This is a genomic window from Brevibacillus sp. FW301-21C12A (genome assembly GCF_058788915.1).
Genome location: NZ_JBYTBG010000012.1, coordinates 57,420 through 115,090 on the forward strand (window position 1 = coordinate 57,420; position 57,671 = coordinate 115,090).

At 56.3% G+C, this 57,671-nt stretch carries 49 protein-coding genes and 4 pseudogenes (2 of these 53 cut by a window edge); 12 read left to right on the forward strand and 41 right to left on the reverse strand.

Annotation, left to right across the window (positions count from 1 at the left end; all coding sequences use genetic code 11):
- The 4 genes from AC3WQH_RS10160 to AC3WQH_RS10175 form a co-directional block, all read right to left on the reverse strand.
- Positions 1–105, reverse strand: the beginning of a protein-coding gene (locus AC3WQH_RS10160) for a Ger(x)C family spore germination protein (RefSeq protein ID WP_005830696.1). 1,077 nt of this gene lie to the left of the window's left edge; 105 of the gene's 1,182 nt are visible here — the first part of the coding sequence; the start codon lies at positions 103–105; its stop codon lies beyond the left edge, outside the window.
- A gap of 28 nt (positions 106–133) precedes the next feature.
- Complete coding sequence (locus tag AC3WQH_RS10165) at positions 134–1,642, reverse strand: spore germination protein (protein ID WP_492332013.1); 1,509 nt, start codon at positions 1,640–1,642, stop codon at positions 134–136.
- Positions 1,643–1,796: 154 nt separating this feature from the next.
- Entirely contained in the window at positions 1,797–2,426 is a 630-nt protein-coding gene (locus AC3WQH_RS10170) for a SurA N-terminal domain-containing protein (RefSeq protein ID WP_005830692.1), read from the reverse strand.
- Between the two features lie 122 nt (positions 2,427–2,548).
- Complete coding sequence (locus AC3WQH_RS10175) at positions 2,549–2,968, reverse strand: hypothetical protein (protein ID WP_025848297.1); 420 nt, start codon at positions 2,966–2,968, stop codon at positions 2,549–2,551.
- A 192-nt stretch (positions 2,969–3,160) separates the two neighbouring features.
- Between AC3WQH_RS10175 and AC3WQH_RS10180 the strand changes: the two genes are divergently transcribed.
- On the forward strand, positions 3,161–3,904 hold the full coding sequence (locus tag AC3WQH_RS10180; RefSeq protein ID WP_005830689.1) for an ABC transporter ATP-binding protein: 744 nt from the start codon (positions 3,161–3,163) through the stop codon (positions 3,902–3,904).
- The gene (locus AC3WQH_RS10185; RefSeq protein WP_492332014.1) at positions 3,901–5,043 is read left to right on the forward strand and encodes an ABC transporter permease; all 1,143 of its coding nucleotides are present in this window, start codon (positions 3,901–3,903) and stop codon (positions 5,041–5,043) included. The genes AC3WQH_RS10180 and AC3WQH_RS10185 overlap by 4 nt, the downstream gene beginning before the upstream one ends.
- A 112-nt stretch (positions 5,044–5,155) precedes the next feature.
- Here AC3WQH_RS10185 and AC3WQH_RS10190 read toward each other — a convergent pair whose 3' ends face one another.
- Both AC3WQH_RS10190 and AC3WQH_RS10195 read right to left on the reverse strand, forming a co-directional pair.
- Positions 5,156–6,871 carry a methyl-accepting chemotaxis protein gene (locus AC3WQH_RS10190; RefSeq protein ID WP_005830685.1) on the reverse strand — a complete coding sequence of 572 codons (1,716 nt, stop codon included), beginning with the start codon at positions 6,869–6,871 and terminating at the stop codon, positions 5,156–5,158.
- 136 nt (positions 6,872–7,007) lie between these two features.
- Positions 7,008–7,787 (reverse strand): class I SAM-dependent methyltransferase, encoded by a 780-nt coding sequence (locus tag AC3WQH_RS10195; RefSeq protein ID WP_025848294.1) that lies wholly within the window; start codon positions 7,785–7,787, stop codon positions 7,008–7,010.
- 242 nt (positions 7,788–8,029) lie between these two features.
- On the opposite strand from AC3WQH_RS10195, the gene AC3WQH_RS10200 reads away from it, so the two are divergent.
- Entirely contained in the window at positions 8,030–10,270 is a 2,241-nt protein-coding gene (locus AC3WQH_RS10200) for a multicopper oxidase family protein (RefSeq protein ID WP_492332015.1), read from the forward strand.
- Positions 10,271–10,350: 80 nt separating this feature from the next.
- On the opposite strand, the gene AC3WQH_RS10205 is transcribed toward AC3WQH_RS10200, so the two are convergent.
- The 9 genes and pseudogenes from AC3WQH_RS10205 to AC3WQH_RS10245 all read right to left on the reverse strand — a co-directional run bounded on the left by AC3WQH_RS10205 (position 10,351) and on the right by AC3WQH_RS10245 (position 24,009).
- Positions 10,351–13,188 (reverse strand): VWA domain-containing protein, encoded by a 2,838-nt coding sequence (locus AC3WQH_RS10205; protein ID WP_492332016.1) that lies wholly within the window; start codon positions 13,186–13,188, stop codon positions 10,351–10,353.
- Entirely contained in the window at positions 13,178–15,037 is a 1,860-nt protein-coding gene (locus AC3WQH_RS10210) for a vWA domain-containing protein (RefSeq protein ID WP_492332017.1), read from the reverse strand. Before AC3WQH_RS10210 ends, AC3WQH_RS10205 begins: the two co-directional genes overlap by 11 nt.
- 21 nt (positions 15,038–15,058) lie before the next feature.
- Positions 15,059–15,940 carry a DUF58 domain-containing protein gene (locus tag AC3WQH_RS10215; RefSeq protein ID WP_025848287.1) on the reverse strand — a complete coding sequence of 294 codons (882 nt, stop codon included), beginning with the start codon at positions 15,938–15,940 and terminating at the stop codon, positions 15,059–15,061.
- Positions 15,937–16,920, reverse strand: a pseudogene (locus AC3WQH_RS10220) (AAA family ATPase). The gene AC3WQH_RS10215 and the pseudogene AC3WQH_RS10220 overlap by 4 nt, the downstream one beginning before the upstream one ends.
- Positions 16,921–16,936: 16 nt before the next feature.
- Positions 16,937–18,652: a DUF8809 domain-containing protein gene (locus AC3WQH_RS10225; protein ID WP_429788730.1), complete on the reverse strand. Its 1,716-nt coding sequence runs from the start codon at positions 18,650–18,652 to the stop codon at positions 16,937–16,939.
- 3 nt (positions 18,653–18,655) lie between these two features.
- Entirely contained in the window at positions 18,656–19,549 is an 894-nt protein-coding gene (locus tag AC3WQH_RS10230; RefSeq protein ID WP_492332018.1) for an ABC transporter permease, read from the reverse strand.
- Positions 19,546–20,472, reverse strand: a complete 927-nt coding sequence (locus tag AC3WQH_RS10235) for an ABC transporter ATP-binding protein (protein ID WP_221842450.1) — start codon at positions 20,470–20,472, stop codon at positions 19,546–19,548. The genes AC3WQH_RS10230 and AC3WQH_RS10235 overlap by 4 nt, the downstream gene beginning before the upstream one ends.
- Positions 20,469–22,841 (reverse strand): DUF8815 domain-containing protein, encoded by a 2,373-nt coding sequence (locus AC3WQH_RS10240; protein ID WP_025848278.1) that lies wholly within the window; start codon positions 22,839–22,841, stop codon positions 20,469–20,471. Before AC3WQH_RS10240 ends, AC3WQH_RS10235 begins: the two co-directional genes overlap by 4 nt.
- Positions 22,842–23,007: 166 nt before the next feature.
- On the reverse strand, positions 23,008–24,009 hold the full coding sequence (locus AC3WQH_RS10245) for a proline dehydrogenase family protein (RefSeq protein WP_238501544.1): 1,002 nt from the start codon (positions 24,007–24,009) through the stop codon (positions 23,008–23,010).
- A 126-nt stretch (positions 24,010–24,135) separates the two neighbouring features.
- On the opposite strand from AC3WQH_RS10245, the gene pdxR (AC3WQH_RS10250) reads away from it, so the two are divergent.
- Positions 24,136–25,551 (forward strand): MocR-like pyridoxine biosynthesis transcription factor PdxR, encoded by a 1,416-nt coding sequence (pdxR, locus tag AC3WQH_RS10250; RefSeq protein WP_492332019.1) that lies wholly within the window; start codon positions 24,136–24,138, stop codon positions 25,549–25,551.
- A gap of 577 nt (positions 25,552–26,128) precedes the next feature.
- On the opposite strand, the gene AC3WQH_RS10255 is transcribed toward pdxR (AC3WQH_RS10250), so the two are convergent.
- From AC3WQH_RS10255 to AC3WQH_RS10270, 4 genes are all read right to left on the reverse strand, one after another.
- A complete protein-coding gene (locus tag AC3WQH_RS10255) occupies positions 26,129–26,683 on the reverse strand; it encodes a glycerol-3-phosphate responsive antiterminator (RefSeq protein ID WP_005830658.1) in 555 nt (184 codons plus the stop codon).
- A gap of 13 nt (positions 26,684–26,696) precedes the next feature.
- On the reverse strand, positions 26,697–28,364 hold the full coding sequence (locus tag AC3WQH_RS10260) for a glycerol-3-phosphate dehydrogenase/oxidase (RefSeq protein WP_005830656.1): 1,668 nt from the start codon (positions 28,362–28,364) through the stop codon (positions 26,697–26,699).
- Between the two features lie 164 nt (positions 28,365–28,528).
- On the reverse strand, positions 28,529–30,028 hold the full coding sequence (gene glpK / locus AC3WQH_RS10265) for a glycerol kinase GlpK (RefSeq protein ID WP_005830655.1): 1,500 nt from the start codon (positions 30,026–30,028) through the stop codon (positions 28,529–28,531).
- 294 nt (positions 30,029–30,322) lie between these two features.
- Positions 30,323–30,481: a hypothetical protein gene (locus tag AC3WQH_RS10270; RefSeq protein ID WP_005830653.1), complete on the reverse strand. Its 159-nt coding sequence runs from the start codon at positions 30,479–30,481 to the stop codon at positions 30,323–30,325.
- 125 nt (positions 30,482–30,606) lie between these two features.
- Between AC3WQH_RS10270 and AC3WQH_RS10275 the strand changes: the two genes are divergently transcribed.
- Complete coding sequence (locus tag AC3WQH_RS10275) at positions 30,607–31,440, forward strand: hypothetical protein (protein WP_005830651.1); 834 nt, start codon at positions 30,607–30,609, stop codon at positions 31,438–31,440.
- A 304-nt stretch (positions 31,441–31,744) separates the two neighbouring features.
- On the opposite strand, the gene AC3WQH_RS10280 is transcribed toward AC3WQH_RS10275, so the two are convergent.
- From AC3WQH_RS10280 to pdxR (AC3WQH_RS10300), 5 genes and pseudogenes are all read right to left on the reverse strand, one after another.
- Complete coding sequence (locus AC3WQH_RS10280) at positions 31,745–32,599, reverse strand: MIP/aquaporin family protein (protein WP_007782989.1); 855 nt, start codon at positions 32,597–32,599, stop codon at positions 31,745–31,747.
- Positions 32,600–32,906: 307 nt separating this feature from the next.
- Positions 32,907–33,323 (reverse strand): annotated as a pseudogene (locus AC3WQH_RS10285) (YvaD family protein); the annotation flags it as partial.
- Entirely contained in the window at positions 33,320–33,691 is a 372-nt protein-coding gene (locus AC3WQH_RS10290; RefSeq protein WP_026558024.1) for a DMT family transporter, read from the reverse strand. The gene AC3WQH_RS10290 and the pseudogene AC3WQH_RS10285, both read right to left, overlap by 4 nt.
- Positions 33,688–34,269, reverse strand: coding sequence for a TetR/AcrR family transcriptional regulator (locus tag AC3WQH_RS10295; RefSeq protein WP_025848254.1), 582 nt, complete (start codon positions 34,267–34,269; stop codon positions 33,688–33,690). The genes AC3WQH_RS10290 and AC3WQH_RS10295 overlap by 4 nt, the downstream gene beginning before the upstream one ends.
- A gap of 99 nt (positions 34,270–34,368) precedes the next feature.
- A complete protein-coding gene (gene pdxR, locus AC3WQH_RS10300; protein ID WP_492332020.1) occupies positions 34,369–35,796 on the reverse strand; it encodes a MocR-like pyridoxine biosynthesis transcription factor PdxR in 1,428 nt (475 codons plus the stop codon).
- Positions 35,797–35,898: 102 nt separating this feature from the next.
- Between pdxR (AC3WQH_RS10300) and AC3WQH_RS10305 the strand changes: the two genes are divergently transcribed.
- Entirely contained in the window at positions 35,899–36,471 is a 573-nt protein-coding gene (locus AC3WQH_RS10305; protein ID WP_007783000.1) for a GNAT family N-acetyltransferase, read from the forward strand.
- A gap of 285 nt (positions 36,472–36,756) precedes the next feature.
- Here the strand turns inward: AC3WQH_RS10305 and AC3WQH_RS10310 are convergent, their stop codons facing one another.
- The gene (locus AC3WQH_RS10310) at positions 36,757–37,212 is read right to left on the reverse strand and encodes a hypothetical protein (protein ID WP_007783002.1); all 456 of its coding nucleotides are present in this window, start codon (positions 37,210–37,212) and stop codon (positions 36,757–36,759) included.
- Between the two features lie 82 nt (positions 37,213–37,294).
- Here AC3WQH_RS10310 and AC3WQH_RS10315 point away from each other — a divergent pair, with 82 nt between their 5' ends.
- Positions 37,295–37,525: a hypothetical protein gene (locus AC3WQH_RS10315; protein ID WP_492332021.1), complete on the forward strand. Its 231-nt coding sequence runs from the start codon at positions 37,295–37,297 to the stop codon at positions 37,523–37,525.
- A 10-nt stretch (positions 37,526–37,535) separates the two neighbouring features.
- Positions 37,536–37,763, forward strand: a complete 228-nt coding sequence (locus tag AC3WQH_RS10320) for a hypothetical protein (RefSeq protein WP_492332022.1) — start codon at positions 37,536–37,538, stop codon at positions 37,761–37,763.
- A gap of 461 nt (positions 37,764–38,224) precedes the next feature.
- On the opposite strand, the gene AC3WQH_RS10325 is transcribed toward AC3WQH_RS10320, so the two are convergent.
- The 4 genes from AC3WQH_RS10325 to AC3WQH_RS10340 form a co-directional block, all read right to left on the reverse strand.
- Positions 38,225–39,610 carry a ribonuclease H-like domain-containing protein gene (locus tag AC3WQH_RS10325; RefSeq protein ID WP_197187190.1) on the reverse strand — a complete coding sequence of 462 codons (1,386 nt, stop codon included), beginning with the start codon at positions 39,608–39,610 and terminating at the stop codon, positions 38,225–38,227.
- Positions 39,600–41,882: a DEAD/DEAH box helicase gene (locus tag AC3WQH_RS10330; RefSeq protein WP_492332023.1), complete on the reverse strand. Its 2,283-nt coding sequence runs from the start codon at positions 41,880–41,882 to the stop codon at positions 39,600–39,602. The genes AC3WQH_RS10325 and AC3WQH_RS10330 overlap by 11 nt, the downstream gene beginning before the upstream one ends.
- A gap of 171 nt (positions 41,883–42,053) precedes the next feature.
- Complete coding sequence (locus tag AC3WQH_RS10335) at positions 42,054–43,424, reverse strand: alkaline phosphatase (protein WP_026558027.1); 1,371 nt, start codon at positions 43,422–43,424, stop codon at positions 42,054–42,056.
- A gap of 114 nt (positions 43,425–43,538) precedes the next feature.
- Positions 43,539–43,847, reverse strand: coding sequence for a DHHW family protein (locus AC3WQH_RS10340; protein WP_174768832.1), 309 nt, complete (start codon positions 43,845–43,847; stop codon positions 43,539–43,541).
- A 299-nt stretch (positions 43,848–44,146) separates the two neighbouring features.
- On the opposite strand from AC3WQH_RS10340, the gene AC3WQH_RS10345 reads away from it, so the two are divergent.
- Entirely contained in the window at positions 44,147–44,386 is a 240-nt protein-coding gene (locus AC3WQH_RS10345) for a hypothetical protein (RefSeq protein ID WP_035317202.1), read from the forward strand.
- Positions 44,387–44,762: 376 nt separating this feature from the next.
- Here AC3WQH_RS10345 and AC3WQH_RS10350 read toward each other — a convergent pair.
- Both AC3WQH_RS10350 and AC3WQH_RS10355 read right to left on the reverse strand, forming a co-directional pair.
- Positions 44,763–44,861 (reverse strand): annotated as a pseudogene (locus AC3WQH_RS10350) (two component transcriptional regulator); the annotation flags it as partial.
- A 36-nt stretch (positions 44,862–44,897) separates the two neighbouring features.
- Positions 44,898–45,491, reverse strand: coding sequence for a TetR/AcrR family transcriptional regulator (locus AC3WQH_RS10355; protein ID WP_005829495.1), 594 nt, complete (start codon positions 45,489–45,491; stop codon positions 44,898–44,900).
- 118 nt (positions 45,492–45,609) lie between these two features.
- Between AC3WQH_RS10355 and AC3WQH_RS10360 the strand changes: the two genes are divergently transcribed.
- Together AC3WQH_RS10360 and AC3WQH_RS10365 are read left to right on the forward strand one after the other, a co-directional pair.
- A complete protein-coding gene (locus AC3WQH_RS10360; protein ID WP_005829493.1) occupies positions 45,610–46,161 on the forward strand; it encodes a hypothetical protein in 552 nt (183 codons plus the stop codon).
- A gap of 204 nt (positions 46,162–46,365) precedes the next feature.
- A complete protein-coding gene (locus AC3WQH_RS10365; protein WP_005829492.1) occupies positions 46,366–47,019 on the forward strand; it encodes a cupin domain-containing protein in 654 nt (217 codons plus the stop codon).
- Between the two features lie 43 nt (positions 47,020–47,062).
- Here AC3WQH_RS10365 and AC3WQH_RS10370 read toward each other — a convergent pair whose 3' ends face one another.
- The 7 genes and pseudogenes from AC3WQH_RS10370 to AC3WQH_RS10400 form a co-directional block, all read right to left on the reverse strand.
- A complete protein-coding gene (locus AC3WQH_RS10370) occupies positions 47,063–47,374 on the reverse strand; it encodes a hypothetical protein (RefSeq protein WP_005829490.1) in 312 nt (103 codons plus the stop codon).
- Between the two features lie 24 nt (positions 47,375–47,398).
- A complete protein-coding gene (locus tag AC3WQH_RS10375) occupies positions 47,399–47,626 on the reverse strand; it encodes a hypothetical protein (RefSeq protein WP_005829489.1) in 228 nt (75 codons plus the stop codon).
- Between the two features lie 91 nt (positions 47,627–47,717).
- On the reverse strand, positions 47,718–48,179 hold the full coding sequence (locus tag AC3WQH_RS10380; RefSeq protein WP_290426256.1) for an aminotransferase class V-fold PLP-dependent enzyme: 462 nt from the start codon (positions 48,177–48,179) through the stop codon (positions 47,718–47,720).
- A gap of 64 nt (positions 48,180–48,243) precedes the next feature.
- A pseudogene (locus tag AC3WQH_RS10385) lies at positions 48,244–49,655 on the reverse strand (sigma-54 interaction domain-containing protein).
- Positions 49,656–49,857: 202 nt separating this feature from the next.
- A complete protein-coding gene (locus tag AC3WQH_RS10390) occupies positions 49,858–51,663 on the reverse strand; it encodes a vWA domain-containing protein (RefSeq protein ID WP_005829484.1) in 1,806 nt (601 codons plus the stop codon).
- A 3-nt stretch (positions 51,664–51,666) separates the two neighbouring features.
- Entirely contained in the window at positions 51,667–52,731 is a 1,065-nt protein-coding gene (locus tag AC3WQH_RS10395; RefSeq protein ID WP_197187186.1) for an AAA family ATPase, read from the reverse strand.
- 138 nt (positions 52,732–52,869) lie between these two features.
- Positions 52,870–54,030, reverse strand: coding sequence for an iron-containing alcohol dehydrogenase (locus AC3WQH_RS10400; protein WP_005829480.1), 1,161 nt, complete (start codon positions 54,028–54,030; stop codon positions 52,870–52,872).
- A gap of 142 nt (positions 54,031–54,172) precedes the next feature.
- Between AC3WQH_RS10400 and AC3WQH_RS10405 the strand changes: the two genes are divergently transcribed.
- Positions 54,173–54,358: a YfbK domain-containing protein gene (locus AC3WQH_RS10405; RefSeq protein ID WP_007783021.1), complete on the forward strand. Its 186-nt coding sequence runs from the start codon at positions 54,173–54,175 to the stop codon at positions 54,356–54,358.
- Here AC3WQH_RS10405 and AC3WQH_RS10410 read toward each other — a convergent pair.
- The 3 genes from AC3WQH_RS10410 to AC3WQH_RS10420 all read right to left on the reverse strand — a co-directional run.
- Positions 54,355–55,002: an efflux RND transporter periplasmic adaptor subunit gene (locus tag AC3WQH_RS10410; RefSeq protein WP_492332024.1), complete on the reverse strand. Its 648-nt coding sequence runs from the start codon at positions 55,000–55,002 to the stop codon at positions 54,355–54,357. The genes AC3WQH_RS10405 and AC3WQH_RS10410 overlap by 4 nt on opposite strands.
- Before the next feature lie 537 nt (positions 55,003–55,539).
- Entirely contained in the window at positions 55,540–57,099 is a 1,560-nt protein-coding gene (locus AC3WQH_RS10415) for a DHA2 family efflux MFS transporter permease subunit (RefSeq protein ID WP_492332025.1), read from the reverse strand.
- Between the two features lie 13 nt (positions 57,100–57,112).
- Positions 57,113–57,671, reverse strand: the 3' portion of a protein-coding gene (locus AC3WQH_RS10420; RefSeq protein ID WP_007783027.1) for an HlyD family secretion protein. 98 nt of this gene lie beyond the right edge of the window; 559 of the gene's 657 nt are visible here — the last part of the coding sequence; its start codon lies beyond the right edge, outside the window; it ends in the stop codon at positions 57,113–57,115.

Here is a 57,671-nt window from a genome sequence, read left to right on the forward strand (position 1 = left end):
TCCGATACCTACGCAGATAGCCAGATCGTTCAGTTCTTTGCGGTTCCAGCAACCGGCCAGGAGCATGACCAGCGCGATGCAGAGAAGCACTTTTATGCCTTTCATGGAAGTCCACTCCTTTGCTTTTCGTGTGCTACTTGCCGGGCGGGGGTGGCTTCATTTTCGTTGACTGGCGGCGCAGGTTGCGCTTGCTGATCGACTCAGGCCGCTTGTCCAAGGCCCAACGGGGAAGGCGCAGGATCGTATCCCGCTGCTCCTTGAATGAAAACGGAGCAAACGTGCTCATGTACGGAACGCCAAACGAACGCAGGCTGCACAAGTGCAGCACCAGAGCGAGCACCCCGACAATGATGCCGTAGATGCCGAAGGAGGCCGCCAGCACCATCAGCGGAAAGCGCAGGATGCGCACGGGAATCGACATGTTGATCGCCGGAAAAATAAAGCTGGAGATCGCCGTAATCGAAACGACGATAACCATCGCCGCAGACACGATACCCGCCTCTACTGCGGCCTGGCCGATTACCAGCGTCCCGACAATGGAGATTGCCTGCCCGACAGCGCGCGGCATGCGAATCCCCGCCTCCCGCAAAATCTCGAAGGCGATCTCCATCAATACCGCCTCCACGAAAGCCGGAAAAGGCACGCCCTCCCGTTGCGCCGCCAGACTGATGAGCAGTTGGGTCGGCAGCATCTCCTGATGAAAAGTGGTAATCGCGATATAGAGAGAAGGCGCGAGCAGCGCGATAAAAAAGCAAATAAATCGCAGCATCCGAATCAGCGTACTGAAATCAGCCCGCTGGTAGTAGTCTTCTGCGGAATGAAAAAACTCGACGAACAAAGAAGGCACGGTCAGCACAAACGGAGTTCCGTCCACCAGGATCGCGACCCTGCCCTCCAGCAAATTGGAGGCAACCACATCGGGGCGCTCGGAGTTGGAGATCGTCGGAAACGGCGTGTACGCTGCATCCTGGATCAGCTCCTCGATCATCCCGCTCTCCATGATGCCGTCCATATCAATCCGGTCCAGCCTGCTGCGGACTTCCTCCACAACGCCTTCCTCGACCAGACCTTTGATGTACACGACCGCGATTTCCGTCTTTGTCACTTCCCCGATTCTGCGCGTCTCGCCCCACATCTTTTCACTGACGATTCGCCTGCGCAACAGCGTAACGTTCGTCCGCAGGTTCTCCGTGAAACCTTCGCGCGGACCGCGAATGACCGTTTGCGCCGTCGGCTCGGTCACCCCTCTGTCCTTCCATTCCTGCAAGCCGATCGCGATCGCCTGTTCATATCCGTCCAAGAATAGGATGGCGCACCCGGAGAGCATGGCCGTAAACATCTCGGGAAAATTGTCCACGTCACCGATATCGCCAACGGTCAAAACCGCATCTTTTAAAAAGGGGACGAGTTCTTCCTCGCGTTCCAGCTCCAGTTCTTTAAAGCGCGTCTTGTAAAGCAGGCTGTTGATTAAAACCCCCTGCACCATGTGGGTATCTACCATGCCATCCGTGTACACAACAGCAGCGCGTACAGGCTCGCGGCTGTCCAGAACCAGTTCGCGGATCACTATGTCATTGCTGTATCCTAGCGCCTCTTTTACATACCGAACATTCTCATCCAGGCTGGGGCCAATTTGAGCCATCTCATTGCTCCCTTACATTGGCAATTATTTATCCAGTTTTTCCACCCGTGCCCGTTACTAAACGAACGGAATGGAAAACTTGCCCCTGGCTGCAAAGAAAAAGACTTCCCCTGCTCGTCGCTTGCGAGAGGGAAAGTCTTGTTGATCGAGAAGCTTAGCCCGTTACAGGCTGGGCTGGATCGTCAAAGGAAGGGTCGTACCATTCTACCTTGTGCGTTTGCTGAATCTCGTTCAGCCAATTGTTGTAGTTTTCGCTGCGGTTTTTATCGGTCAAAACAGATTTGATCTGATCGCGCACCTTTTCAAATTCCGGCGCAGGCGAGCCCATCTGCTGTTTGTTCTCGTCGTAGTATTTCTTGATCTGTTCATCCGTAACCGGAAACGCCTTGTCGAGCAGCTTGTCGCGGGTCATCAGCACCGTCAGCTTCTCACGCAGCTTTTGCTCGGTCATCCCCATGCTCTGGAGGTAGTTTTTGAACGCTTCCTCGGAGCCGACCTGTTCTTTCATCGAGGCAATTTCCTTGTCCATTTCTTCCTTGGTCACCGTAACGTTTTGCGCCTTGGCTTCCTGTGAAATCAGCGACTGGGCGACCAGCTCGTGTATCATCTGCTTGCCGTACATCGTCTTCATTTCGTCGTACAGTTGATATTGCGTAATCGAGGTATCACCAGCCTTGACCAGAACCGGGTCTTTCTCTGCCTCTCCTGCCTGGTAGACACCGAGCACAGCCAGTCCGGTCAGCAAAACGGCAACCGAAAGTATAGAAACGTCGAACTTCTTCACTTGGATATCCTCACTTTCTGTTATCTGCCCACCAAGTATAGTCAGGAGATACGGTAGAAAAATGGAATGAGGATTACACAACTTTTCCACATTCTTATATAATTATGTGCCAGCTTTTGCGGCTACATGAAAAATCGGGCAAAAAAAGAAGTGAGGACGGAGGCAATGACGGGACCCAAAACCGCCCATATTTGCAAAAAACGCTCCTGCCTCCTGCTTTTTTCTCCTTCGATGATCTGTGCCAGATTTTCCTTGTCCCGATTGTCGTCGTTCAATAGCTGCATGATGATATCTTTCTCTTTATTCGCTTTTTCTTCTCTCAACTTCAGTTCAGTCTGTAGCTTCGCAATCGCTTGCAGCAAATCAATGCGTACGTCTTCCAAGCGTTCCAGTCTGTGCTCGATTCTTTCCAACCACTTCGTAACGATCGTCATTTGTCCCTCAAGCTGATCGGTTCTTTCTTCGAATTTGTCCAGTTTCTGGTAGATACGTTGCATATGCGCGTCCATGTCTCTTTGGTTGTCCTGTTTTCCCGGCGTCATAGGTCACACCTCCTCCGTCCCTTGTAATACCTTGTTTATGTCAGGCGCAAAGCCATTGCTTGTACGGTTATCCCTTCCCTTTGCTCCGGCGCGCAAAAAAGGCTGCGCACTTGAGTTTTTCCAAATCTTTGCTGATGCGCTACAATAGAAGGATGACCGATTGCCATTCGTTATGGTGAGAAGGAGGAAACCATGACAGCCTTGCTGGAAGTAAACAACGTGACAGGGGGTTACTCCCCGAGCCACGCTGTCATCAAAAATATTTCGTTTGCGATTCACTCCCACGAGATCGTCGCGCTGATCGGGCTGAACGGCGCGGGGAAAAGCACGACCATCAAGCACATTCTCGGACTTTTGCAGCCGCTGGACGGCTCGATTCAGATTGCGGGCCAATCGTTTCAATCCGCGCCGGACAGCTATCGGCTCTCTTACGGCTACATTCCCGAATCTCCCATCTACTACGAGGAGCTGACGTTGTGGGAGCACATCGAGCTGATGGCGATGAGCCACGGCTTGGACAAAGAAGAGTTTGCCAAACGGGCCGAACTGCTGCTCAAGGAATTTCGCATGGAAGAGATGAAGAACCGCTTCCCCCAGCAGTTTTCCAAAGGGATGCGGCAAAAGCTCATGATTATGATGGCGCTGCTCGTACAGCCGCCGCTCTACATCGTGGACGAGCCGATTCTCGGCCTCGACCCGCTCGGCATCCGCGCCTTGCTGACGTGGCTGCAGCGCTGCAAGGAACAGGGCGCAGGCATTCTGATGTCCACGCACATTTTGGCTACTGCGGAAAAGTATTGCGACCGCTTCATCATTTTGCACAAAGGGGAAATCAAAGCCCAGGGCACGCTGGACGAGCTTCGCCAGTTCACAGGGTTGTCCAATCACTCCCTGGATGACATCTATTTGCAGATCGTAGAGGATGAAAAACAGTGAAGATAGATGCGGATCAATTGTTTCGGAAGAGACTGCATGCCTTTTCCACGGAATTTATCAGGTATGCGCAGTACATGGCTAATGGCGGCGTCCTGTTTATCGCCGTCTTTCTTACCGGATTGCTGTCCCTTTATTACCGCGGAATCATCGCAATGATTCCGCCCTGGTTCCCGTTGGCGCACGGCCTGGCGCTGGTCATTGCCCTTTTCGTCACGCGCAGCCCTCACCGCACCTTTTTGCTGGAAGCGGACCTGCTCTTTCTCACTCCGCACGAGACGCGGCTGGGCGGTTATTTTCGCAAAGCGCAAGTCTACAATTTCGCTGTCCAGAGCGTCGGACTGTTCGTGCTTTTGCTCCTGCTTTCGCCCGTGTACGCGGGCGTTGTCGGGGCAACTGGGGCGCAACTGTGGCTGTACTGGCTGGTTCCGTTTCTGTTGAAGGGCTGGAACGTTCACAGTAGCTGGATATTTTTGCGGCTGTCCGCGAAAAAAACGGAGCGGCTGTACACGCTCGCCCGATTCGGCTTGTCGTATCTCCTGCTCGCATGGGTGCTCAGCGCGGGGCAGTTTCTCAGCTTCAGTCACGTTCCTTTTGCCGGCGTGATCGGCGCGGCTCTGCTCGTCTGGCTGCATGTGCAAATGCGCAAGGTCCAGGCCGGGCTGCCGCTGCAATGGTACCGCCTGCTGGCGGTGGAAAATCGCTTGCGCCACCGCTTTTATCAAATCATGAACAACTTTCGGGATGTTCCCGCCTTGCAGCGCCAGGTAAAACCGCGTTTTTGGCTGACGGCCCTGACGCAGCTTGTGCCCTACAGCCAGGCGAATACAGCGCGGCATTTGTACGTCAAAACGTTCCTCCGCTCCGGCGAGCTGGCCGGGATGTACGGGCGGCTGGTCCTGATCGGCGCCGCGCTCATGCTGCTTCTGCCCAGCCTGCTGACGAAGACGGTTGCGGCTGCCCTGTTGCTGCTGATGACAGCAAGCCAGCTCAACGGCCTCTGGCGGCAGCAGAGCAAGCGAAACAGCGAGCTTTTGCTCTTCCCTGTCCCCCCGCCTGTGCAACGGCGCGCGTTTGTCTGGATGCGCTCGATTTTGCTGCTGCTTCAAGTAGCTGTGCACGTCGCAGCGGGCATGTGGTAGCCCGCGCGAAGCGAGATGATCGCCTGCAAAAAAAACAGCCTTTCGCCAGGACTTGGAGCCTGGGCGAAGGGCTGTTTTCGTATCGCAGCATGCCAGCGTTCGGTGGCTGGGCTTACAAGCGGAATGTGTCCACTTTTCTGCGCAGCTCCTGGATGCTTTCTGTGACCTCCTGAATTTCGACGACAAACTGGTCTACGTTGCTGCTGACTTCGTGAATGGTGGCCGATACTTCTTCGGTGGCGGCTGCCGTCTGCTCGGAAATGGCGGTGACGGTCAAGACCGATTCGTTCACCTTGTTTTGACCGTGCTTCATCGTTTCCACGCTGGACATGACGTTGGCAAGCGACGCCTTGAGCGTGTTCGTCATATTGGACAGCTCCGTAATTTCTTTTGCCACCGTATCGAGGCGCTCTGTTCCGGCGTTGTAGCGGTTCAAAGTCGCGTTCGTCTTTTCCGCCGCCTGCTTCACCTGGTCCTGGATGTCCTTGATGCTCTCCTGAATGACCAGCGTCGCCGCTCCCGTCTGCTCGGCCAGTTTGCGCACCTCGTCGGCGACTACCGCAAATCCGCGGCCCGCCTCCCCGGCGCGCGCGCTTTCGATGGCTGCGTTCAAGGCGAGCAGGTTGGTCTGTCCGGCGATTTGCTGGATCGTTTCAATCACGTCATTGATGCTGCGCGATTTTTCTTCGAGAATCGCCATTGTATTTTGCACTTCGTGGAACTGGTGGTTTGTTTCCGTTCCGTCGGCGAGAAACTCTTGCAGCACCTGATAGCTGCTCTGTCCGATGTCAGATACCTGGTTGGACACCGCGTCCATCGCTTCGATCGCGCGATTCAGCTCGGACAGCTCGCTCAAAAATTCCTGTACCGTCTGCACGGCTGTTTCCATCGCGGTAGCGGTCTGCTCATTGCCGGAAGCAATTTCCTGGCTCGTGATGACTATGTTCTGGTTTTGCTCGCGAACAGACGATGCGCCTTCGCGGATGGAGACAGCCATATTGTCAATGCTCTCCGTCGTCTCCTTGACGCCGCCGATGATCTGGCGCAGTTGCGTCGTCATCTCGCCGAATGCCACCACAATGCGGCCAATCTCATCATTTCTGTTCGCAACCGGAATTTGCGTCTCCGTCAGGTCCCCACCCGCAATGCGCGTGGACGCCTCCTGGACAACCCCCAGCGGACGCAACATTTTTTTCACCACAAAGTAAACGGAAACAAGCGCAATCACTGTGAGAACAACCATGGAGGCGATAATGCGCGGCATAATTTCAGCGAGAACCTGCTCGTTTATTTGCTCAACCTTTTCTGCTGCCGTGTCGACGCCAAGCACGGCGATGACTTTTCCGGATTGGTCCTGAATCGGCGCAAACGCACTGAGGTACGCTCCGTACACCGGATCGTGCACGATTGGCGTACTGCTGGTGCCACCCTGAAGCACTGGCGAAATGTCAGCGAACGTGGTCGAAGTTGTAGGCTGACCGATCGTGAAGTTTTCATCCCCCAATCCGTCCACCATGATCTTGACCTTTTCTCCATCGGCCTGGAGGATGTAGACGTAAAGTGCCCCGGTCTTTTCCACATAATCTTTCAGCGTATTTTGCAGGAACTGATAATCGTCATTTTTCTCGGGCTGGGCCAAAAATTTCGCCAGCTTTTCAGAGTCGATCCCTGCGGCAATATGCGTAGCGGTTCCAATGCTTGAGCGTGAAAGCGTACGTTCAACGGTAGTAGCGCTGTTTGAGTTAATCATGAAAATATTGACGGCCATCGTAATCACGACAATCACAGCCACGAGCGCAACTACACGACTAGCCAGGCTCTTGCTCATCCTTGCTCACTTCTCCTTTGCCTTATACGATAGATTGACAGATCATTCCCAGGAAGACACCTCTGCAAACAAAAAACGCCACAAAGGGCGCTTTTTGCCAAAACACTCCCTATTTATCTTATCGACAAAAGGCAGCCTAATTATTAACAAATTTGACTTCCGGCGTAGCCACGATCAGGAAGCGATGGTTGGGAATATCGACGTAACCGAGAGGCTCCATCCGCTTTTGGAGGTCCAACAGCGCTTCTGCGTATTGCTCCACGCTGAAATCGCGAATTTGCCATTCGATCGCCTTCAAATAGTACACAATCGCTCCTACGTCATAGAAACGGGTGAAGCTCATTTCTTCTTTTTGCAGCAAAATGGCAAAGCCTGCTTCCCGCAACTGCTCGGTGGCAAATGCCAGGTTCCAGTGCAAGTAATCCGGCGGGATCGGCGCCCCCAGCAAGCGGTTCAGCTCCAGATTATCCTGCCCGCCAACCTGCTGTGTGACAAAGGCTCCGCCGGGCGCAAGCAGCCGGAGAATCTCTTCGGGCAAATACGATTCGTGCCGATTAATGATAAGCTCGAACGATTGATCTTCAAAAGGAAGCTCATCCTCGCCATCCGCCTCGATCACCTGAATGCCCAGCGGCTCCAGGTTTGCCCGCGCTACCCCTACGTTTGGCGCATACCCTTCCGTGGCAAATGTCCGCGCAGGGTGCGGCTGCAGCAAAGCCAGCAGCTCTCCCCCGCCTGTGCCCATGTCGAGCATGGAGCCGATGCCGTTCATGTGCTGCTTGACCACGCTCGGATAGTTCCAGGACAAAGGAGCTTCCTGCATCCTCCCCGTCTCGGTCAGCCGCTGGAAATTCCATCCGGCAAACGGCGCTTCCACTTCGCGTCGCAAAGCTTCGATTTCTTTCTGTTTGTTCATTCTTGTTCTCCTCCTTTTTTGTAGACGGCAAGCTGTTTGCAAAAGCCCGTCCATTGAGGCGGAGAACGGCAGCGAAAAGAGCGTTGTTATGTTTCCACAAAATCAAAAGACATGCTGTCTGTTCCCCTTTCCTTTTTGTTATCCGTCCTGAGTCGGAGGGAAAATACTGCCCGGGTACGTTTGGTTGACTGCCGAACCTCTCTATCATGTAAGAATGGAAAGCTTACGGGAGGAATTATTCTATGGCAGATTTTGAAGTGCTCGCCGGGATCCATCAAGGCTTGTTTCTCGTTTTGGTTTTCACTGCGCTGATCCCTACGCTTAAAGCCAAGGCGCTCGTCTATCAGCCAACCAGACGGGCGCTGGCAAAAAAGGCACGCTGGACACTGTTTTTTGTCTGGCTGTCCGTACTCGCATTCGCCGGACAACTGTTTGTCACTTGGGCGTTTTTTCAATCCTTTGGTTGGCTTTACATAAAGGATAAAGCGCTCGGCTTCCTGCCCCTGATGGTCGTCCCTTTACTCTCTGTTCTATTCATTTCGCTGCCCCGCTTGTGGCAACTGGCGGCAAAGCTGGACAAGTCCAAGGAGAAGCCGTCTTACATCGTGGATAATCCCGATCTGTCCTTGCTCTCCGAGGACGCCGCCGCTTCGGAAATGGCGGAACTGCTTTCAAGCGACAACGCACAGCCATCTGATCCTGAACTGGTCGATGCGGATTTGCGAAAAGTGGCGTCAGCCCCCGAACTGATCGTTCCGTTGCAGGCGTCTGTCCTCGGCAGCTTGACGGCCTGCTTCCTGCAATTTTTCTACCCCGCTGTCACCTTGGAGCCATCGATTCTCCTGCTCGCCTGGGGCGTGCTTGTAGCAGGCACCTCAGCACTCTGGATCATGCAATCGTGGCGGCAGCAGCGCTGTTTTCGCCCTGGAGAATGGAAGCCGCCTGCGCCGTTTTTGCGCTTTTTGCGCGGAACGGCAGTTCTGTTGCTCGTGTCGGCAGGAATCGTCTTCTGGGGCAATCAGGCGCTGCTTGCCAGCAAATTGCCTGAGCAGTTCAAAATGACAGATCATACGAACATCGACACCGGACACGGCACGGGGCTGTTTGCTCACGCGCAATCGGCCCATGCCGGGCACGACCGCGCTTCTTCCGCCATTCAGACGGTGAGCGTGGCGGACTTGACCGGACCGCGCGAAGGAGAAGCCGATCGGCAATTCAAGCTGACTGCCCAAAAAGCCACCGTGCGGCTGCCCTCCGGAAAAACGATGGAGGCGTGGACTTTTAACGGGCAATACCCGGGCCCCGAGCTGCGCATCAAGCAGGGCGAGCTGGTCGAGGTCGTGCTGGAAAACAAAGATATTGCCGATGGCGTCACCATTCACTGGCACGGCCTGAACGTCCCCAATGCCGAAGACGGCGTAGCCGGAGCGACACAGGACGCCGTGCTCCCCGGCGAAAAGCACGTCTATCGGTTCATAGCCGAACAAGCCGGGACGTTTTGGTATCACTCGCACCAGCAAGCATCGGTCCAGGTGCGAAAAGGACTGTTTGGCGCTTTGGTGATCGAGCCTGCGGCAAGCGCGCAAGGAGCGGACTCCAGCATTCGCGATCTCACGGTCATTCATCATAAACCAAAAGGCGAAGGCGCGACGATCAACGGCGCTGACACGCTTGCGATGCAAACGGTTTCGCCTGGCACTCCGGTAAGACTTCGCTTTATCAACGCGGAAAACCTGCCTGTCACCTACCAGCTTTGCGGCAGCTCGTTTCAGGTTGTAGCCATTGACGGCAACGAAGTAAACGAGCCGAACCTGATCGCCAACCAGGCATTGGAGCTGGCGGCTGGCGGCAGATACGACCTGTACTTCACCATGCCGGACCGCCCTGTGTTGTTCGCGCAAGCCGGAAAAGGGAAGACGGGGGAAAAAGGGCTGCTGCTCAGCCCGGACGGCCGCGGAGAGTCGCCTGCCCTGCAAGACAATTTGCCGCTGTTCGATCCCGCCCGTTACGGTGCGCCGATGGCGTTGCCCTTTGACTCGAACTCGCCTTTTGATCGCGAATACCAGATGCTGTTTGACGTCGCCTTCGGGATGTACGACGGCCGCTTTGACGGCCTGTGGACCATCAACGGCCAGGTGTTCCCCTATACGCCCATGATGATGGTGTCCAAGGGCGATCTGGTGAAAATGACGTTCGTCAACCGCAGCTTCATGGATCACCCGATGCACTTGCACGGCCACCACATGCTAGTGCTCACGCGCAACGGCAAGCCCGTCACAGGAAGTCCATGGTGGACGGACACGCTCAATGTAGCCCCGGGCGAAACGTATGAAGTGGCTTTTCGCGCCGACAATCCCGGCCTGTGGATGGATCATTGCCACAACCAGGATCACGCCGCGCTTGGCATGAGCATGCACCTTTTGTACGAAGGGGTAACCTCCCCTTACGAAGCCGGTCACGCAACCCGCAATCATCCGGAATAATCGTTTGGAACAAAGGCAGCCTGGCATACAGCAGGCTGCCTTTGTTCTATGTTCTACCGCGTACAAAAGGCCTTGGCGACTTACGGCTTGCTCCGCCGCTTCTTGGCCGCGAGCAGCCTGTTCAGCGTGTCGTCTGCATCCTCGCTCTCTGCGCGAGCTTGCTGCTGTGTTCGCGCCGCTGCTTCCGGCCTGTTTTTCGCTGGCTCCACGGCTGCCCGTACTTGTGACGCAGGCTTGGCCTTGCCCTCCTGCTCCTGCACAGCGGCATCCGGCCGCAAGCGCGTCAGCACAGCGCGCCTGTCGGAAAGCCTGTCAAACACGGCTTGCTGTCCAGCCGCTGCTGCTGGTGCTGACCGCCTGCGCCACAGGTTCGCAAGCTTGGCCCACCACTGTTCCGGCAGTTGCAGGCGGCGCACGGCGATGTCTACTGGCAGCAGCAAGGCCGAAAGCATCAGTAGCCATTCGCTGATCGACTGGGTATCCCATTTCTCGGGAAGCTCCCCGCCAAATACTTCCTCCGGCTCGGCAATCTGCTTGCCGCCGCCCGCGAGCAGCCACGTGCGCAGCTCTTTTTCCCCGTCCGGCGTCATGCCGTACTCAGGCGAGTAAGAGACGGTCAGTCCTGTCGTTTGGCTCGCCAATACCCGTCCCTGCGCTTTTTCCGAAATCTGGATCATATACGTGCCAGGCTCTGCCGTCTCAAACTGGCCTTCCAGGACGCCGGGCGCAATCGGCTTCAGCTTGATGACTTCGCGCTGCATCTTCTGGTTGAGCACGACCGCCTCCAACTCTTGCGGCAGGCTCTCCCCGGCAGGCATCGTCACTTTGACGCTGCCTGTCGCTCCGTTGATGCTCGTTTGCGTCTTCCACTTTCCTTCGGCAACCTGCGGAAACGTCCAGGCGACCACTTCGTTCCAGAGCCGCCCGTTGCCGATCCAGTCCGGCGCCCATTTGCCTTCGAGATCGCTCGTCCAGGCAACAGAGCGGCCAAGCCCGTATTGCCAGCGGGTCAAAATCGGATCGTCATCCGCGCTCAGAAGTGAAGTCTCCGCCGTCTGTTTCGCCGTCGTCGCCACGTACGCCCGCAGCGGCGGCAGCGCGTGCTGCAGGCTCGGCCACATCCCGGCTCCCGTCACCTCCGGTATTTGCGGCTTTTCCACAATAAACGTACGGCTGGCCAGCGCCGTTTCCTTGCTGAAAATTTTCGGAATCGACTCGGCATCGTTGGCAAAGTAGTAACGGCCATTTCCCGCCTGCGCAATCATTTCCAGAAGCTGCATGTCTGCGTCATCGCCAACCGCGACGGTGGACACCGTAATATTTTCGGACGTCATCTGCTGCAAAAGTCCCTGGTAATCGTCCTGCATGCCGGACTGTCCATCTGTCAGCAAAATGACGTGCTTACGCTGCGTGTTCATTGTTTTTACCCGTTCGTACGCCAACTGCAGCGCCGGGTAAATATCCGTTCCGCCATCGGCGTTGATGCCGCCAATTTGCTGATGGATCGTCTCCTGCTTCGTGACCGCCTGGGGCGCAACCACTTCCCACGGACTGCCGTCAAAGGCGATCACCCCGATGTAGTCTTGCGGATTCATCATGGTCGTGGCGCGTATCGCCGCTTCCTTCGCCAGCTCCATTTTGTCGACGCCCTTCGCATCGGCGCTCATGCTGCCGGATTTGTCGATCACCAGCTCCAGCCCAAGCGAAGGAAGCTGTTCTTTTCCGCGCAAATCCATGTGCACGGGCAGCGCCTCCTCGATCGGCGTCTGGAACCAGCCGCCCATCCCGAAGCTGTCACTGCCCCCTGTCATGACCAGACCGATGCCCAGGTCGCGGACAGCCGTCCGCATTCGTTCCATGTCGGCATCGCTCACCTGTGTTGCAGGCAAATCGGCCAAAACAATCGTCGCGTACTGCTTGTAGCCTTCCAGTTCCTTCGGCAGCATGGCAAGCTCGCGCAGTTCCACCTGCATGTTGCCCGCCTGCAGCGCCTCGATGAGATTTTTTGCCGCGCCCGGGTGGCCCTCGACGACGAGGACGACTGGAGCGCCTGCCACTTGTGTGTAGGCAGTCGCCTGGTTGTTCGCCTGGACGGTATCGCGGCGCGGCTCGATTTCGACGCGGTAGCGATGAAAGCCTTGCTCCATCGCCTTTTGCGAAAAGACGAAGCGATTGTGCCCTTTATCAATTTGAACCGTTTGCTCGCCTGCTGCGCGATTTCCTTCGTACAATCGCAGCGTCGCTTCGGTAGCGAGCGTACTGTCCACATCGACCGTGATCGCGTATTCCTCGCCAGCGTACAACCGCTGCGGAACCTGCACGGAGGACAGCACGACCTCGTCTCCTTGCGGCTGTTGCAAAGAGACAGCCTCTACGCCGATGCCGCGCTCCGCAGCCAGTCTCGTTTGCCTGGCTGCATCTCCGCTCGTCGCGATGCCATCCGTGAGCAGCACGACTTTGCCTCGGGTGTTGCTGCCGATCATGGCCGCAGCGAGCCGAATCCCTTCTGCGAGATCGGTCGCCTGGCGGTTTACTTCGACGCCGAGCGGCGCAAGTTCTGCGCGCGTCGTCAGCGGCTGATCGACCGCCGCTTCCGCTCCGACGGCAACGATGGCGTACTTGTCCTCCGGGCGCTTTTGCGCGATGGCCTCACGCAAAAAGGAGAGGACACGCGGATCGTCCTTCATCGAGGCGGAACGGTCCACGACAAACACAACCGTTTTCGCCTGAACAGGGGTGAGCAGTTGCGTACCTGCCAAAGCGAGGACGAGCAGCGCAAACAGGACGAAGCGAATCGCGGAAATGACGGCTTTGCGGCTTGCGGGCATCTGCTTTTGTTTCTGCCACCAGCTTGCGACGAGGTACGCCGCAGGCAGCAGAAGCAGCAGAAGCCATGGCTGTGTAAAGTTAATACCCACGCTGGTACACCCTCCATTCCACCAGCAGCACAAGCAGGACGAGCGCCACCAGCCAGTACGTCAGCTCCTGCGTACCTGTCGCGCTTGCCGCTTGCTGCTCTCCTTCGCTCTGTCCGGCCGAAGCGCTGAAGACACTGAGCGTTTTTGGCGTAATATCCGATTCGGCATCGCTCATTCGCACGGAAAAATAGCGGCTGACCGTCCCCGTATCTGCCGTCTCGTCAATCCGGTACAGCCCGAGCTGCTCCGGCACTTGCATCGTCCAGACCGTACCTTCTGCCGTAATCGGCTGCTGCTGTCCGTCCGGGTAGGTCACTCGCCGCTCGGAAGCGCCCGGTGTAAGGGGAATGGACAATACATCTCCGGGATGGCTTGCGGCGATTGGCGTCGCCTGGGCAGGCGAGAGCCAGTTCACGACATTCCGCATGAAAATGGGAAAAGCGGGCCGCAGCGGAAAATCAGAATCGTGCAAATCGAAGGCAATGATCGCCACCCGTCTGCCGTCAATCACGCCTGTCCGGACCAGTTCCACGTCGCCTGCGCGAACCACTGTGCGTACCCCCGGCATCTCGCCCAGCACCTGTGCTTTGGCAATATGCACCTCGCGCCAGTCCACGTACTTGAGCAGCGGGTCATCTGCCGACACTGCCTGCGGTCCCTGTTCCAGCTCTTTTTCTCCCGAAAGCGGCAGCCAGTCGGTTTTCCTGTCGGGCGCAATGACGAGAATGTTTCCCGGCGGCAGCTTGTCCGGCACTTCGCCATCAAACACCCACAGATCGCGTGCTTCCGCGTCCGGTCCGGGAGCTTTCTGGATGGTTTCCACCTCCATGCTGCCAACCGTCTGCATGACTTGATGCAGAAAGCGGTTGCCCGCCGGGGAGTAGAGAACAGCTTTTCCTTTGCTCGTGGAAAAGGGCACGCTCCAGATCGCATTGTCTTCCATCAGACTATCCTGCTCCGGCTCGATCACGGCGCGATAGGCTGGCGACTTCGGCAGCTCCTTGAACGAAAAAGTCTTAGAGCCGGACGCTTCGATCGCAAAAGAGTCGGTGTCCAAAAGCTTGCCTTGGTCGTCAAAAACAGTCACGGTTCCCCGCGACTGCGCGCTGCCGTAGTTGTCCACGCGCAAAAGCGCCTCTGTGCCTTGTTGCCCAGGCTGCGTCACGAAGGCAGCAATGCCCGCATTTTCACGCGACCGTCCCATCTGCACGAACCGGAAGCTCGCGGACGAAGCCGGAAGCGCCTGAGGAACAAGCTTGTGCTCGGCATGTCCATCCCCGAGCCAGATGACCCCGCTTCCCGGCTCGTTCGCCGCGATGGCTCCCGCCAGCGAAAGCGCAGACAGCGGATCGGACGCCCCCAAATTGGCCGTCAGCTTCCCCAGCGCCGCCAGCAGCTCCTGTTGGTCTGCGCTCTTGGACACGAGCACATTCGGCTCGCTTCCCGCCGCGATCAAGGTCATCGTCTGCCCGCTGCCGAGCTTTTCTACCAGCGCCTTCGCCTCAGACACAGCCCGCGCCAGCCTCGTCTCTTCGCCTTCCTTTGCCAGCATGCTGCCTGACGTATCGACGACGAGCACGGTATGCTCGGCCGCAATCCCTTCCGTCGGCAGCGCCGGTCTGGTCAGCGCCAGCACCAGCAAACATGCCGCCAGAAGCTGCAAGATGAGCAGCAGGTTGCGCCGCAGCTTTTCCCACGGCCGCACCGCTTCCCAGTTTTGCAAGGTGCGCTGCCAGAGCAGCGTGCTCGGCACGACACGGTCCTCTACTTTTCGCTTGAGCAGGTAGAGGACGATGATGGCCGGGATTATCAGCGCGAACCACAAGTTGCCCAAACCCATCCACTGCATAGTTGTTCCTCTCCCTCCTCTCTAGCGAATCATGCCCGCCTGCCGAAATACGTGAAAGACGATGGATTCCAATGATTGCTCCGCCTCGATTCCTGTGAAGGCGATTCCTCTCCCATAGGCAAAGGCGGCCAGCTCCTGCCGATACTCCTGCAAGCTTTTCTGGTACTCGGCGAGCAGCAGTCCGGTCATGGACACTTCTTTTGCCTGACTCGTCTCTGCGTCGATCAGGCGCAGCTCTCCCGCGTAGGCAGGCTGCAGCTCTTCCTGGGAAAGCACCTGCACCAGCGTCACTTCCTGCCGTGCTGCCTGCAAGTAAGCCAGCCCTTCTGCGTATCCCGCCGGAAACAAAAAGTCGGACAGCACAATCGAAATCCCCGCTTGGCCCCGAACCGCGCCCGGCTGGCGGAGCGCGGCGTGCAGATCACCCGTGCCGCCTTCTTGGACCGATGATAAAAAATGCAGCAGCCTGTGCGCCTGGCCTTTGCCCTGCAACCCTTGCAAAGACGCGACGATGCGGCTGTCGAAGGCGTAGACGGAGACGTGATCGAGCTGGCACAGCGACAGGTAGCCCAGGGCCGCTGCAATCTGGACCGAGCGCGACAGCTTGCTCGGCTGACCGTAGCTCATCGAGCGGCTGCAATCAATGTACAGGTTCACGTGCAGCTCGGTTTCATCCAGGTACTTTTTCAAAAACAGCTTTCCGGAGCGCGCATACGCATTCCAATCCAACTGCCGCAAATCGTCGCCCGGCACGTACGCCCGAAAATCGGCAAATTCCATCGAGCTGCCGAGCTGTCTGGACCGCCTCTTTCCCGCGCGGTTGCCGCTGACGGCTTTTCTCGTCGCAAGCTGCAGCCGTTCCAGCCGGGCCAGCCACGACGGGTCAAGCAGGTGCTGACTCATGCTTTTTCCCTCGCCAGCGCAGTCAATATATCGCGGACGATCTGGTCGGCGCGCACGCCGCTCGCCTCGCCTTCAAAGTTGAGAAAAATCCGATGGCGCAGGGCCGGCAGCGCTACCGCCTCCACGTCCTCGTAGGCGAGATTGTAGCGTCCCGCCAAAAGCGCGCGCACTTTTGCCAAGGAGACGATCGCCTGCACGCCGCGCGGACCTGCTCCGTTTCTCACGTACTGGTTGACCGAGGCGACGGCCTGCTCCCCCGGATGGGTGGCGAGCAGCAGCTTGACGGCGTAATCGAGCACCGCGTCTGCCACCAAAACTTCGCGGGCCGCCTGCTGAATGTGGGCGATCTGCTCCCCCGAAGCCACCTTTTCCACCTGCACAGACTATCCGGTCGTCGTCCGCGTCACGATCGTTTTCAACTCGTCTGCCGTCGGGTACGGCACGTCGATTTTCAGCAAAAAGCGGTCCATTTGCGCCTCCGGCAGCGGATAGGTCCCTTCCTGCTCCAGCGGGTTTTGCGTCGCCAAAACGAAGAACGGCGCAGGCAGCGGACGAGTGACGCCCCCTGCGGAGACGGTGCGCTCCTGCATCGCCTCAAGCAACGCGCTCTGCGTCTTGGGCGTCGCCCGGTTGATCTCGTCCGCGAGCACGACATGGGCGAAAATCGGCCCGTGCTGGAACTGGAACGACTGCTGCCCTGTCTCGTCTACCAAAAGAATGTTCGTTCCGGTAATATCGGTCGGCATCAGGTCAGGCGTAAACTGGATGCGCTGAAACGAAAGCTCGAAGGCTTGGGACAACGTTTTTACCAGAAGCGTTTTCCCCAACCCGGGAACGCCCTCCAACAGCGCGTGCCCGCCTGCGAAAACCGCCCACAAAAGCTGCTCGACGACGTCTTTTTGTCCCACCAGTACTTTTCCGATTTCCTGCCTGACGAGCTCTACCCGCTGCAGGCAATCCTCAATTGTTTGCTGTGCCACAGCCGCGCCCTCCTTTTTATGGTTCGATTTTGCTGAAATAGTCTTTGACGATGTCTTGATAATCGCCCGGAATACTGCCCTTTTCCATGCTTTCGCGGGCGAATTGCTCGTACTGGCCGTACACTTCCTCATACGGCAGCGTTCCTCCGGAGGTCACCTGCGTGTTGCCGCTTTGCTGCGACTGGGATGGCCCCGCGCCGAGCGGACCGCCTACTGTTTCGGTTGGACCACTGTCTGAGCCGATGCGGCTGGACGGGACGGTGACAAGCTCGTGTTTTCCTTCGCCAAGCCCGGCTCCCGCGCCTTTACTGTTTCCGTTGCCCAAGCCCGCCCCTTTCCCGGAACCATTGCCCGCGCCGTTGCCTGCGCCGTTGCCTGCGCCGTTGCCTTGCCCTGCTCCCTGGCTGCCGTTTGCAGGCGGGGGCGCCTGATTCGCGTTTGCTGCCGTGCCCGTGCCCGATGCTGCCGGGCTGCCGCCAGGTGTCGTGGCAGCCGGCACCGCCTGTCCTGCCCCGGCCGCTCCCGCCGCAGCGCCTCCCGCGCTCCCGCTATTGCCAGCGGCAGCCCTGGCGCTTGCCAGCGTCATCTGCGACTGATTGAGCGAGGCTGCCACCTGTGCAGCGGCGAGCATCGCCTGCTGTGACTGCCTGGCTTCTGCCAGCGCTTGCTGCATGCTCGCTTCCAGCGCAGCCAGCGCTTGCGGGTCTTGGCCGGCGGCCAGCTCCTGGGCCGCCTGCGCCAGTTGTTTGGCGGCTTCCTCCAACTCCTGCGAGCTGGCTGCCTCCGCGTCTTTTTTCAGTTGCTCTGCCGCTTTTTCCAGCTCACGGGTCAACTCCGCCCGCTCCTGCTCACCCAGCGTCTCCATCGCTTTTGCCATCTGGGCAAGCGCAGCCGTCAACGCTTCGCGGTCGCCTTTTGCGAGAGCGTCCGCGAGCGACTTTGTCGACTGCTGGCCGCCCAGGCTGCGCTGCAAGCTCTGCAGCGACGCCGCCTTGTTCTGCTCCGCTGCCCGCAACTTTTCCAGTTGCTTTTCCGCCGCTCGCAGCGCGTTGAGCCGTTCGGCGGGATCATTTGCTTTTGCCACGGCTTTTTTCGCCTGTTCCAGCATTTCCTCAAGCCGCTTTTTTTGCGCTTCGCTCAAGCCTTCGCTCGCTTTCGCCTCCTGCTTGATCGCCTCGATTTCTTTTTCCACCTGGGCGATCGCCTGTTTTTCCAGGGCCATCTGGGCGAGGATGCCATCCTGCGGATTCGGCAAAATCGCCAGGAGCAAGCTCGCCACAAGCAAGCCGCCCGTCGCGTACAGCTTTTTTTGCAAACCAGCCCAAATGCGAATGCTCTCGATAATGTGCGGCAAGTTTTTGCGCAAGTGCCGCAGGGCGTCTTCCCGTTGCATGACCGCGACAGAAGAAGTGCTTTCGCGATGCTCCCACGCTGTCTCGACCCGCTGTGCCAGGCCGTTTCCATCTGCCACCTGCGCGCTTTGCAAAAGCGTCGGTTTTTTTCGGAGCGCAACCAGCCCTCCCGCGAGCAGCGCCAACGGAATCAGCCCCGCCACAAACCACTGGTAATACGGGATCGGCCAAAAACGGGCAACGAGGAGAAGCAGTGCGCTTCCCCCCGCTCCCCACAAGCCGTACTGTGTTACATGGTGCAGCAGCACCTGTTTTTGCAGTTGCCTGCGCACCGGCTCCAGCAGTGACTTCAGTTCATTGTCGGTTTTCGGCGTAAACATGGCTTACTGCTCCTTTGCGGCCGCTTTGCGCACCCTGCCCCGCACGGGCTGGATGAAGTAAATCGCAAGCAGCAGGCATCCGAGAGTCAGCGCGCCATAGAAGAGGCAGTAGTACCAGAACGGATCAATGCTCGCCCAGAAGCTCTGCTGGTTGGCTATGCCCCGCAAGTCACGGACTGGCCCTTCATCAAAAATGTTCAGCATGGCAAGCACCGGATTGATGCTGTGCAACAGATCGGGCCAGATCGGCATAGGCGCAGAGGCGACCTGATTCATCCGGTTTTGATAGCGAATAAACTCGCGAATGATTTCCGCCAGCACACTGCTCCCGATGGCAATACCGAACGCCATGGCATAGGTGACAACCGTAGCGATTCCCGTGCGCTTGATGAGCGTCGACATGAGCACGCCGATGCTGCCCGCAGCAAACATCGTCACCACATAAAAGCCGAATACCTTGACGAGTTGAAGCGGCGAAACCCCCCCGTACAAAAACACGATGGCGTACAGCGGGATCGTGGCAAAGACAAGAAAGGTCATGAAACTGAGCGAGGCCAGCCATTTTCCCAAAATCAACCGCGTGGCGCTCACATTCGTCGTCAACAGGATGCTCAACGTCTGCCGTTCGCGCTCTCCCGAGATCACGCCGGCCGTCAGTCCCGGAACGACGAAACCGATCATGCCAAGCTGCATGACCGACAGCATCATGAACAGCTCCCGCGTCTCGCCAGGATTGTAGTAGCTGCCGCCGTTGGTCATGAAAAAGATCGCGAGCAAGGTCATGCTTCCGAGCACCAGCAAGTAAAAGAGAATGATCCACGGCGAGCGGTTCGTCCGCATCCGCATTTTCCACTCGTTGAACAGGACAGGGTTGCGCAATCGTCTCAGGACGTTCATGAGCCCACCCCTTTCGTAATTTCCAAAAAGATGTCTTCCAGATCGCCGACCGTTTCATTGAAAGCCGCCACCGGATAGCCTGCGACCGCAAGCTCCCGCAAAAGCTCCACCTGCTGCTCGTCGTTTCCCGCAAAGCTCGCGACCACCCAGCTCCCTTCCCGCGTCACGCTCGTAATCACAGGCATTTCGCGCAGTCGGGTCATCGCTTCCTCGATCCGTCCGGTCAGACGGATGCGCAGCACTCGCTGCTCCTGCATTTTGGCATAAATCTCGTCCACCCGGCCAAACGCCACCAGTGTCCCTTCCTCGATCACTCCGATGACGTCGCACATCTCGGCCAGCTCGGGCAAAATGTGCGAGCTGATAATGATCGTCTTGCCCATGTCGCGCAGCTCTTTCAAAATCTCCCGCAGCTCAATCCGCGCCCGCGGGTCCAGGCCGGAAGCAGGCTCATCCAAGATCAGCACTTCCGGGTTGTGCACAAGCGAACGGGCAAGCCCGAGCCGCTGCTTCATCCCCCGCGACAAAGAGTCGACGTAGGCATCCCGCTTGTGGCTGAGATTGACCAGATCGAGCAGTTGGGGAATGATCTGCTTTCGCTGCGCCGCCGGAATATCGTAGTTCGCTCCGTAAAAATCAAGGTACTCCTCTGCCGTCAAATTGTCGTAGACGCCGAAAAAGTCCGGCATGTAGCCGATCAGCTTGCGCACTTCCTTCGGGTGGCTCGTCACCTCGTAGCCGCCCACGTACGCCTTGCCGCTCGTCGGGGCAAGCAAGGTGGCCAAAATGGACATCGTCGTCGATTTTCCCGCCCCGTTCGGACCGACGAAGCCAAACACCGTGCCTTTTTCAATATCCATTGTCAAGTTCTTCAACGCCTGCATTTTCCCGTAGCTCTTGCACAAATTGCGGATTTGAATCACAGCGGGCTCACCTTCCCTTCCACACTGACGTTCGGAATGCCGATGTGGCGCTGATCGGGCAGTTGATGGGCAAACTTGATGCGCAGCATGCCGTCGGCCGAGACATAGTCAGCGGCCTTGTCGCCTGTCATGACATTGTTGTTGAACGCTTTTTCATACAGATCGTAGGCTTTTGTCTTCCAGTTGTACACTTCTTTGGCAAACGTCGTGTTGTCATCGGACCAGGTGTACAGGTACACGTTGGTAATCGCCAGCTTTTTGCCTTCCTGGCTCAGATTGATGTCAAATGTGATATCTCCTGCCTCGAGACGGTAGCCGTCGCCCTCATCCACTACCGGAACGGAGCTGCCTGCCAGCGTGACGTCAAATGTCCCTGTCGGGTAGTACACATGCCCGTCCTTGGACGGCTGCACCTTCAGCTCCGAAGTGACCAGGGCGATGCTGTCTGTCTTGGCGTTTTCTGGCTGCACGGCGGCATCGACAACCGGCTGGTTGGTCCAGCCCACGATTCTGACGATTTCAGACTGGTTGCCTCTGCGCCCGGTCATTTCCAGCATCTCAATCATGACCTGCTCGCGCGTCCGCTCGTTTTGGAAGGAGCGCATATGCGCAGGCAAGGCCTGCATGGCATACGACTGTCGATGCCCGAATCTCGCCTGTGCGGACGGCTGGAAAGGCAGATTGACCTCTGCGCTCGCCCCCGGAGCCAGCTCCGGTATTTCCTGCAGTTGGCTTCCCGAGAAAATCGTCAGGTCGCGCAGGGCGAATTTGGTCTTGTTCGTGACGGTTCCTTTCAACGTGCCTTCGCTGTAGGACAGATTCGACTCGAAGCTGCCCACATCCGAAATCGTTTGCTCTGTCGCCACCTTGCGCGTCGACCAGAACTCTACGTCGCGGAACTGCACTTCGGTTTGATCGCTTTGGGCGAACGCCCATATTTTCGGAATTTCGTTGGCCCGGTTTCGCTCCAGCACCGGCTGGGTTTGGCCTTGGCCTTTTACGGTCAGGCGGTAATCGCCACTGCTCGGGACAAAAAACGAGGTCACGCTGTTCACTTTTGCTTGTCCGTCGTTTTGCAACTGGACGAAGCCCGTCTGGTGAATCAGCACCCCTTCGCCGCGCTGCATGGCGCCAAACGAGAAAATTCCGATTCCCGTAAGCAGCGACAGCGACGGGACGACGACCCACATGTAGCTTTGCTTGCGCCATGCCCGCAAAATGAAAAACAGGATCGGCCCGGCAATCAGGGCGTACACGCCAAAAAACAGCGCAAACCAACTGACCTCGGGAATTTTCAGGGCCGGATTCATGTCGGCTGCGTCATGCAGCGGCCAGATGCGGTCAAACGATGAAGACTTGTAGTCGTTAAGCGAGGAGCCAAACGCCTTGAGCAAAAGGTCGGACCAGAACCGGCCATTCCCCGCCCAGCTCGCGACAGGCTCTTCCGCGAGGTCGTAGGCGGCGTACAGCACCTTGCCTTCGCCGACGCTGTGGACGGCAAACAGCGGAATCGCTCCTTCGCTGTACAACACTTTGCCTGCCTTCAAAGTACCGCTGCTGACGGTAAACGGTGCCGTCAAGCCGATCGGGTTCGTTTTCTCCGCCTTCATGCTGGCAAGCGTCTTCACACTCGTCACCTGGTTCACTTCTACAGGAGACAGGTCAGCCAGCGCCCCGGCTGTTTTCCGGTACTGGGCGCCCCCTGCCAGAACGAGCTTGCCGCCTGATTTGGTCCAGTCGCGTATCGCCTGAATCTGCTGTTCATTCAACGAGTCCAGTGCGAAGTTGTTCAGCACGAGCATGCTGAGCATTTGCATCTGCGCGCCGGATGTCGGAACATGCTCCGGCTTCATCGGCACTGTTTTGACGTCGTTGGGAAAAGTATCCTTTGGCAGCATCCCCAAAAAATTGGCCGTATCGGCACTTTGCGCCAGCACCCCGATCATCAGGGTGTCGTAGCTGTACCGTCTGCCGCTTACAGGGGCTTTCGCCACGATCTTGTCTTTTTCCATCAGCGCCACGTATGTACTGCTGTCAAGCTCCGAGCCGGGGACCATGATCGTCACCTGCTTGGTCGCGCCTTTGGCAATGGACACTGGCTGGTAATAGGCGACAGAATACTGGTTGTTTCCCCTGTTTCCTGTCGCCACCATCAGGTCGCCTTCCACATCGGTGCCTCCGTTTGTCGCGGTCACCACGACTGGCACCAGCCCCTCTTCCCTGTACACTCCGTCGATCCCCACGCTCACGCCCAACTGGATCGTTCCTTCTGCCAGGGCGATTGCTCCCGGGTGGGCGTGTCCCCACACCAGCAGCAGGAGGAGCGTACACGTGGAAAGAAGCCATCGTTTGCACTTCGCCGTTTTCATTCGCTTAAAACCTCCATGGTCTATTCGTTTGCAGCTCATTCGCCTTTTTACTACACGTATAGACGTTTGGGGCAGACAAAAAGCTACAGTTTATTTTGAAAAGGAGAGCGATTGCGTAAAGGCCGGCGCAAAAGCAAAAGGCCGCCAAACCGAAAACCACCTCACGCTAGGCGAGGTGGCTGGGGCAAACGGCTTCGGTTTCTTCGGTAACGTCATAGCTCGCGTCGTCAATCCGCGACGGGTCAAACATGTCGGCGATCGCCTGGTGCACGTGCGGCGGATATTCGGCGAGGCGGTGGCAAAGGTACAAGTACCACTCGGTTCCGTACGTCAAGTACAGCCGGACAGGCACGCCCCGTTTGCGCAAGTCCCGGGCCAGCTCGGGCCGCACGCCGTAGAGCAGCTCCGCCTCCACTTGCGGACACTGCCAATACCCGCGCTCGTTCAGCACGTCGACCAGCGCCTGGTCGTGCGTCGCCAGAGCGCATTCGTGACCAGCCTCCACACACATGTCCGCGAGCAGCAAATACCGCTCGTTCAGCTCGGTGGACCTCGCCAGCGCCAGCTCCGGCGGCTCCTGAAACGCGCCTTTGACCAGGCGGATTTTGCCCGGCAGATGCAGCAGGCGCTTCAGATCAGCCACGGAACGGTGCAGATGGGCCTGGAGCGTAATCCCGATATTGTCGTGCCGCTCCGTCAACCGCTCGTACATCTGCAAAATCGCCTCGGTCTTCGCTGACTCCTCCATGCTAATCATCAAATACTGCCCGTGCGCCTTGGCGCATTCCGCCATCTCCGCCACATGCTCAAACGCTGTCTTCGGCTGAAACAACAGCCCCAGATGCGACAGATCAAACGAGATGTTGGCCATAGTGTCCAGCCGGGAGCAGTCTGTGGCAAGTTGCAAAAATTCCTGCTTGACGAGCTGCGCCTCTCCTCGGTCCATCGTATTTTCGCCGATGTGCTCGACGGAGAGCAAATAGCCGCTTTGCTTCAGCCTGGCCGCGACACGCATCGCGTCTTCGCGCGTCTCTCCCGTCACGTAGCGCTTTGCTGCGGCCAACAGCATCCGGTACAGCTTGGGCGTGTTCTGTACAAACTCTTTCATGCCCGCATCCCGGGCGATCGCTTTCAATACATGGGCGGTCATCTTTTCCTGATCGGTCAAGGCTCTCTCTCCTTTGGCTGGGGGATTTTCTTCTCTTCTCTCACCCTACCATGGTAAGCTTGTGTCGATCAGATCCAGTTTGCTGTTGTTTTGACAGAACCAGTTGTACAAGGAGGCCCGCTCGCCTTGCTGTGGATTGACATTGATCGGGACAAGCCGATTCCTTTGACCAGACAGCTTTATTCTGAATTTCGCGACAAAATACTGCGCGGCGAGTGGACCGCCGGCTTCAAGCTGCCTTCCACCCGCAAAATGGCGCAGGAGCTGCGCATATCCAGAAACGTCGTCATCGAAGCCTACGACCAGCTTTTTGCCGAAGGGTATATCGAGAGCAGGCAAGGCTCCGGCTACTTCGTTGCCCCCGGCATTTATCTGGAGCAGTTCGCTCGCGGCACAGACCTCCCGCAACCCTCGCCTGGCGATCAGCCAGAGGAACTCATTGATTTTCGTTCCGGTGTGCCTGACCTGGAACATTTTCCGCGCAGCCTGTGGGGCAAAACAGTCCAACGGGTCTGCCAGGACGCCCCTTTGTCGGCATTCGGCTACAATCGGCCGGAGGGCCGCGCCGAGCTGCGCGATGTGCTCAGCCGCTATCTGTATCGGACGCGCGGCGTGCAGTGCGCGCCGGAGCGAATCGTTATAACCTCCGGCGCTACCCAGGCGCTCATGCTGATCGCCAAAGTGTTGCTTGCGCCTGAAAGCCGCGTGCTCATTGAAGACCCGATCACGCAGGACATCCAGATGATTTTCGCGTCGACGGGAGCCAGGCTCTGTCCGGTTCCGGTCGACGCCTGCGGAATGGCTATGGACAAGCTGTCCGCTACGCCGGTCAACGCCGCCCCCAGCTTTGTGTTCGTGACGCCCTCCCACCAGTTTCCGCTCGGAACCACGCTGACGATCCAGCGCCGAATCCAGTTGATTCAGTACGCGCGCTCGGTCGATTGCTACATCGTCGAGGACGACTACGACAGCGAGTTCCGCTACGAGAGTCCGCCGATCAGCTCGATTCAGGGGCTTGCTCCCGAACGGGTCATCTACATCGGCTCCTTCAGCAAAATTTTGTCGCCCGGTCTGCGGCTCGCCTACCTCGTCCTGCCGGAAGCTCTGGTGGAGCGCTACCAAAAAGCGAAATGGCTGACCGACCTGCATACGCCTTCCATCGACCAGTTGGCGCTTGCCCGCTTCATCGAGGAAGGCCATCTGGAAAAGTACGTCACCCGGATGAAAAAGCTGTACAAAAAGCGCCGCCAATGCCTGACCGACGCCTTGCGCGACACGTTTGGCGATCAGGTCGCCATCTGGGGCGAGGCCGCCGGGCTGCATATCGTCGCTGCTTTTTCGCACGTCCGGTTCACGCCGGATGTTGTGGCTGCGCTGGAAGCAGCAGGCGTGCGCGTCTATCCGGTGGAGGAGCACACGATTGCAAAAGGCAGGCACGCGGACAAGATCGTGCTCGGGTACGGCAATGTTGGCGAGGAAAAAATCGCGGAAGGGGTCGCGCGGCTGGAAAAAGGGTTGGCGCTGCACGGCATGCATGGCTGAGCCGCCGTCTGTGCCTCGCAAGCCGACTTTCCTGTTTTCCTGTCAGCGCGCGCACGACAAACAAGAGCCAAACTCCTTTATGTCAGGAGATTTGGCTCTTTTCTCTATCGTTTTTGCCTGCACTTACGCATTATCAAGAGATTACCAATGACGACGTCCGCAGCACTGAGGCGGACAATGCCGACAGTGATCGGGGCATCTCCGTCTGCGATTCCAGTCTTGCCCTCTGCCTCTGCCGTGATCCCGGCCTGGCGGGCGTTGTCCATCCCGCTGCGAAGGATAGTAGGAAGAGTGTCCATACGAAGAAGAAGAGTTCGATGACGTCCAGTTTGAGCTTGGATAATACATGCTGTCGCCTTCTTTCCTCATTGATTTTTGATGACTATATGTATATATGCAGGGGTGCATTCACCCGCATAGACTAGTATCTTGCGCAAGGGAAAATCAGGTGTCTACCTATGTTTTCTATCACTTGCCATCTACCTATTGACGGGATGATGGTCTACAAAAAAATGGAAAAAACCGGAGCATCCCTTTACGGAATGTCCGGCTTTTGACGGTGTTCGTCGCGGTTTTCCTACGATTTCGCCCACAGCTCTCTGCGCGAGGTGGTGACAGAGGTAGCACCCGCCTGCAGAGCCCGATCCACGTCTTCCTTCGTACGGATGAAGCCGCCTGCAATGACCGGAATCTTCGTCCGTTCGGTAATCTCCTCGATCAGATGCGGAATAATCCCCGGCAGCACCTCGACGTAGTCGGGTTTTGTCCGCTCCAGTTGCGTCAGGCTGCTGTCCAGCGCCATCGTGTCGATGAGAAAAAGACGTTGGATGGAAATCAGCCCTTTTTTCTTCGCGGCCAAGATCACACTGTTTCTCGTCGTGATGATTCCGTCAGGCTTTACTTCCTGTGCAAGAAAATCCATCGCGTACTCATCCGACTTCAAACCGTCGATGAGATCGGCGTGAATCAGCAGCTTTTTCCCAAACGCCCGCGCGCGTTTGCCCAGCGGCTTGACTTGGGCGATATGGGCATTCAGCAAAATAATGCGCTCGTAGCACGTCTCCATCAGTTCATCAAATTCCTTCAGTGTTCGCGCAGCCGGAAGAATAGGCTGATTAATCTGGTTGGCCAATCAGGAGTCACCCCTATAGAAATGTTTTGGCAAGATGGTATTCCTCGGCAAAAGCTTTCCATTCACGGTCTTTGCGCTCTGCATCCCAATGCAGCTCTTTGGCAAGCTCATCCATTACCCGCGGATATACGGCTTCCAGCGAGTCTCGTTCAAAAAACAGTCGGCCGGTGCGGCGAATCAAAAAGTCGCTCGCGGTCATGACCATTTCTTCATCCAGTGCGTAATGCAGCTCGGCCAAAAGCAGTGCCTCTGCCGCCGTCTGCGTCTGGTCTTGCTCCATATATTCCAGACACTTCGTTACTATTTTTTCGCTGTTGCTGCCAAACTTTCCTACAAGCACGCGAATTTGTTCTTCGCCGATGCCCGCTGCGCCAAGCCGCTCCGCCTGCTTTTTCACATAGGCAGGGATCATGCTGGCAGAGGCGAAGTTGCCGCCAGCAAGCACGATCTTGTCCGTCTGACAAGGCTTGAACGATCTGCCTTCTTCTTCTGCAAGCTGTTTGGCCACGACGTCGACGATGCGCTCCGCCATCTTGCGGAAGCCCGTCAGCTTGCCGCCCGCAATCGTAATCAGCCCGCTTTTGGAGTAAAAAATCTCATCCTTGCGCGATAGCTCGGACGGGGATTTGCCGTCCTCGTGAATGAGCGGCCGCAGCCCTGCCCAGCTCGAGCTGACATCCTGCTCGGTCAGCTTTACGGTCGGGAACATTTCGTTGGCGGCCCGCAGCACGTATTCCATATCTTCGCGAGTCACGGTCGGCCGCTCCAGCACGCCCTGGTAGTTCGTGTCGGTCGTGCCGATATACGTACTGTTATTTCGCGGAATCGCGAACAGCATGCGCCCGTCGGATACGTCGAAGTAAACGGACTGCTTGAGCGGCAGCCGGTTGTACGGAACGACCAGGTGGACACCTTTTGTCAGATGGAGTCTTTTGCCGTACAGCGACTTGTCTTTTTCCCTGAGCTGATCCACCCAAGGACCTGCGGCGTTGACGATTTTTTTGGCGTGCATGGCGTACTCGGTGCCCGTGAGCAAGTCTTTCGCGCGAATCCCTGTCACTTTGCCGTTTTCATACAAAAACTCTGTCGCTTCCGTATAGTTCACGCACAAAGCGCCATGCGAGCGGGCTGTCTTCATGACCTCGATCGTCAGACGGGCATCGTCCGTCCGGTATTCGAAGTAGAGCCCGCCCCCCTTCAAAATATCTGTGCGCAACAGCGGCTCTGCCTCCATCGTCTGCTTTTTGTTCAGCATGATGCGGCGCTCTTTGCGCTCGACTCCGGCCAACACGTCGTAAATGTACAACCCGATGGAGGTAGCGAGCTTGCCGTACGTTCCTTTTTCCACAATCGGCAAAATCATTTTTTCCGGAATGACGATGTGCGGAGCGTTGCGGTACAAAATCGCCCGCTCCCTGCCGACTTCCCGCACGAGCTGCACGTCGCCCTGCTTCAAATAGCGCAAGCCTCCGTGGACGAGCTTCGTCGAGCGGCTGCTCGTGCCTGCGGCGAAGTCCTGCTTTTCCACCAGCCCTACGCTCAAACCGCGCGAAGCAGCGTCCAGCGCGATGCCCGCTCCTGTCACACCGCCGCCGATAATCAAAAGATCAAAGCGCTTGCCCGCCATTTCTTCCAAACATGTCTGACGCGTTCTTGCTGACAATGTTCGTTGATTGTTCATTGTTGTGTTCATCCTTTCTTTTCTTTAAAGAAAAAACAAAAAACAGCCAATATCCAAAAGAAGCAACGAAAAATTGTCCATTGCCCTTTTGATACTGGCTGTCTCCACGGTCTCCACAGCAATTTATTAACTTATCTTTACTCTATTCCTCTTTGGCGCAAAAATCAATGCCTAATCTTGTAACCCATCGTCGCTTGCACGGCCTGCTTCCAGCCTTCGTACAGCTCCTCGCGTTTTTGTTCCGGCATATTCGGCACAAACGAGCGCTCCACCACTTTGTTGTGGACGATGTCTTCCTTGCTGTTCCAGTAGCCGACCGCAAGTCCTGCAAGGTAGGCAGCCCCGAGCGCGGTCGTCTCATTGACGCGCGGACGCTCCACCTCTGTCGCCAGGATGTCGGACTGGAACTGCATCAGGAAGTTGTTGGCTACCGCTCCGCCGTCTACGGCCAGCTTTTGCAGCTTGATGCCGGAATCGGCCTCCATCGCCTCCAGCACGTCGCGCGTCTGGTACGCGAGCGATTCCAACGCCGCCCGAATCAGATGGTCCTCTGTCGTGCCGCGAGTCAGGCCGAAAATCGCGCCGCGCGCCTCCATGTCCCAATACGGTGCGCCCAGCCCGACAAACGCCGGAACCATGTAGACACCGTCTGTGCTGTCGACGGCCAGTGCATGCTTTTCCGAATCGGACGACTTCGCCAAAAGTTTCAATCCGTCGCGCAGCCATTGAATCGCCGCTCCCGCCACGAAAATGCTGCCTTCCAGCGCGTACTCCACCTTGCCGTCTACGCCCCAGGCAATCGTGGTCAACAGCCCGTTTTTCGACGCGACTGCTTTTTCCCCTGTGTTCATCAGCATGAAGCATCCGGTTCCGTACGTGTTCTTGGCCGCTCCCTCTGCAAAGCACGCCTGCCCGAACAAAGCTGCCTGCTGGTCTCCGGCGATCCCGGCAATCGGAATTTGCACCTGGAACACTTTTTCATCGGTATAGCCGTACAGCTCGCTGGATGGGCAGACGCGCGGCAGCATGCTTTTCGGAACTTGCAGCATGGAAAGCAGCTCCCCGTCCCACTCCAAGGTGTGGATGTTGAACAGCAACGTGCGCGAAGCATTGGAATAGTCTGTCACATGGACGCTGCCGTTCGTCAGCTTCCAAATCAGCCACGTGTCGATCGTTCCGAACAACAGGTCGCCTCGCTCTGCTTTTTCCCGAGCGCCTTCTACGTGGTCGAGCATCCATTTGACCTTCGTCCCGGAAAAATAAGCGTCGATCAAAAGGCCGGTCTTCTCGCGCACCGTCTGCTCATAGCCCTGCTCTTTCAACTCGTTGCAAATATCAATGGTCTGTCTGCTCTGCCAGACGATTGCATTGTAGATCGGCTTTCCGGTGTGGCGATCCCAGACGACGGTCGTCTCGCGCTGGTTGGTGATGCCGATGCCCGCGATTTGCTCCGGCTTCACGTGGTTCTCCAGCAAAACCGCCTTCAGCACTTCCAACTGGGACTCCCAAATTTCCTCGGCGTTGTGCTCTACCCAGCCTGGCTTGGGGTAAATTTGCGTAAATTCTTTTTGGGCCACCCCGATGATCGCGCCGGATTTATCGAATAAAATCGCACGGGAGCTTGTTGTTCCCTGGTCGAGCGAGAGCATGTATTTGTTGTCCATAGCGGCTGTTCCTCCGTATTCTGTATTATAAAAACTGCTTGTAAACTAGGGCTACTATTTCGATTTACAGATATAGCTAGATTACTAGAGAATGTTCTGAAATGTCATACGATAGAATCGTCTGGTACGTGGGCACACAGAGTCCGGCAACTGATTAGTCATGCTCTTACCCAAAATCCCCATAGAAAAAATTGTTAAATTTGGAGACGTTTCCACAAATAAACTATATCGAATAGTGCATACCATTTTTTTACGGAAACACCAATGGATAGGTAACCATTGGAGCGAAACTCCTTATTCTCTTTTTGGCATAAACAAGAGGAGTAGTGTTGCAATTGGCCCGATTAAAAGAGAAAGAAGAAACCAGTTGATAGCAGTTCTATTTTTTCCTTGAGCAATCGCTGCATTTATTAAAGCTAATGATCCCCATCCAACGAGATTCTGTTGTTCCATTGTGAAACTCCTCCTTTCTCCATTGATAATACCACAGGAGGTTTATAGCCCCAACTTTACCTATTATTGACATGAGCTAAAATAATAATTTATCATGGAACTGAATTTAAAAGGAGGTAATTTGGATGAAACTGTTCAAAAGGATTTCTGTTTTTATGGTTGGGCTTTCCCTTGCCGTAGGGACTTTTATCCCCTCTACACATGCCATCAGTGATTATGACAAGCGTTCATATAATCTGAGTGGTACCACAGTATCGTACATTCAAGATACTGTTTACAGCGACACTCAATGCGGTTCTTCCGCAAAAGCTGTTTTTACAGCAACATCACCTTCAAGTCTTACGGAGATCGGTATGGACTATAAAGTATATGGTCTGTTTTATCCAGATCGTGTTGTAGATAGCCAATCCACATTGCTTAAAAATTCCGCTCGTGCATCATTAGTATCTAAAGTTGTTTATGATTTTTATCGGGCGTATGCTGCATACACTTTCAACAAAAACGGGAGCTATTGGAAACCAACTTCAGAAACCTTTAACTGTGCTGAATATAGCTTAAGATCTGCAGAGCAACATCCAAGTAGTTTCACTATCGATGGAATTTCAGAACAAGCTGAATCTTTAGCTACAGATGAATTGGTTGGAAAAACAAATAAACATACAGTCGCTGAATTTTTGTTAGCAGATCAATCGCCTGTATTGGAAGAGTACGGGTTAACTCTTAAAGATTTGAAATTGTCCAAAAAGCCTACAGTAAAGAAAAACGTTAAAAAGTTTGAGGACGTAGAAACGGGAGTAGTATTCGAAAATAACGAAGAATCTACTTTTAAGGTCTTTAATTTCAAACCAATAAAGGGTAAAAAAGATGGGCAAAAGTATGAAATCCTCGCCTACGCAGTTGTTGATGAAACAACAAAAAGGGTAGATAAGGGATTAATAATTAACAAACAAGAAAAATAGGGTTTCATTTTCTTTAAGAAAGCGCTTCTCATACATAAAGAAGCGTTTTCTTATTTCGTCCTTGGCATCGTATTATTCTGATTCAAGATGACCTTGAAGAAATCGCGCTTCAGCTAAACTATCCGGTCTAAAAAGATGTCCTCATTTAGGTCTGGTATGCCCCATTACTATGTTCCTGGAATACGGATGATGATTGGTTGTCTTTCTCGATTTGCCCACCTTGACGTTTTCGCTCTGGTGAAAGTAAATCTTTCACTTGATCTTTATTGGAATTTATTGGGATGGAATCAGGCAAAGCGGCCGCCTATCCATGCGATTGCGAACGCGCGTGATCGGTTACCAGACGTTCTTTGCCGCTCGCTTGGGCAGCATTTGTCTTTTTGCTCGCCATCCCGACTGCCATCGCGATGACCATGAATACGGCCAGGGCCACCACTCCGGTCAGGCTGTGGTCGGTAAACGTCCACTTGTAGAAAAAGGCACCGCACACCGCACCGATGATCGGCCCCACGACGGGAATCCAGGCGTAGCCCCAGTTGGAGTGGCCTTTTCCGTGAATCGGCAGGAGGGCGTGGGCGATTCGCGGCCCGAGGTCACGCGCCGGGTTGATCGCATAGCCCGTCGTTCCGCCGAGAGACAAGCCGATGGCGACAATCAGGAAGCCGACGACAAACGGATTCAATCCTTCTGCAAATTTATTCGCACCGATGGCCAGAAGACCAAGCACCAGGAAAAACGTACCTAAAATTTCACTGAACAAGTTGGCAACTGTATGTGGAATCGCTGGTCCGGTTGCGAATACCCCCAATTTTGCTGCCGGGTCGTCTGTCTCGCGCCAGTGCGGATAGTAAAAAATCCAGACAAACGTCGCACCCATAAATGCACCGACAAATTGCGCCAACACGTAGCCCGGCACCTGCTCCCACGCAAACTGCCCGATGCTCGCCAGCGCAATCGTGAGCGCAGGATTCAGATGCGCGCCGCTGATGCTGCCAACTGCGTATGCACCGCACGCTACGGCAAGCCCCCAGCCGAGTGTAATGACGATCCAGCCGCCATTTTGCGAGTATGCTTTTTTCAGGTTTTGGCCTGCGCATACCCCTGCCCCCAAAATAATCAGGATCATTGTCCCGACCAATTCTCCTACGTAAGCAGACATGTCCTTACCCCCTTTTTTGAAAAACGACCATGTAAACCAGCCGAAAAATCGCAATGAAACCGTTTTCTAAAGCGCTTACATTTCACCCAACTCCTTTTTGTTTTTTTGTGGAGAAAACAAAAAAGCCAATACTCGCAAAAACGCAGGGCGCTGCCCTCTTTTTGCAAATATTAGCTGATCTCCCAATCTCCACAGCACTATTAACTTATGTCCTACTATATAGTGGACACGTAAAATCTGTCAAGAATCCGTTTTCTTTCCTGTCGCAAACGGCTTTGCTCATGGCTGCCTTTCCGCTTCGCCTGCAGCTTGAAGCCTTTTTCCCGCTGCTTGCCGTCCTGACCAACTCCGGCAGAAAAAACAGCGGGTAGATCAGCAAAAACAGGTTCGGCAGCCACCACGACCAGTCGAAGTCGGCTTTGAACGCCCAAAAAGCAATCGCCTGCAGGCCGGAGCAAAATGTGAGCACAAGTGAGACGAGTGCTATCGGCTTCCAGCGCTCACTCCCCCGCCGATAGCAGTAGAGGCTCGCGAAGCCCGTGAGCGATACAAGCATGTCGAGCGGAAAAAAGGACAGATTCCACGCCACCAGATTCGGATCGCGGTAGTCCTGGTACATGTACTCCGCAGGCAACAGCCGGAGAAACACAATCGCCCAATAGACGATGAACGCCACATCGGTCAGCCAGAAAAACACGAACAGCCTGGGCGCAGTTCTGCTCATTCGGCCGTCATTCCCGCGTCTTGCTGCGCTTTTGCAGGCTGCTGGGCATGGGCGCCGTCACTGAGATTCAGCAGGACACAGCCCACGATAATCAGCGCGACCGCCACCACCTTTTTCACGGTAAACGCATCCTTGAAAAAGAGAACGCCGATCACAGCGATCATCGCCGTTCCCAGCCCGGACCAGATCGCATACGCGGTGCCCACTTCCATTTCTTTCAGCGCCAGGCTCAGCGAGGAAAAGCACAGCACGTAAAACACAAACATCAACACAGTCGGAATCGGCCTGCTCAGCCCTTCCGACAGCTTCATCGAAGTCGTTCCCGCCACCTCCAGCAAAATCGCCAGCAGCAAATACACCCAACTCATTTTCCCGTTTCCCCTCTCGTCGCTGGCGCAGCCAATACGCCGCCGAGCAAAATATCAATCATCGCGTCCAGCGCCTCCCCGATCGTCATCTGATGCCGACCGGACAATTGCTGGTCAATCAGTTGATCGAGCGCTCCCGTGTACATCAAAATCAAAATCGGAAGCTGAACCGGGCGAAACACGCCAGCTTCGACGCCCTGCTCAAGCAGCACGCGGACATGCTCCCACTCTTCCTGGTAGACTTCCTCCACCATTTTCCACTGCGCGGGATAATAGCGCTTCAACTCGTACCAGACGCGCAAATCCGTCCGGGCAAAGCCGCTCGGCACCAATGCCAGCAGCTCGCGCATCTTTTCCGTCAAATCCAGGTTCGGATCATGCAAAATCCGGTCTTCGCTCGCCTTCAATTCCTCGATGCTGTCGGCAATGAGCCTGGCGATGAGCACCTCTTTGGAAGGAAAGCACGCGTACAACGTTTTCGTGCTGATCCCCGCCCGCCGAGCCAAATCCGCCATCGTAAAGCGAATGCCTCGCGTCTCGATCTCCTGTTGGGCGCATTGCAAAATTCGCTCCTGCATTTCCGCGCGAACCCCCTCGCACTCGTAAAACAAGGAAAATATTTTGTTTTCTATATTTTCCTATGGCTACAAATAGCATACTCACCTGCTCCCCTGATGTCAACTGCCCTCAAACCAGGCTTGGTGCAAAGCCGCAATTCCCGGCTCGATCTGGTCGAGCGCAATGCCGGAAAAGCCGAGAAAAAACTCCTTGGGCATCTCCGCCGGCGGCTTCAGCCACGTAAAAGCCGCAGACGATGCGCGAATCCCCGCCTGAATCGCCAGCCGCTTCAACTCTTCCTCCGGGCGCTCGCTGTACACGCGCAGCAAGACGTGAAAGCCCGCATCCGCCCCGATCACGGACGCCCGCTCGCCGAAATGCTTATGGACCGCCGCCAGCAAGGCGTCGTGCTTTTTGCGATACAGGCTGCGCATTTTGCGGACGTGCTTTTCCAGGTGGCCTTTTTGCATAAAAATCTCCATCGTCCGCTGATGCAGCCGCGACGCGGATTGTTCCAGCAACGTGTCGTGCAGCAGGGTGAAATACGCGTCCAGCAAGGAAGGCGGCAGCACCATGTACCAGATGCCGAGCGCCGGAGCCATCACCTGCGCGAAGCCGCCCATGTAAATGACATTGGTCTGCGGCAACAGCCCTTGCAGGGCGGGAATCGGCCTGCCGTGGTAGCGAAACTCGCCATCGTAGTCGTCCTCGACGATGTAGCCGCCGACGCTTTGCGCCCAGTCCAAAAGCTGCAACCGCTTGGATACAGGCATAATCATCCCGCGCGGAAATTGGTGCGAGGGCGACATGACGGCAAGGCGCACCCCTGATTCGTACAGTTCGTCTACGCAGATTCCGTCTGCTGCAAGCGAGATCGGCACCACTTCATACCCGTGCTGGCGAAACGTATTGGCATACAGCAAATAGCCCGGATTTTCCACCGCGATCCGCTGAAGCTGCGGCCGCAGCATCAGACAGATCAGCGACAGCAGCCCAAACTGGTCCGCGCCAATGACGATCTGGTCCGGCGTGCAGACGACGCCGCGGTACCTGCGCACATAATCGGCAATTTGCTGGCGCAATCCCGGCTCGCCCTGCGGATCGCCGTAAAAAAGCTCCTCCTGCCGCTCGCCGCCAAGCACCTGATTGTACAGCCGCCGCCAGAGCATGTGCGGAAACAGCGAAAAATCGTTTTGCGACATGTGAAAATCGTATCGGTACTTGCGGTTGTCGCGCAGGAGCGGTCTGCTCCATTCGGGCTGTTCGGACACCCCTTGCCCTTTTGGCGTAAGCTCGGGGTCAGGCAGCTTCTCCACGAAGTAGCCGCTGCGCGGCCTGCTTCGGATGAACCCTTCGGCCAAAAGCTGCTGGTACGCCATTTCCACAGGCGTCGTGCTCAAGCCAAGAGCATCTGCCAGCTTGCGCACGGACGGCAGCCGCGTTTTTTCTGCCAGCCTGCCTGCAATGATTTCGTTTTTGAGGAACGTGTACAGTTGCACGTATTGCGGTTCGTTTCCGTTTTCGTCCCATTTGGGCGTCAAGAGCATCGGTCATCTGTCCTTTTGATTTTTGCAAAACTGTGCATTTTCAAGTATACACTTGTTCGCTATGCTGGTGAAAAATGAAATCTGACAGGGAGGACACAAACGATGTCTACTCATCGAGAGCACCATGCTCCCGTCCGTTTTTTGCAGGGAGAACGCGTCTATCTGCGCCCGCTCGGACAGGACGATGTCGACTTTTACTACCAATCGCTCTACCACCCGGAAACGCGCAAACTGACAGGAACGCAAAAGCACTACACCCGCGAGCAAATCGCGCAATATCTGGCAAGCAAAGCACAGGATTCGTCCAGCGTGCTGTTGGCAATCGCCTTGTGCGAAAACGATCAGCTGATCGGCGACGTGCAGATCGGCGGCATCGACACGTACAACCGCAACGCTTTCATCCGCATCGCCATCCATCAGCCTGCGTATCAGAGCAAAGGGTACGGCAGTGAAGCGCTGCTGTTGATGCTCGACTACGGCTTCGGCATTCTCAACCTGCACCGCATCGAGCTGAACGTGTTCGCTTACAATGAACGTGCGATACGCGCTTATGAAAAGCTCGGCTTCCAGCGGGAGGGAGTGCAGCGGCAGGCGCTTTATTACGATCATCGTTATCATGATTCGATTCTGATGTCGATGCTGGCTGGTGAGTATCGGGAGAAGTATGGGAAGTAGAAGGCAGGGGAGACGTCCAAGAAGTACGGGTTCCACTAGTGTTTTATAATCGGAAGCTTGGCTATATCAACGTTTCTGACAGACAAAAGGGGCGTCTCGAAGTCGAAATAGCGACTTTTGAGACAACCCCTTTTCTCGTTTGTATCTTAGTGGATTGTTGGATTTACAAGTGAAGTTTGTCCCCATTTCGTCCCCCATTCCTGGATTTGTTCGAGAAATGCTCTCCCCGTCTTAATACACCACTTTCTTGCAAGAGTTACAGCTATCTATATTTAGGACTATTTGTCAACTTTCCCCATCAGGTCCTCTTAAGCTTACTAGCCACTCGCCTGATACTTTTTTCACCATGAAAGTTTGTTCTTTTTCTCTTATGATTTTCTGGACGCTGTTTTTCAGACTAGTATAGCTTATTAATACTTTCACCTCGGTTTCCGTATCATTTATTGCAGTTGCTTCATCAATTTTAAAATCGACTATTCTCGAATCCGCAACCGAACGTAAAAAATCCTCGCGCTCTGGGTAATAGCTATCAGCGTTCTTATAAACATACTCATATGCTGGCTCGCCTTGTTTATTTTTGATTAGAGTTAAATAACGTTCAATTGTATTTTCCGGTGTATTGTACCAAAAAAAATAGTATGCAAGAGATGCAAGCAGTAAAGCAATGCCGGTAATTGAAAAAAATATTAAATTGATTTTTTTCATCATATTGGAATTTGATGTATTTTTTTGCGAACTCAAGGAAATCCACCTCTTCCATTTATTTATAATATTGTAATATAATTCTAGTATACTATTTTATTTGAAAAGGAGATAGGATTAAATGAAATTTGTCAAAAAAGCAAAGATGGCTACTTTAACAACCCTATCCATACTTGCCCTTGTCATGCCTGTTGACGGTGCTCTTGCAAAAGGTGGAAAAGACCACAAAGAAGAAACAACCACCTCGAAAAGCATCGTAAAACCTATGATGTCAGAAATATATCAGTGGTCAGCTGATTTTGAGGTACGTAGTTACTTTCAAATTAAAAAAAACGCTGGTGTTAGATTATAGAGAACGTGGATTGAAAGTTGAAGCCAACGCAACTACAACAGGCTTGTGGGATTCTTACGAAGTTCATGTCGAAGAATTCGATGAAGATACAGGAGATTGGTTCGTTGTTGACACCGTAGACTTAAGCGACGGAAGAGACACCGCCTATTTTGCTGATCTTGAGCAGGCTACTAAATATCGTATAAGTATTGAAGGATCTGTTGAAGGGACCGTATGGGTATATAAATTAGTCGATTAAATTATCGACTATCGCGCTGTATCGCGACGCATTAATTAGGCTACACATTCTACTTAAAAACTTTCGTGGAAGTTGAGTTGCCGAAATCCCCCCTTCTTGCTAGCCCTGATTGCCGGGGGCTACATTATTTCACGACTATATGCGACTATGGGTACACCGATATATCGTGTTCAAATATGAAAACTTGCTATGAAGAGCTTGCCGAGAGGTTAACAATCTGCTTTAAGAAATTGCGAGTTGCCCATCGTTGACTTGAAGCGGCTCGACAGCCAGACGTTGGAAGTCTCGTACCATTACTCCTGATTTTCGCACGAAACGGTCAAGGGGCTGTCTCAAAAGTCGATGTATCGACTTAGAGATGCCCCTTTTGAATTTCAAAAACCTTGACAAACCAATGTTGCCATTTTGGTGCCTCTGGCATATTGGGACTTTTTGGACAGCCCCATCTTTTTTCCCGTGCCCTACTCATCCGCCCAATCGAAAAACCCGGACAACAAACTCTCCTGCCCGGCACTACCCATAACCTTCGCTTCCAGCCGAACTATCCGCTTTTGATACGCCTGCGCCTCGGCCTTGGAACGGTTGCGCAAGAGCGTGCCCCGCTTTTTCCACTGCTCGTAGGCTTGCCGCGTATAGCGGAGCGCCTTTTCCGCGTCGCCGAGCTGGTGCTCGCACAGCTTGGCGGCCTCGATGTAAACCTCTTCGGGGACATAGCCGGACGATGCCATGCACGACTCCCAGACATGCAAAGCCTGCCGCCAGTCCTTCTGCTTTTTGTACAGGTGGCCGATGGCAAGCCTTGCCCGATTGCTCCAGGCATGGCCGCTGTCCGCTACGAAGCGGTAGCCTGCCAGCGCTGCTTCCTGGTCGCCCAGCGCGTCGTACCATCTGGCAATTTCAAAGCGTTCCTCCGGGGAGGCGGCCACGTCGGGCTGATCCGTCAGCAGCCGGGTCATATGGATGTAGAGCGTAATGAGTGAGAGGACGTCTGTCTCGTTATGCCGCAGCACCCCTGCGATCACGTCAGGGTCCTGCGAGTGCAAAAAATCGAAGTAGCGCACAGGCGCGAGGTAGCCGGGCAAATCGTCCTCGCGGAAAACGTCCAGCTTTTCCTGTTCGATGATTCCAAGGCGGCACGATTCCAGTTCGGCCTTCCACAGTCGGCGCGCACCGTGCAACAGGTCCAGGTGACCAAAGACAGGCAAGGCCGGAACCTGGTCGCGCACCAGCGTATGCCTTGTCCGCACCTGCGGCCAGTCGAACGACTTTCCGTTGAACGTTACGAGATGCGACGATTTTTCCGCCTGCGCGAGAAACGACTGGTACAAGGTCGCTTCCGCATGGGGGGCAGGCAAAAAATGCTGGCGCACGACAACCTCTTCTCCCTCCAGGCGGCTGTAGCCCAGCAGGAAAACAGCGTTGCCCGCTCCACCGGACAGCCCGGTCGTCTCCGTGTCAAAAAACAGCAACTCTTCTGCCTTCCTGCCCGCCGCCGACAGGGGATGCTCCCTGCCGGACGCCTCCCAGATGGCAATGGCCTCGTGCAGCTGGGCAAAGCTGTAGGCGCCGTGCCGCTGGCTGACGGGATAGCGCACCTCGCGGATCATGACGTGCTCGTCGTCCCAAAAGTAGGGGGCCGCCTGCAAGGACTGCCATCTGTCCGCAAAGGGAATGGGCGGTTTTTCGGGTTCGGACGGCATAGGCGCGGGCTGTTCCGACGGCTGTCCTGCCGAATGTCCGGCCGGCTGCTCGGCCTGCTCTCCTGCCGCGGCAGGCTCGTTCGCCACCTTGCCCGCGTCCAGCGACATGTGCCCCTTCATCCGTTGCAGCCTGGATTTAAGAGACATGGACGCTTCCCCCTTGGGCGATGCGCAGCAAGGTCATCGCCAGCTCCTTGCTGCCGTCGTCGGTCGCGCCGACGCACGACGGGCAGCCTGACGTGCACGGGCAGGAGCTGATGAGCCGCTCTGCCTGGGCGAGAATCGTCTCCATTTCCTTGTACACCTGCTCCGACAGGCCGATGCCGCCCGGATAGCGGTCGTACAGGAAAATCGTCGGCTCCTGCGAGTGGACGGCCTTGCGCTGGGGAATGACGTGCAGGTCCCGCGGGTCGCACATGACAAACAGCGGGGCCACGTGCTGGAGCACATGCGCGAGGCCGACCAGGCCGCGCTCCACGTCCTCTGTGCCGATCTCCTCCAGGAGCGAATCGGAAAAGCCGATCCAGGCCGCGTTCGTGTGCAGCTCCTCCTCTGGCAAATGAATCGGGCCGGAGCCGATGTTTTCGTGCGTCTCGAACTTGATCTTTTTAAAAATCGTCGCCATCGCGTGCACGGAAACTTCCCCGTAGGCGAAAGCGCTCTGCCCGTGGCGGCGGGTCTGGTCCTGCTCCAGCACCTTGAGCTGGACGGCGAGGTTCGCATCGGTGTAATAGTCGACCTGCACTTCCCGGACGTACGCCTTCTTTTCCTCGTAGTCGAGCTTCTCGACCTGGTACTGCGTCCCTTGGTGCAAGTAAATAGCTTCCTCGTGCAACAGCGTCATCGAGCTGAAGCGGTCCATTTCCCCGATGACCCGCTCGTTGCCCCGCTCGCTGATGTCGATGATGACCACGTTTTCCTGCGAGGCCGACCGCAGGCTGATGTTGTGGGCCGGGAACGAATCGTTCATCCAGAACCATTTGCCGCGCGAATAGTGCAGCACTTGCTCCTCGGTCAAAAACTCCAAGACTTCCGTAATTTCCGCACGGCCAAACGTGTCGCCTTCGCGAAACGGCAGCTCGTACGCCGCGCATTTCAGATGGTCGACCAAAATGATGAGGTTGTCGGGGTTGATCCGCGCCGTCTCCGGACTGCGGTCAAAAAAGTACTCCGGGTGGGCGATCACGTACTGATCCAGCGGCGTCGAGCTGCCGACCATGACGACGACCGACTCGCCCTGACGGCGGCCTGCCCGGCCCGCCTGCTGCCACGTGCTGGCGACAGAGCCGGGATACCCGGTAATGACGCACGCCTGCAACTGTCCGATGTCTACGCCCAGCTCCAACGCGTTCGTGCTGACTACGCCCATGATGTCGCCGCTCCGCAAGCCGCGCTCGATCTCCCTGCGCTGGCTCGGCAAATAGCCGCCGCGATATCCTTGAATCGTCTTCGGGCCGAGCTTGCGCTTAATCAGCTCCTGCAAGTACGTCAGCAAAATTTCCACGCGGACGCGGCTTCGCGCAAACAGGATCGTCTGAATGCCGTTGGTCAAAAACTGCTCGGTAATGTCCCGCGCCTCCAGCGTGGCGCTGCGCCGGATGTTGAGCTGGCGGTTGACCACAGGCGGGTTGTAGAAGACGAAATGCTTGACGCCGGACGGCGCTCCGTTGTTGTCGACCAGCTCTACCTGTTCCTCCGTCAGCGCTTCCGCCAGTTCGCGCGGGTTGGCGATCGTCGCCGAGGTGCAGATGAACTGCGGCGCGCTGCCGTAAAAGGCGCAAATCCGCTTGAGGCGGCGTATCACATTGGCGACGTGGCTGCCAAAGACGCCACGGTATGTATGCAGCTCGTCGATGACGATGTATTTCAAATGCTCGAAAAACGAAACCCATTTGGTGTGGTGCGGCAAAATGGCGGAGTGCAGCATGTCCGGGTTGGTGATGACGATATTGCCCGCCTTGCGCACCATTTGCCGGATGTTGGCCGGAGTGTCGCCATCGTACGTTTCCGATTTGATCGACAGCCCCATTTCGGTAATCAGCTCGTGCAGCTCTGCTTTCTGGTCCTGCGCCAACGCCTTGGTCGGAAACAGGTAGAGCGCGCGCGCCTGCGTATCCTCTGCCAGCGTCTGGAGAATCGGCAGATGGTAGCACATGCTTTTCCCGGAGGCAGTCGGCGTGACCGCGACGATATGCTTGCCCGCTCGCACATGGCGAAAAGACGTTTCCTGGTGCGTGTACAAAGAGGCAATTCCTCTTCGCGTCAGCGCTTCCCGGATGCGCGCATCCATCTCCTGCGGAAACGGAACCGTTTTGGCCTCGCGGGCCGGAATGACCCGCCAGTGGGCGATATTGTCGCGAAAACGCTCGTCTGTTTTCAAATGCTCCAAAATACTTGCCATGTCTTTTTTCATCTTCACCAGGCTCACCTTCTTGCCCTTATTCTACGAATGGACGTTCGGGTTGTAAACCCCTTCGGACGTTTTGGCCAAAGCGACTTTTCCCGGGAGACAGGCCAGGTGAGACGATGGCTTGGCCCGTCCAAAAGAAAAAGCCGCCAGATAAGCCTGGCAGCTTCTTTTCTTGCCCCTTTATTTCTTCGCTTCGCCGAGAATTTCAAAGATCACTTCCGCATTGTGCGTATTGTCGATCAGGCCGGAAAATCTTTCTTTCCATGGACCGTACGCGTACACGTTGACGTCCTCGCCTGTGTGACCGCCCGTTGTCCAGCCGGTGAAGGAGCGTTTGTCAAAAATCGCTTCGATTGCGTTGTCGATCTCGACTTGCTTCTTCGTTTCCGCCGCCTTTTTCACGGAAGCGATCTCCTCTGGCGTCAGTTGCAGGTCGATGTACTTTTTCAACGTTTCTTCCACGCTCGCGCCTTTGGCGATTTCCGCGGCGATGAAGTCAGGCGTGCGCTTCGCCGCCTTGATTGGCGCGACGAGGAAGTTGTACTCTTCCTTCGCCCCGACAGACAGCCCGCCCGTGGAGTGGTCCGCTGTCGCGACAACGAGCGTGTTTCCATCCTTTTTCGCGAAGTCAATGGCAGCCTTGAACGCCTTCTCGAAGTCTTCCATCTCGCTCATCGCCGCCACGATGTCGTTGTCGTGACCAGCCCAGTCGATCTGGCTGCCTTCCACCATCAAAAAGAAGCCTTCCTTGTTCTTGCTCAACCGCTCAATCGCGGCCTTTGTCATGTCTTCCAGGGACGGGGTTTTGTCCGTGCGGTCGATCATTTTGTCCATTCCGCCTGCTGCGAACAGACCGAGAATTTTGTCATTTTTGTCGCTCAGCAGTTCCTGCTTGCTCGTGACGTAGCTGTAGCCGTCTTTTTTGAATTCTTCCGTCAGATTGCGGTCCTTGCGCACGAAGTTGTTCAGGCCGCCGCCCAGCAAGACGTCGACGGAATGCTTGCCGTCAATGCGCAAGTCGTAGTAGTCGTCGGCAATCGCGTCCATGTTTTTGCGGCTCTCATCGTGCGCGCCGAACGAAGCCGGGGTCGCGTGCGTAATTTCCGAAGTAGCCACCAGGCCAGTCGATTTGCCGACTTTTTTGGCCCGCTCCAGCACTGTCTCTACCTCTGATTTGTCGTTGTCGACCGCAATCGCGTTGTTGTACGTCTTCACGCCGGAAGACATGGCGGTCGCCGCAGAGGCGGAGTCGGTGATGTTTTGCTTTTCGTCTTCGGCATAGGTCATTTGCGCCCCGACCAAATATTTGTCAAACTCGGTCGGCTCCATGACAGGAGTCGCCGGGTCGTCTTTCATGTAACGGTAAGCCGTTGTATAGGACGTGCCCATGCCGTCGCCGATCAGGAAGATGATGTTTTTGACCTGGGCGTTGCCCGCTTTATTTTCTGCCGCCTTGACCAGACCGGAATTTCCGCCAAACAGCGCCGTCGTCAGGGCCAGGGAAGAGATGACAGCTACTGGGACAAGCTTTTTCGGGAATGTGCGAAACATTTTGTACCTCCTGCAAATAGGAATGTTCATAAGCATGTCACCAATCATACTCTTCTTCTGTTGAGCTCGGACGGGCTTTGTGTAAAGAAATGTAAGCGATTGGTAAAGGCGGCGTTAACAGACGGGCTGCGCCTGGTCTTGGCGAAAACGCCGCTGTTCGTCCACGAACTCGACGCTGTACGTTTGCGCCGCGCGCGGAACATACAACTCGATGCTGTCCGGCTGCACAAGTCTGTAGCCGCTTTTGGAATAGAGCGAGCCGGAAAACGCGTCCGACACTGCCTCCAGCCGGAAGTCTGCCTCGTTCTGCGGTTCCAGGCCCATTTGCCTTGCCAGCGCCTGGTAGGCATAAAAAGCGCCCTTCGTCGACCAGTAGTAGAGCGCCTGGTCGTCCATGAAGCCTTGTCCCGCAAAACCGGACATCGCCCGCTAGAACTGCCAGGCCACAGGCAGGCTCTCGCATTCGAAAAATACCCCGCCGATCAGTACGACCACAAGCGTGTAGATGTGGCCGACAGCGGCATGCGCCTTTTGCAGCAAGCCCAGGCAGCCATTTTTCCAAGATGATGAACTGCCATCTGCGCCAAAACTCCGAAATGCTTTTGGACATGTACGGATAGCGGAAGTTTTCCATAAAGTCAAAGCCGAACATTTTCCCCAGTCCGCGCGCCATGTCCGAGTAGCCGCTGAAGTCAAAGTAAAGCTGGAAGGCAAATGCCACAATGCCGAGCCAGGCGAGAAAAGTCGTCAGCTCGTCGGTCGGCGTCGCTTTCACGTCGGACCACAGCAGCCCGATGTTATTGGCGAGCAGCACTTTTTTCGCCAGTCCTCTGACCAACAGCGCCGCCCCTTCGCCGAATGGCCCGATTGTCGCCATGCGGGCGACGAGCTGCCTCGCGATATCGCCGATTCTCTCCCTCGCTTTTTGGAAACGACTCGCAATGCAATCCTTGCCTACCTAAAGAGCGTACAGGGCCGAGATCAAGATCAGATGCAGAACGAATCGACACGGCGTAAAAAATGCATAAAAACGACCAGACAAAAAAAAAGCGCAGAAACGTGTTCTGCGCTTGAATGCTATTCGTTTTTCGGAAGCTGGAAAAAAAGCTCGACGCCTTCTTCCATATTGCACACGCCGAACGGCACGTCATGCAATATTTTTTTGCAGATAGCCAGCTCGAGGCCGGTTCCTCCCGTGGAACGCTGGCGAGACGGCTCTCCGCGGAAAAAGTGGCCCTATATTTTTCTGTATTTTTCCGGATGCTCCTCGGGAATACGGGCGCCTTTGTTCTCGATGCTGACTCGTGCCATCTTGCCTTCGTCGCGGATGGAGACGACGATCGCTTCCAGCACCGCATAACCTTCGTTTTCGAAGTAATCCTTCATGATTTCCCGCAAAATCGGTTCGTCCTCGACTATCAGGATGTTTTTGTTCATGTCTGTTCTCCCCGTGTCATGTTTACCTGACATGGCTCAGTCTTTCTCTGCGATCAGCGCCGACAAGTGATGGATCAGCACGCGCTCTACCTTCGGCCCGTCCAGGCGCTTCGGCTCGAGATAGGCGTGCAGCGCAAGCCCGTCGACCAAGGCGTAAAGCCGCTCTGTCTCCAGCTCCTTGTCCGTGTTTGCAGGCAGCAGTCCGGACTGTTCGGCATAGTCCATGAGCTTTTGCAGGCCAGGGTAAATGCCGTCGTACTGCGCATCCAGACCGCCCGGCTTATGGCGGAAGTAGGCGGTAAAGGCGAACCAGACCTCCATTTCCGCCATCTTTTCCCGATTGGTAGGCACAAGTTCCAGAATCGTCTTGATAAACTTCTCTCGCGGCGGCAAATCAAGCGAAATAATCTCGCGGATGCGAGCCGTCGCCCTCTCCTTCACGAGCTTCATCGAATACGCCAGCAGCTCGTCCTGTGTGCTGAAATAATGCCGCAGCGCCCCTAGCGACAGCCCTGCCTCTGCCGCGATATTGCGAACCGTCGCTCCCTCCATTCCCCGCTCGCTGATGACCCGCCAGGTCGCTTCGGCTATTTGTTCTCTTCGTTTTTCATGATCGATTTGTTTTGGCATAGCTGTATTTTACCAAGCCCGAACGGGACGAGCAATTAAATAATACACTTGTATTAAATAAAAACAGATGATAAAATCTTTTTACAATACATCTGTATTAAAAAAGGAGAGCGTAAACGTGAACTGGATCGCGTGGATGATCGTTGCCTGTGAAATTGGTTTTTGGGTCGTGATTGCTCTGGGGTTGGCCGTGCGGTATGGCTTGGGAAAAGAGCGGCTGGGGCTTTTTATCCTGGCGCTGACTCCCCTGGTCGACCTTGTTTTGCTGGCCGTGACCAGCGTGGACTTGTACCGGGGCGCAACCGCGACCATGGCTCATGCGCTGGCTGCTGTCTATATCGGCGTGTCGATCGCTTTTGGCAAAGGCATGATTCGCTGGGCGGACGACAAGTTTTTGTACTATGTGAAAAAACAGCCACTGGCGAAAAAGCCGAAGCTGTACGGGATGGCTTACGCCAGGTCGTATGCCAAAGGCTGGTTCAAGCACGTTTTCGCCTACCTCATCGGGGCGGGACTGCTGCTCGCGATGATCTTTTTTGTCGGGGATGCCTCGCGGACCGGGGCTTTGGAGCGGGCGATGCTGCAATGGGCGGTTGTGCTCGGCATTGACCTTTTGATTACCGTCAGCTTTTTTGTCTGGCCCAAACGGAGCAAAAGCGCCAGCTCTTGACGGTATAACCGTCGACGTCCAGACAAAGCCAAAGCCAGGCTGGCACAAATACGATGATGCAGGAACAGCGAAACCAGTGTGCGCGCGGCACAGGGACGCTGTTCCTTTTTTGCATAAAAGCCAAGCCAGCGGCCATACACATGGTGAGTGGCTGCGCCAAAAGCAGACGAAACTTGTCGTAAAGATGAGGGAGGTTGGTCGGAAATGACCTCACACAAAAAGGGAGAGCGCATCCCGGAGCCGATGCGGGGAGACGGTACGGGGTGGGTCGATCTCGGGCCGCGCAACATCGAGCGGGATCGGCAAAATCCGAACATGCTCGTGCCGCCCGTCACCGATGCAGGCTTGCTGCCGAATTTGAAGTTTTCCTTCTCCGACGCCACGATGACGCTGAATCACGGCGGCTGGTCGCGCGAAGTCACCGTGCGCGAGCTGCCGGTTGCCACTACGCTCGCTGGCGTGAACATGGCTCTGACGCCAGGCGGTGTGCGCGAGCTGCACTGGCATCCGAACAACGACGAGTGGCAATACTACATTTCCGGCCAGGCTCGCATGACCGTTTTTGCCGGAAATGGAACAGCCCGCACGTTTGACTACCGGGCGGGCGATGTCGGCTATGTGCCCTTTGCGACAGGGCATTACTTTCAAAATACGGGAAACGAGACAGTCTGGTTTTTGGAAATGTTCAAAAGCGACCGCTTCGTCGACGTCTCGCTCAACCAGTGGATGGCGCTCACGCCGCACGAGTTGGTCGCTTCCAATCTGAACGTAGGCCCGGAGTTGCTGGACGCCTTGCGCAAGCAAAAATGGCCCGTCGTCAAATACCCGGGGTACGGCTACGATCCGGACAGGGGGTGAGCCTCGCTTTAGACGGCCGGATTCGGCCGGATGTCCGGCCCGCTCACATATTCAGTACGCCCATGGATTGGATATGCTGCTTCGTCTCCTCTGTTCCGCATTCGTAAATGGCGCTGTATATTTGCTTCAGGCAGTTGTCGTATTGATCGTTTTCCTCGTCAAAATGATAAGGAATCGCGACGACATGCCCGCGCAAAAAGGTGCCAAACTCATACTCGGTCCTTTCCTCAAACAAGCTTTTCAGCGCGTGAACCTGGCGATCCGTCGCTTCAATCTCGAACTCGTACCCGGAGTCGCCCTGATTTTCCATGATCGTCCCTGCCTGAACAGATACGTAATACCTTTTTTTGTCCATTGTGTTACTCTCGCCTCCCCAACGCTAATATACGAGTACGGAGATCAGCAATATCGCGAGCAGCACCGCAAACGCCCCCAAGTAAAACAGCATCCCCACATTCCCGAGAACTTTGTGCTTGACGGTCGTCTGACTGATGTTGTTGTCCACTTCCTTCGTCTCCTGGCGTTTGGCGTAGCGGATGGTCAAAAACAGCCCTACCAAAAAAATCAGGCCAAAAATCGCATAGTAAATGCCTGGATAGTGGAGCATTTCCCTTCCCCGCTTCCTCTTCTGATGATTGTTTATAGTTTGCGAGAGTCCGGGTTTTTTATGCATGCGGGCGGGAAATGCCGTCTCGGTCTTACCGCATGAGCTGCTGCACGCCTTTTATCAGGCGCCAAATTTCCTCTTCTGTGTTGTACCGAGCGATTCCGGCGCGAATCCAGCCGCCGCTGTGCGCAATTCCGGCCAACTCCGCCAGGCGGGAGGCGTAAAAATCGCCGCTCGCGATAAAGACGCTGTGCTGCTCGGCCATTTGCAGGCATGCTTCTTCCGGCGCGAGCTTGTCCAGACGAAAGGCGACAGTCGGCGTTTTCGCCACGCCAGCGGCTGCCTGATAGAGCGTTACGCCTGCGATTTGTCGCAGCTCGTTGCGCATCAGCTCAGCCAGACGGTTTTCGTACTGCTCCAGGTTGGCAAAAGCGGAAACGAGCCGCTCGCGGCGATTGCTCCCTGTCCCGAGCGAGGCGATAAAGTCGATGGCGGGCGCGATTCCTGCAATGCCTTCATGGTTTTGCGTCCCCATTTCCAGCTTGTCCGGGATATAAGTTGGGGCTTTGGCCTCCTTCTCATTGCGTTTTTCCTCTGTTTTCGTCTGCGTGAGGCCGTCACTTGCGGCTTAGCTTTTGCAAGCGTCTGTACAGCGTAGCGACGCTGATGCCCAAAAACTCGGCGGCCTTGCGCTTGCCCTCGGTGCTTTTTCCGAAACGCTGCACCGCCTGCAAAATGAGCTGTTCCTCGGTTTTTTCCAGGGAAAGCTCTGCCGCCTGTGGCGCCGGAGTGGCAGAAGCAAGCGGTGCAGATGGCGTTGCCTGGCTCTGCGACTGTGTAGCCAGCCCTTCCTCGCTCGTCCGGCTTCCGCGAATGATCGCAGGCAGGCTGCTGATCGTCACGAGGTCGCCAATCTCCAGATTCACGATGTACTCCAGCGTGTTTTCCAGTTCGCGTATATTGCCGGGCCAATGGTAGTCGATCAGGCATTTCAGCGCCTGCGCCGTAAAGAGCTTCGGCTCTTTGCCGAGCTTGTCCGCGAACAGCTTCAAATAGTAGTGGATCAGGTCGTACAAGTCTTCTTTGCGCTCGCGCAATGGCGGGACGTACAGCGGAATGACGTGCAGCCGATAGTACAAATCTTCGCGAAACTGGCCGCTGACGATCATCGCGTCGAGGTCCTTGTGCGTCGCGGCAATCAGCCGGACATCGACCGGGATGCTTTCCGAGCCGCCCACCCGCTCGATGCGCCGCTCCTGCAGGACGCGGAGCAATTTGGCTTGCAAAAACGGCGGTATGTCGCCAATCTCATCGAGAAACAGCGTGCCGTTCAAGGCCAGCTCGAACCGCCCTGCCTTGCCGCCTTTTTTCGCCCCCGTAAACGCCCCTTCCTCGTAGCCAAACAGCTCGCTTTCCAGCAACGCCTCCGGTATCGCTGCGCAGTTGATCGCGACAAACGGCCCGTCGCTGCGCGAGCTGGCCTGGTGGATCGACACTGGGCGAGCACTTCCTTTCCGGTGCCGCTCTCCCCGCGAATGAGCACGGTCGAGTCGCTTTTCGCGATTTTTCTGGCCGAGTCTTTCAAGGCGATAATCGCCTCGCTGTTCCCGCGAATGTCCGCAAACGTATAGCGCGTGACGTATTTGCGGTTTTTTTCCTGCTCCGTCTCCATCTGCTGCCGCGTGAACTGCAAGATCGCGCCCTCCGGCTTTTGGTCGATGTACAGCGGGTGCAGCCGACAAAGACACGGAAGGCGTTTGCCGCTCCCGTCCACGATCTCGACCGGAAAATCGCGCAGCGGCTTGCCTTTTTTGACGAACCCGAGCAGCTTGGACGTAGCGACGAACGCCTGCAAGCTTTTCGTCAGGAGAACAGCCAAAGAACGCTGCCAGACGTGCTCAGCCGCCTGATTGGCGTGGATGACATGCCCCGTCGCATCGACGACGAGAATCGGCACAGTGATGAGCGACAGCAGCCCTTCTACCTCTTGCAAAAGCAGTTTTCTCTCTTTGCTCTCCTGTTCTGTCATGGCTATGTTCCCCGTTCTTGCTAATTTTCAGATTTATTATACAGAATAGCTTATACCGTTCGCTCGTACCAGTGGAAGTGTGAGACAACAAGCATGGTGCAGGTCGTCTTCGCCGCGCTGCTTGTATTTTTCATTTCCATTTTCCGCTTATTTCATTTTTTTCGGAACTGGAAAAGCACCGCCACTAGGCGGTGCTTTTCCATTATTCCATCCGAAAAACCGGGCCTCTCGGCACAAACGGCAAATGTTTTCCTTTTGGCAGCATGAAAGCATGGCTGCGCGTGATGCGGAGCCGATCGCACTCCCCGTCCGTGATGACGAGGATCGGGCCGTCCTTCGGGAAATCGGCGGCCTTCTCCAACAGGTCGATGCCTGGCTGCAAAACGGTTCCGCCGCGCCCTTTGACGCTGACGCGCTCCGCGATATCGTCCGGGGAGAGGTAGCCGGCATCGTAAGCCTGCGCGTCGCAGAACACAACCCGCGCATACGGGACGTCGCGAGCCTCGCTGTAGCTCGCAATCGCTCCCAGCGCCTTGCCGAGCAGCTTGCTGTCCATCGAGCCGGACGTGTCAATGACGACGCCGAACGTGCGCGCGAGCTGGTCCGTCTCCAGATGCGCCCAGGCAGGACGGGCGATGTCCGGCGTCGACGATTGCCTGCGGCTGGCGCGGGCATACGTGCGTCTTTTTTCCAGCGGCGGAAAATGCTCGTCGAACCAGCGCGCGAGCTGCACATCCCACGGGATCGGCGGCTGGCCGAGAGCGCGAATTTCTTCCACCAAGCCGGCCGGCAAAAGCCCGCGGCCCCGCTCCTGGTGATAGATCAAGCCTTGCGACATCGCGCTGCGGTAAAAGTCGTCCAGCGTCGTCCCCGGTCCCTTTTCCCAAAAGCGCGGGTCGTCCCCGTCCAACATATCGCCCATGCCGATTCCTCTGAGCGTGTACAGCTTGCGGTACGTCCGCATATCGGTCACGATCCGGTCGTAGATGGCCTCTGCCGACAAACCCTTCAAATCGGGATCGTACAGACCGCCAATCTGCGGAAAGCGCCCGACGCCAAGCTCCATCAGCCATTGATTGATGACGTAGTCGCAGCTCACGTTCCAGTAATACGGGTCCCGTCCCTGGCAGCGCTCATGGTGCCGCAAGCCCGCATGCAGCAGCTCGTGGGCCATCACGAACTTGCATTCCTCTTCGTCCAGCCCTGCCGCCGGGTTGATAAAAATCTCCTGCGAGGTCACATCAATGGCGGCCACCGATATTTGCAGCCGCTGGCAAATGAGCGAATCCTCAATGATCGTGAAGTGGCTGGCGAGGGAAGCGAGCAGCGGGTAGTGATTGATGAACCAGCGCTTCGCCTTTTGCGCGTCCGACAGCTTGCTTTCCTCATTCCCCAGCGCATCCGCATACCCGCCCGCCACGCTGACCGCGCTCTGCACGGCCTGCGACAGCCCGATGCCCAGGAGCCGTTCCCAGTTCACGTCCCGCTTGTAGCTGTAGCGGACGTATTTGTCGGAAAACAGCATATCCGGCTGTCTTTCTCCGCCTGTTCCAAACAGCTTCATCTGCTCGGGCACGCCGTGCTCGACAAACCACTTGTACAGCTCCTCTTCGCTTTTTCCCGCCAGTTCTAGCGCGTACGCCATCTCAGCGGGAGGCTTGCCCAGCTTCATGTCCTTCAAAAAGCGGGTGACGTAGCAGTCGCAGGCGATATTCCACAGCGCGGGCTGCTCTTTTTCCACAAAGTGCCCAAACCCTAGGTGCAGCAAGGCATGTGCGAGAACGTAAATCCATTCCTCCACCGCTCCCCTGCGCTTGGGGTGTACGTGAATGCTTCCGCTCGCGGTCACGACGGCCCAGCCGTTCTCCGGGCACAAGTTGTTTTCCGCGCGAAAAAAATGGGCACGGGAGCAAAGCGGCCCAAACATCGGGTGATGCGCCAAAAACTGCACTGCCTGCTGGTAGTTTTGCGTCGCCGGGTCGCTCTGCCCTCTCTGTCCTTTGGCCATCGGCTACTTGCCCTTTCTGTCCATCGCCAGCCGCGGCAAGTCGCGAATGACCTCGACGACAAACCAGTCCGGCAAACCGTCCCCGTCCTCGTGCCGGGCGACGACCATCTGCGCCATTTCCAGCGAGATCGCAGACAAGTCTTTGAGCAGAGCCTTGGCCCGATGCGCAAACCGCTTGTGCCCATCGCTCACGGAAGCTTTGTCTGGCGGCAGCTCTTTTTTGATCTGGGCGCGGAACGAATCGGCGAGGAAATACAGCACGTCCCGGTCCTCCGGCGCACTCGGGAACGACGCCTCGCCCTCCAGAATGCGGTTGAGCTGGTACTTGCCCTGAAGGTTTTTGTGAAAAGCCTTGAACTGTGCGGCATGCTGCGGCGTCAGGCAGCCATAGGCGAGCACCCCGACGATCTCGCTGGTCAGCCCTTCGCCAAATTCGTGCAGCGCATCCGAGAGCATATGCCAGGAGCGCGGCGTGGAAAACGGCTCCTCCGTCTTGGGCGGCTGCGACCACAAATAGTCGGGACGCACCTGCAAAAATTGCAGCACGTACGGATGAATCCCGTTGGCGTACGCCCAACTCAGCCACTGCTCATGGGAGACGAGAAGCTGCACATGGAACATCCGGTTGATGAGCGCGGACGACATCGGCTTGACAATCGCGCTGTCCTGGGCGCGGTTCCCCGCCCCGATCACAATCGAGCCTTCCGGCAAGTGGTAATCCCCGATTCTGCGCTCGTGAATCAGACTGTAAAACGCTTTTTGCACCTCTTGCGAACACGCATTCAGCTCGTCGAGAAACAGGCAGTACGGCTCTTCCCGCGCGATTTGCGCCGGCGGGCAAAACCTGCTTTTTCCCTCCACGATCTGCGGAACGCCGATAATGTCCTCCGGCGCCAACTGACTCCCCAAAAGGGAGACGCAGGGCAAGCCTACCTGCTGAGCGAACGCTTCGACAAGGGCAGATTTTCCGATCCCCGGCGCTCCCCAAATAAAGACGGGACGCGCCACGGCTACGTTGAGCAGCACGTCCATTAGCTGATGTTGCGTTACGTTAATAGCTAAATTCATGTAAGTACCTCTCTTGTTTGTGTAATCGTAGCGGCAATCGACCTCTTTTCCTCGTTTTTTTCCATTGACTATAAGCGACCGTCACACCACAAAGATTTCCTAATTTTACAAGATATTTGAACAGCGGGCAAGAAAAAACTACGCCTGATAAGCCTCGACCAAAATGCTCATGTAATCGTCCGCCGTAATCGTGCGGACGTTGCTTGGCGTCGAGCCGTTTTGCATCGACAGCTCCACGATGCGGGGGAAGTCTTCTTCGCGCACGCCGGGCAAGTCTTTCAGCTTGGGGATGTGCAAGCTGCTTGTCCACTCGGCAATGCCCGCGATCAGCTTGTCTACTGCAACCTCTTCGCTGTCGGCATCTGCGGCAAAGCCCATGTAGCGGGCGAGATCCGCGTGCATCGGCTTGTTTTCCGCAGCATTGAAGCGCAGGACGTGCGGCAAAAAGACGGAGTTTGCCACTCCATGCGGCGTATCGTACAGCCCGCCTAACGCTTCGGCCAGGCAGTGAACAGCCGCCACATCCGCAGAGCCAAAGCACAGTCCCGCAAGCAGGCTGCCTTCGAGCATCGCGTGCCGGGCCGCTTCGTTTTTCCCGTCTGCGTAGGCTGCGGGCAGAGCGGACACAATCGTCTGCATCGCTTTGGCCCCGAGCGCTTGCGAGATCGGATTCGTCACCTTGCACGTGTAGCCTTCGATGGCGTGAACGAGCGCGTCGACTCCGGTAGCAGCGGTGACGGCAGCAGGCACGCTGTACGTCAAAGCCGGGTCGAGCACGGCCAGGACTGGCCGCAGCGCTGCGTGCTTGAGCGTCATTTTCCGGTGCGTGGCAGCCTCCGTAATTACGGCAGAGCGCGTCACTTCCGAGCCAGTTCCCGCTGTCGTCGGGACGCAGATGATCGGCGCGATGTTTTCATAGGCCAGTCGCCCGTCTGCGTAGTCGGCGGGCGTTCCGCCGTTTGGCCCGCACAGCGCAATTGTTTTGCCCGTATCCATCGCGCTGCCGCCCCCAATCGCTACGACCATGTCGGCGGCTGTGTCGCGAAACAGGACTGCCCCTTCCAGACATTCCGTATCGCGCGGATTTTGGCTGAGCCGATCAAACAGCGTCACTTGAAAACCGGCTGCCGTCAGCGCCTCCTGGATCGGCGCGACCAGCCCTGCCTTGATGACCCCCGGATCGCTGACCAGCAGGACAGACGTGCCTTTTTGCAGATCGTGCAAAAGCTTCGGCAGCTCCCCAGCTTTGCCTGTCCCCATTTCGATGCGTGTAGAGCAATAATAGCTGTATGCGTTCATCGTATCGCCTCCCTTTTCCCCATCATACTAGCTGAAAGAGCCGCGAGCCAGAAAATCGCAAAAAGATTCGCGCAATAAGGCCGCAGCGACTGTAACGTTCCTTTTTTTTCCACGTCTCATAGGCAAAAGGGGGGAATAGACATTGTCGCCCGAGTTGAAATTTCTCGCTTCTGTCGCCGAGTTTGCCGAGATTCTTCGCGAAAGCCCCTGGTCAGAACGAAGCTCTCTGCACGATGTGCTGGAGCTGGCAAAGGCAAACGCCTCCGGCGAGGAGCAGCGCGAATTTGTCCGGCTCGTCGAGAACAGCCTGGCTCTCCGGAAGCATTAAAGCGAAACTACGCCAGTCATCCCGGAACGGAGGTCTCCTTTTGGATTGTCCACGAGAATCTTCACCGTGTACGTATTCGTTCCAGCGTCTGCCTTTGGACTGATCCGCGCTACCTTGCCCGGAACGTGGCGCTGAAGCGCTTCGACGAATACATCGGCTTTCTTGTTCAGGGAAAAACGGGCGAGCTCTGCCTCCGATACGCCGATCACGACATACAGTTGGTCTGTGTTCACCACGCTCATGACAGGCATGCTCGCGTTTGCCAGCTCGCCCGGCTGGATGCTTTTCATGCTGATGTAGCCTTTGATTGGGCTTTTCAGCGTTGCATTGTCCAGTTGGTACTGGGCATTTTGGACAGCGGCCCGCGCCTTTTGGACACCCGCCTCATACTGGGCGAGCTGTTCCTTCGTCGGGCCGTTTTTCGTCTTGTCGTACAGCGCCTTCATCTGCTCGACATTGGCTGCGAGCGATTGCAGCGTCGGCTGCGTCACTCCTTGCCGGGCCAGCCTCAGCTCTTCCTGGGCACGGACGTACTGTGCTTCTGCCTGCGCCAACGCAGTCTGTGCGTCCTCCAGGCTTTGGCTGGAAAGCCCCCCCTTGATCGTAGAGCGTCTTTGCCCGTGCCTGCTTCGCTTTGGCGGCATCGTAGACCGATTTCGCCGATTGCGCCGCCGCTGCCAGTTGCGCAAGCTCCTCCGGCCGCTTGCCGTTTTTGACGTCCTCGTACTTGCTTTGCGCCTGCTGCCAGCCCGCTTTGGCGTACTGCAAGTCTTCCACCCGCGCTCCTGCCTTCGCTTCCTCCCATTTTGCCTGCGCCGAGGCGAGTTCGGCTTTTGCCATTTGCAGGCTCGCTTCCAGCTCGACCGTCTCCAGCGCCAAAAGCGGCGTGCCCGCTTCTACCCGATCGCCCGTATCGCGGAAGACGGCGGCCACTCGCCCTGCCGTCTTGGGATAAATCGTGACTTCCTCGATGCCGACCATTTTCCCGCTGAACGAGTGCGTACCCGCTTCCTCCCCTGCTGCCTCTTGAGCAGAGGCTGGCGTTGCAGGTGTTAAGGCTGTGGGCTGCACCGAGCCGCAGCCTGCCAGGCAAGCAATCGCCGTACTTCCTGCCAACGCCGCCATCCATTTGCGCCATTTCATGAGAGAACCCTCCTTTTATGCTATGGAGAAAAAATGCTTTACTCGGAGATAGCGGACTGTGCCGCTTCCTTGCCTGCTTGCAGGGCTGCCCTGTTTTCTTTTACGAGCAGCACGGTCAAAAACGCCGCCACCAGCACGAGCATAGCCACAAATAGGCTATCTTGCAGCGCCGCGACAGCCGCGTATTTTTTGACCAGTTGACCGAGTAGCCCGCTGGCCGCAGCATACGCCTCCGTCCACGACAGCCCTTTGGCCGCGTACATTTGCTGCCACTGGGACAGCGCCTCCAGCACAGGCTGCCGTGTGGCCGTCACTTGCTCGCTCATCTGTGCCGCATGCTCGGCGCCTCTGCGGGAAAACAGGGAAATCAGTCCGGCAATCCCGATCGAGGTCGCGACCTGCCGGGAAATATTCGTGATAACCGAAGCCGCCGGTACGCGCGCTGGCTCGGACACGGCCACCAGCGGAATTTGCATGGACGTCATCAGACACATGCCCAGTCCGGCTCCGCGCAAGGCGAGCAGCCAATAAATCGTCGTCACATTCGTGTCCAGATCGACCTGGCTGAGAAAATAGCCGGGCACGATGCACAACACGAGCCCGCCGACAATCAGCGGCTTCAGACCGATGCGCGTCGCCAGCATGCCGCATAGCGGCGTCACCACCCCGGAAGCGAGCGCCTGCGGCAGCATCATCAGCCCGGTATCCATCGCCGTTTTGCCGAGCATGTTCTCCGAATAGATCGGAAGCAGGTAGATCACACCGAAATTGCCGACCATAATCAGACTGTTCACCAACAGCCCGAGCGTAAACGGGCGGTTGGCAAGCAGGCGAACATCGACCAGCGGATGGGCAGTCGACAGCTCGCGCATGACGAACAGACAGCCGCCTAGCAAAGCACTCATCAACAAGGAGACGATGTAAAACGAGTCCCAGCCCTTCTCCTCCCCTTTGGTGACGGCGAGCAGCAGGCTGACCAACGCAATCGCCGACCAGACGAAGCCCGCCAGATCAAACGGCTGCTTGCGGTTCGCTTCGCTTTCCTGCAAAAAACGCCAGACCAGAAGCATCGCCAACATCCCGAACGGAATGTTCACCGTAAAAATGAAACGCCAGTCGAGCTGCTCCACGAAATACCCGTTGAGCGTCGGCCCGACAGCGGGAGCGACGAAAACCGAGATGCCGAATACTCCCATCGCTGGCCCCATTTTTTCCCGCGGCACGACAAGCTGGATCATCGACTGACCGAGCGTCATCATCAGTCCGCCGCCTGCCGCCTGGACGATCCGGGCCGCGATCATCGTAGCGTTGCTGACCGCCAGGCCGCACAACAGCGAGCCGAGCGTGAACAAAAACAGGCTGGCGAGGTAGCTTTTTTTGATCCCGAACCGGATGCCGAGAAAGCCTGCCAGCGGAATGACGGCGGCCATCGTCAATGTGTAGCTGGTCACGACCCATTGGATTTCTTCCGTCGACGCCCCGAACACGTTCATCATTTCCGGAATCGCTATGTTGACGATGCTCGTATCCAGCACCGCCATGAACGTGCCCAGCACAATCGCAAAAACGCCCGGCCAAAAATTTTCCTGTGGACTCATCAGCTACACATCCTTATCGCACATGGATGGACACATGGGCATTCAAGCCTGGCTGAAAATCGTACGGTCCTTCGTCAAACGTGATTTTCACGGCAATGCGCTGGCTCACCTTCGTAAAATTGCCGCTCGCATTCACCGGGGGCAGCAGAGAAAACGTCGACTGCGTCGCTTCGCCAATCCGGTTGACGGTCCCGCGAAACCGCTGGCCCGGGTACTTATCCAGCTCGATGTCCACTTGTTGCCCGACCTGGACATAACCTGCCTCTGCTTCCTCCACGTGCGCCTCCACGTACAGTTGCCGTTTGTCTACGACCAGCGCCACGGTGTTGCCTGCGCCCACCACTTCGCCTTCCTTGGCGACTTTTTGCAAGATCACCCCGCTGATCGGCGAGCGGATCATCAAGCTTTCCACCTGGGTAGGGCTGGCGGCGTTGAGCTGCTCCTGTTCTGCCACGATCTGCTCCTTCTCGACCTGGCTGCCCACATCCACGCGCACGTTTGTCAGCTTTCCGGCCTGCTTGGACGCGATCTTGTATATCTCTCCAGTGACTACCGCATCCTCCGTCTTGACG

What these genes read in the sequence shown, in the direction of transcription:
- AC3WQH_RS10165 (WP_492332013.1), bottom strand. Translation starts at nt 1,642, where the DNA reads ATGGCTCAAATTGGCCCCAGCCTGGATGAGAATGTTCGGTATGTAAAA.
- AC3WQH_RS10175 (WP_025848297.1), bottom strand. Translation starts at nt 2,968, where the DNA reads ATGACGCCGGGAAAACAGGACAACCAAAGAGACATGGACGCGCATATG.
- AC3WQH_RS10180 (WP_005830689.1), top strand. Translation starts at nt 3,161, where the DNA reads ATGACAGCCTTGCTGGAAGTAAACAACGTGACAGGGGGTTACTCCCCG.
- AC3WQH_RS10190 (WP_005830685.1), bottom strand. Translation starts at nt 6,871, where the DNA reads ATGAGCAAGAGCCTGGCTAGTCGTGTAGTTGCGCTCGTGGCTGTGATT.
- AC3WQH_RS10195 (WP_025848294.1), bottom strand. Translation starts at nt 7,787, where the DNA reads ATGAACAAACAGAAAGAAATCGAAGCTTTGCGACGCGAAGTGGAAGCG.
- AC3WQH_RS10200 (WP_492332015.1), top strand. Translation starts at nt 8,030, where the DNA reads ATGGCAGATTTTGAAGTGCTCGCCGGGATCCATCAAGGCTTGTTTCTC.
- AC3WQH_RS10210 (WP_492332017.1), bottom strand. Translation starts at nt 15,037, where the DNA reads ATGCAGTGGATGGGTTTGGGCAACTTGTGGTTCGCGCTGATAATCCCG.
- AC3WQH_RS10215 (WP_025848287.1), bottom strand. Translation starts at nt 15,940, where the DNA reads ATGAGTCAGCACCTGCTTGACCCGTCGTGGCTGGCCCGGCTGGAACGG.
- AC3WQH_RS10225 (WP_429788730.1), bottom strand. Translation starts at nt 18,652, where the DNA reads ATGTTTACGCCGAAAACCGACAATGAACTGAAGTCACTGCTGGAGCCG.
- AC3WQH_RS10230 (WP_492332018.1), bottom strand. Translation starts at nt 19,549, where the DNA reads ATGAACGTCCTGAGACGATTGCGCAACCCTGTCCTGTTCAACGAGTGG.
- AC3WQH_RS10240 (WP_025848278.1), bottom strand. Translation starts at nt 22,841, where the DNA reads ATGAAAACGGCGAAGTGCAAACGATGGCTTCTTTCCACGTGTACGCTC.
- AC3WQH_RS10260 (WP_005830656.1), bottom strand. Translation starts at nt 28,364, where the DNA reads ATGAACAATCAACGAACATTGTCAGCAAGAACGCGTCAGACATGTTTG.
- glpK (WP_005830655.1), bottom strand. Translation starts at nt 30,028, where the DNA reads ATGGACAACAAATACATGCTCTCGCTCGACCAGGGAACAACAAGCTCC.
- AC3WQH_RS10270 (WP_005830653.1), bottom strand. Translation starts at nt 30,481, where the DNA reads ATGGAACAACAGAATCTCGTTGGATGGGGATCATTAGCTTTAATAAAT.
- AC3WQH_RS10275 (WP_005830651.1), top strand. Translation starts at nt 30,607, where the DNA reads ATGAAACTGTTCAAAAGGATTTCTGTTTTTATGGTTGGGCTTTCCCTT.
- AC3WQH_RS10280 (WP_007782989.1), bottom strand. Translation starts at nt 32,599, where the DNA reads ATGTCTGCTTACGTAGGAGAATTGGTCGGGACAATGATCCTGATTATT.
- AC3WQH_RS10290 (WP_026558024.1), bottom strand. Translation starts at nt 33,691, where the DNA reads ATGAGTTGGGTGTATTTGCTGCTGGCGATTTTGCTGGAGGTGGCGGGA.
- AC3WQH_RS10295 (WP_025848254.1), bottom strand. Translation starts at nt 34,269, where the DNA reads ATGCAGGAGCGAATTTTGCAATGCGCCCAACAGGAGATCGAGACGCGA.
- pdxR (WP_492332020.1), bottom strand. Translation starts at nt 35,796, where the DNA reads ATGCTCTTGACGCCCAAATGGGACGAAAACGGAAACGAACCGCAATAC.
- AC3WQH_RS10305 (WP_007783000.1), top strand. Translation starts at nt 35,899, where the DNA reads ATGTCTACTCATCGAGAGCACCATGCTCCCGTCCGTTTTTTGCAGGGA.
- AC3WQH_RS10315 (WP_492332021.1), top strand. Translation starts at nt 37,295, where the DNA reads ATGAAATTTGTCAAAAAAGCAAAGATGGCTACTTTAACAACCCTATCC.
- AC3WQH_RS10325 (WP_197187190.1), bottom strand. Translation starts at nt 39,610, where the DNA reads ATGTCTCTTAAATCCAGGCTGCAACGGATGAAGGGGCACATGTCGCTG.
- AC3WQH_RS10335 (WP_026558027.1), bottom strand. Translation starts at nt 43,424, where the DNA reads ATGTTTCGCACATTCCCGAAAAAGCTTGTCCCAGTAGCTGTCATCTCT.
- AC3WQH_RS10340 (WP_174768832.1), bottom strand. Translation starts at nt 43,847, where the DNA reads ATGTCCGGTTTTGCGGGACAAGGCTTCATGGACGACCAGGCGCTCTAC.
- AC3WQH_RS10345 (WP_035317202.1), top strand. Translation starts at nt 44,147, where the DNA reads ATGCCGAGCCAGGCGAGAAAAGTCGTCAGCTCGTCGGTCGGCGTCGCT.
- AC3WQH_RS10355 (WP_005829495.1), bottom strand. Translation starts at nt 45,491, where the DNA reads ATGCCAAAACAAATCGATCATGAAAAACGAAGAGAACAAATAGCCGAA.
- AC3WQH_RS10365 (WP_005829492.1), top strand. Translation starts at nt 46,366, where the DNA reads ATGACCTCACACAAAAAGGGAGAGCGCATCCCGGAGCCGATGCGGGGA.
- AC3WQH_RS10370 (WP_005829490.1), bottom strand. Translation starts at nt 47,374, where the DNA reads ATGGACAAAAAAAGGTATTACGTATCTGTTCAGGCAGGGACGATCATG.
- AC3WQH_RS10375 (WP_005829489.1), bottom strand. Translation starts at nt 47,626, where the DNA reads ATGCTCCACTATCCAGGCATTTACTATGCGATTTTTGGCCTGATTTTT.
- AC3WQH_RS10390 (WP_005829484.1), bottom strand. Translation starts at nt 51,663, where the DNA reads ATGGCCAAAGGACAGAGAGGGCAGAGCGACCCGGCGACGCAAAACTAC.
- AC3WQH_RS10395 (WP_197187186.1), bottom strand. Translation starts at nt 52,731, where the DNA reads ATGAATTTAGCTATTAACGTAACGCAACATCAGCTAATGGACGTGCTG.
- AC3WQH_RS10400 (WP_005829480.1), bottom strand. Translation starts at nt 54,030, where the DNA reads ATGAACGCATACAGCTATTATTGCTCTACACGCATCGAAATGGGGACA.
- AC3WQH_RS10410 (WP_492332024.1), bottom strand. Translation starts at nt 55,002, where the DNA reads ATGCCGCCAAAGCGAAGCAGGCACGGGCAAAGACGCTCTACGATCAAG.
- AC3WQH_RS10415 (WP_492332025.1), bottom strand. Translation starts at nt 57,099, where the DNA reads ATGAGTCCACAGGAAAATTTTTGGCCGGGCGTTTTTGCGATTGTGCTG.